Genomic DNA, 57,671 nt, shown 5'->3' with positions numbered 1-57,671 from the left:
TAACCCGGGTAAACAGCGTCCGCGCCGGATTTTTTCGCAGCACGGATGATTTCGTCGACGTCCAGATAAGCCTTGACCGGCTGGGCTTCAGCACCAATGCGCACTGCTTCATCAGCAAAAGCGCGGTGGAACGAGTTGCGGTCCTCTTTCGGATACACCGCGACGGTACGCGCCCCGGTTTCGAAAGCGGCTCGGAATGCGCGAACGGCAATCTCACCGCGGTTAGCGACCAGAACTTTGTTGAAGGCTGGCAAGCCTGACTGTGCCACGTCAACTTCCTTTCGGATATATACAAGAGAAATCACCCAACCGGCACCCTCGTATTTAGGCATACAACACACAGGCGCCTGGGTAATCTAGGTCTCAATATACTAAACCCGCCGTGGGGCACGGCGGGTGGGGTGATAACTCGACAGATATTGCGGAATCTGGCGCTAGCGAATTCGGCTTTAGGTCAGCGTATCTGGCGCAATCAGGCGACGCGCGGCCTCGGTAATCGAGCCGGACAGCGATGGGTACACGGCAAACGAATCAGCCAGATCCGTCACAGTGAGGTTATTCGCCACTGCAACAGCGATCGGCAAAATCAATTCTGAGGCGTGCGGGGCGACGACGACACCACCAATGACCAAGTCCGACTGCCCACGGCAGAAGATCTTGACAAAACCGTGGCGCAGCGAACGCATCTTGGCGCGCGGATTGGTGTGCAGTGGCAGTTTGAACTTGCGGGCCAGCACTTCCCCGTCTTCGATTTCTTTTTCTGTCACCCCCACAGCAGCAATTTCTGGACGGGTGAACACCGCGGTAGCCACAGTCTTCAAACGCAGCGGAGAAACGCCTTCGCCCAGCGCGTGATACGCCGCAATGCGCCCCTGCATGGCAGCCACCGACGCTAGTGGGAACAAATTCGAGCAGTCACCAGCGGCGTAAACGTTGGGCACGTTGGTGCGCGAGACGCGATCCACCATGATGTGTCCGGATTTTTCCATCTCCACGCCCAAGCGTTCCAAGCCCATATTGGAGGTATTCGGGATGGAACCGATCGACAGCAGCGCGTGCGAGCCGTGGATTTCGCGGCCGTCGTCGGTAATGACGACCACGCCTTCCCCGCCTTCACCGTCAGTGCGCTTGATCTCGGAAACACGCGCATGCTTTTCCAACTCCACACCGCGTTCTGCCAGAACTTCCTCAAGGGTATCGGCGGCGTCGGCGTCGTCATGCGGCAAAATGCGATCACGAGAGGCCACCATCGTGACCTTGACGTCCAGCTCAGAAAACGCGGAGACGAACTCAGCACCAGTGACACCTGAGCCCACCACGATGAGGTGTTCTGGTAGCTCTTCCAAGTTGTAAATCTGCTGCCAGGTCAAAATGCGCTCACCATCCGGCTGCGCGCCCGGCAGAATCCGTGGGCTCGCACCGGTAGCCAAAAGCACCAGGTCACACGGAATAAGTTCTTCGCGGCCGTCTTCGTTATGGGTCGCGGTAACCAAGTGGGTGACACCAGAAACCATTTCTTCGAAGCTGGCGCGGCCCTTAATCACGCGAACCCCCAGCTCTTCCAGGCCTTCAGCAATATCAGCAGACTGCTCGTTGGCCAGCACCTGCACACGCTCGTTCAGGGCTTTCACCGAAAGGTTCGTTTCACCGATACCTTCGTTCAGACCCATGTCGTCGGCACGACGCAAGTCGGTTTTAATATTCGCGCCGGCAATAAATGATTTCGACGGAACACAGTCCAGCAGCACCGAGTTGCCGCCCGGAGCCAGATCATCGATCAACGTCACTTTGGCCCCATATTTGGTAGCCGCCGAGGCTGCTTCATACCCGGCTGGTCCGCCGCCTATGATGACCATTCGCTTTGCGGTGTGAGACACGCGGGCTCCTTACACTCTCATCAAAAATTTTGTGCAGTCTTGGGTTTCGTCATAATTTGCTCCTCGCCACACGCCCGCACACCTGATTTGGTGCACAAAACTTTGCGGCGAAGATTACACTTTCAGCCATTCTAACGTGCTTGGGCTTCGTAACGCGCAACGATGCCTGCGAACAGACGGATTCCCACAGACACCGAGCGCTCATCAGGGTCGAAATTGCCTTGGTGCAGATCCTGCATCTCGCCAGTTCCGGACCAACAGCCCAACCGCGCCATCGAGCCTGGCACGTGTTCGAGATACCAGGAGAAATCTTCGCCTCCCGACGACTGCGGCGCCTGCACCGCAGCGTGCGGATCAATGCTGGTCACTGCTTCTGTCAGCAGCGCGGTGGCGACTTCGTCATTGAGCACTGGTGGCACGCCCTGATCATGCGTAACGACGTAATCAACTCCCGTCGGGGCCAGGATCTCGCCAATAATCTCCGATAGCTCCCGGCGCAACCACCGCCACACGCTGATATCCGCGGTACGCAGCGTGCCCATCACAGAGCCTTGTTCCGGGATCGCGTTCGGGGCAAAACCGGCATGAATAGCGCCAAAAACCACGACGGTGCCGGTGCGCGGATCAACCCGGCGCGAAAGCACCGCCGGTAATTCAGTCACGAGTTTGCCCAGCGCATAAACGACGTCGCTGGTGAGATGCGGGCGTGAGGTGTGGCCGCCAGTACCAGAGACCGAAATTTCAATAACGTCGGAAGCCGAGGTGATTGCACCGGTGCGGATGCCGATTTGGCCAACTTTCAATTTTGGTTCAGCGTGGACTGCATACAACGCAGATACGCCCGCAAGTGCACCCCACTCAATGACATTGACCGCGCCACCGGTCATGACCTCTTCTGCGGGCTGGAAAATGACACGTACCCCGAAGCTCAAAGCACCCGGATAGGCGTTGGTCAACTGCCCCAATGCGCATGCCAAACCCAAAGCTACGGTGGTGTGGATGTCGTGGCCACAAGAATGCGAAACCCCATCAATCTGCGAGGCAAATTCAACACCAGTGAGTTCTTGGATCGGTAGCGCGTCAATATCGGCGCGGAAGCCCAAGCGCCCTTTTCCGTAGTCATCACCGATATCCACGTATAGGCCGGTTTCTGGGAAGCGATGCGGCTGCAGGCCATATTCTTCTAATACGCCACAGAGGAAATCCGTGGTGGCGTGCTCTTTGTGTGAAAGGTCCGGGTTGCGGTGAATGTGACGCCGCCAGCCGATCACCTCGTCGTGGTGGTGCTCGATCCACTCAGCAACGAACGAGGCAATGTCCATTAACCCGATCCTTTCTTCAGCTATTTCACGCTCTTAGTTTTCTGAGTCTTATTTTCTCAGTTTTCTGAGCCTTGTATTCTGTGTCTTTTATTCTGTGTCTTGCAGGCACCTAAATGCGGCTGCCAGTCATTAGTCATGCCGTAGTTTACGACATGAGTGCAGATTATACGCGGTTGCAGCTACAGGCCGGTGTCGTCGGCATGCTGGTCTGTTGATCGGTTCTGGAAACCAGCAAATTTCGGCAGCTCGTTAGCTCGCGCACGCGTTAGATAACCCGAACTAAACGGCGCGGTATCGACCTCATCAACAGGCCACACCCTGCGCAGATGCGGCGTACTTGCCGTACAAGGCCCGTCGATTAACGCATCGGCTTGCGGCAGCAAGACCCCAGGCGGGACGTAGAGAATTTGGGCCAGTTTATAGACGGTGGACAGCTGTGGGTCACAGGCTTTCACGCCGGATTCGTTGCGCTCCAAGTTAGAGATCACCGTGCGCGACAGCCCAGATAATTGCGCCAGCCTGGCCTGCGAAAGACCACGCATTTTCCGCAAAGCGCGCAGGTTATTCGCCAGTGCATGGCCAAAACTCGCCCAATACCAACGGTGGTATTGCCCCATTGCAGATCCTCCCCGAAATCCCCCGAAATCACATGCAATGAGGCCTAGCTTACAGGTCGATGCTTACAGGTACATGCTTACAGGTCGATGTTTAGAGCTCGATATTACGCGGACCATACAAGCGGTCGCCTGCGTCGCCAAGCCCTGGAACGATATACGCATTGTCGTTGAGTTCCGGATCAATCGCCGCGGTAACCAAGCGAACCGGTAAACCGGAATCCTGGAGCGCCTGCACGCCAGGTTGCGCCGAGACAATGCACACCGCGGTGATATCACGCGCGCCGCGGTCTGCCAACAATCGCAACGAATGCAACAGGGAGCCGCCAGTGGCCAACATGGGATCAACAAGAAAAACCGTGCGGCCGCTGAGATCGTCGGGAAGTGCTTCCAGGTACGGCACGGGCTCGTGGGTGTCCTCATCGCGGGCCATACCGATAAAACCGACCTGCGCATCCGGGATCATCGCCAAGGCCGGGTCCACCATGCCCAACCCGGCGCGAATGATTGGCACGATAATCGGTGGGTTCGACAGCCGGGTGCCGGTGGTGTCGGCGACCGGGGTGGTCAGGGTGAATTCGTCGACATCTAGGTTGCGGGCGGCTTCATAAACCAGCATGGAACCGAGATCTTTCAGGGCAGCACGGAAGGCGGCATTGTCGCTACGTTGATCGCGCAACAAGCTCAAGCGTGCGGCGGCCAGGGGGTGTTCTACCACGGTGATATCCATATACCTCATGCTATGCCATGGCGAAGTAGTTCCGGTGACTGTGCTCGGTGATGTTCGGTCATGCTCAGTGCATGCTCAGTGATGTTCGGGATCCGTCGGAACCATTTCGCGGATTGCACTGTCTAATGGACCATGACGACGTTTGCTTTAGATTATGACCACGCCACTGCACTAGCGAAGGATCTGGAACGCGCTGCCACACATGTGCGCGAACCCACTGCCCCACCTGTCGATCTCTCCGCGGCCGCTTATGCTGCTGGCTACCGGGATTTCCTCTCTGCGATGGAACGTGCCAGCTCCGTTACCGCCATGCAGTCACGCCAGTTAGCGCAACGTTTATACGCAGCAGCTGATTCTGGTTTTGCCATGGTGCGCGATGCTTCCTTGGCAGAAAATTCCACGATGGCTGGGATACATTCGCTTGCCGACGCCGTGCCTGCGGCTGAGGAGGTGCGCGGATGAGTGTTGTGGAAACCGTAAGCCGCATTAGCGAGTTAGTGCCCGCCCAGTTGGGTGATTATTCCATCCCCGTTATGCCGGATGTGTCTGCCGCCGGTGAATTAGCAGCGATCAGCGGGGCAAGCGCAGCCGATATCGACGCTGCAGCAACGCTGATTGATAGGCACAATCACCAGATCTCCGAGATCACCGGCGAGGCACAAGCGGCGATGAGCGCCACCGCAGAACAACTATTCGGAATAGGACAATCGTTTCTGCACCACGCCGCGCCAGTTGCGCTTTCTGCTTTGCAGCCAACCCCGGGTGCAGCCACCTCTGCTATCGCGCAGCTTGAAGCGGTGGCACGTACGCATATTGCCCAAGCAGAAGCGGTTGCAGGTAGGTTAGACGAAACGCTTTCCACCCTGGCGGGTCGGCTGCACAGTATTGCCGAAGAACCTTTTGCGCTTACCGAGGCACCAGCAGCAACCCAGGCCGCTGCAGCGACCTCCACTGCTGGCCCACCACCAGGCCCGACTCCCACCAGCGATGGCGGAACAGCTACCACTTCTGATCCCGCTTTCGCACCGGCAGCGGTAAACACACCCGCCCCGAGCGATGATGCCGGCGCTGAAGCTGGGCGCCAAGCCGTGGTTGCCGCGCGCGGCCAGCTGGGCACACCCTATGAATGGGGCGGGACCACCCCCGGAGTCGGTTTTGACTGCTCCGGGTTTACGCAATGGGCTTGGGGTCAAGCCGGTGTGGATATTCCACGGTTGGCGCATGAACAAGCCGTCGGCCAGCAGGTTTCTGCCAGTGAATTACGCGAAGGAGACCTGGCTGTCTGGGACGGGCATGTAGCCATGTACGCAGGAAACGGTGAACTGATTGAGGCCGGCAGCCCGGTTTCCACCTCACCACTGCGCACAAACAACCTGGATATGAATTTTCATGGTTTCTACCGGCCAACCGCGTAATGTGTCTACCGACCAACGGTCTAGCGTGTCTGCGGGCGTTCGCAGAACTGCGGGCCGACGGCACCGAAGGCACCAGGAAGGCACACTGTTGCACCACGTTCGCTAAACTTAGTGCCCATGAATAATCGCGCGATCATCCCGGTTTCCCTATCGCTGAGCAGCGGTGATTTTTATACCCTGTGGGCTCCGACCTGGAAAGAAAACGGCTCGCAGTGGGAAGCTTTCCTCGGCGACGACGACAACGTCCTGGTCTTTCCCACAGTGGCCGAAATGCTGGTGTATCTAGAAAACACCACCAAGCACGACCTTCGTGAGCACCCGAAATGGGAGAGTTTCGCGAAGCTTCCAGAATATCGAGCGCACCCAGAAGACCGCGACCACTACGACATCGTTGGGTTGCCGCACTACTTGGCCGACCGTCCGTCCTATGACGCAGTGGCAACCTCAGCCAAGATCTTGTCCATTACCAAGGCGCTGGGAAATGTCTGTACTGACGATGACACAATGATCTTCTTTTCCACCCACTCCGTGCTCAGCAATGTGCAACGCGGCGCTGATCACTACTCCGGAGACCATGGCCTTTCCGAGTGGTCATCAGTAGGGCGTGCGGTACTGTCAAACTGGAAAAAGATCGAATCCAACCTGGCAGAGAGCGTGCGCATCGTCGATGTCACCGAAGATTTCGACAGCGTGGATAAAGGCACGATCGCCGATGCAGAAAAACGCATCACTCACTCGAAAGAACAAGCCGACAAAGAACGCGCAGAGCGCGAAGAAGAGCGCAAACGCCAGGCTGAGGCTGCGGATCCGTATGATTCTTCGGCTTGGGCGGCGGCAGGCATCGACCCAATAAAAATCACCATCGACGGCAAATCCGTCTACACATTGCGCTGCTATCTGGACGGCGCGCCGATCTTTTTGGGGCGTTTCGGCACCATCAACACCTTCCCCACCGGCCGCCAATTGTTGCGCTGGATCATCGAAAATGACGAACACGATCTAGCAAAAGTTGCGACCTGGGAAGATATCGTCACCGCCGCTAATGCTGGTGAACTCGAGCTGACCGTCCACCGCGATAATGCCTACAGCTTCCGCGGTCTCACCGAGGACATGGAAAAAGGCCCCGAAGCCGTAGACATCCCACAGATGTCAGCCTGCTACGAATTACTTGCCGACGCCGCCGACTGGGCTGGCGACGATTCCATCAACTCCTATATGGTGGCCAACCCACGCTTCCAGGATTACCTGGGCTACATGCTGGGCTCGCAGCAAACCAGCGGCTACGTGCCGTCCAAGCCGTATACCGACCACTCAAAGGGGTGGCGCGGTTTGGAAGACATGCTGGTTAAGCGCTTCGCGAAATTCTAACCAGGCTTCTAATTAACCACAGCATCGCCCTCATCTTGTTCATCCGCATCATCTGGCTGGCGCAGTTCCGCGTCAGCCAGTTTTTCATAGCGCGGCAAAATCTGGGTCTCCATGAGCTGCTGACGCTCCGGCTCCGACAAAAAACTTGCCGCAACTGTCTTCGCAGTGAGGTCAAAAAATTCTTCCAGGCCATAACCGAAAGTTTCGGTCAACGCATTCATCACATCGGTGCAATTACCGGTTGCCACATCCCCGGCTGAAATCGTGCAACTAAAACCAAGCTGCTGAAACAACGGCAGCGGATGATCCGGTAACTCATCAACAGCTGCATCGCCCAACGAGTCGTCGGCAAGATCCCATACCGGTGTCATTTCTGCAGCAATGCCACGATCACGCACCCAACCAGAAATCTTTCCCGGCACGATGCCGGTCATATCTGCAGAAAAATCATCAACCAACGCCAACGGGCGCCCCAGGCGCAGCGCCCCCAGTTGCACGGCTGCGCCGATGGCTTCAATATCAGCAGCGCCGTCGATGGCAAACGGAAGAAAATTTTCGCGCAGCTTGGCACAGGCAGCTGCCAAAGCCGAGCCAGTAGCGCCTGGATTGGCATCATTGGAATTTCCAGAAAGCAGGAACACCACACCAGCCAAGTTCGGGTCGCCTTGTGCATGCAGCGCAAGCTCCGTCAACTCAGCGACGGCATCGCCGTCTGCGCGCACAACTGGCAGCAATCGCGCTCGGATTCCGTCCACCGCCACAGCATCCACAGCGGTGGCGAAGGCGTCGGCAAGCACAAAGTTATCGGTACAAAAATCCTCCACCACAACGCGTAATTCCAGGTACACCACATTGTCGTCGCGGTATTTTTGCACGGTGGACTGGATGTGTGCAGCCAGCTCCTCGCGTGTGGTCACTGCGGCACCGTCCTGGGTGCGGGTAGGCAACTGCTCATCGAGCGTGACTTTCGGGAGCCCACTGATCAACTGGGCAGCAAAATTTTTGTGCTCGGGGCTAATCGCAGGGGTCTCAATCATGCCCACGATGGTACCGCGCGAATTTCACGCGCTCAGTTTCTTCGCCCCGTCCAAATTCTGCGGCCCACCCAAACAAAAAGGCAACGCTGCCATAACAACGGCCTCCGTAACAAGGAGTAGACTTATCGGCTGTTATGGATGAGAGCAAACCCGGCCGCCGCGCCCTTGTGAGATACGGATCGACCTGCTGCGCGGCTTTACTTGCCACTGGCATGGTCACGGGAACCACCGCGTTTGGCATCGGCGCACCCGACTTCGCTGCCCTACACGCTGCTGCGGCCCCACTGATCCGCGCCCAGCAGGAAGAACCCACCCCGCTGGAAGGCCCAGCTCCAAGCGAGGGCGACGAGTCGGCAGCTCCGGAGCCACTCAGCCGCGAGGAAGCGCCCGATACCAGCTCGTGCCCGAACCGTGTGCATCCGCCGCAGGCTCGCACCACCTCTGAGGCTGTCGCGCCCGGTCAGCCCTCTCCTACCCCATTGCCGCCACTGGAGAAACAAAACTGCGGGGTCAGCACTGCTCCGGGTTTTCATGTCGACGAATCCGTCTTGGCTTCAGCCTGGTTGGTTGCCGATATCGATTCTGGCGAGATCATCGCGCAGAAAGACCCCCACGGGCGCTACCGCCCGGCCTCGATTATCAAGGCATTACTGGCCTTGGTCGCCATTGCAGAGCTCGATCTGGAAAAGACCGTGACCGTCTCACAGGAATCTGCCGATCAAGTCGGCTCCCGAGTAGGCATCGGCGCTGGTGGCGAATACACCATCGAGCAGCTGCTGCACGGTTTGTTGCTGGCATCTGGTAATGATGCCGCGCACGCTCTGGCACAAGAACTCGGCGGCGACGAAGCGGCGCTGCGCAAGATCAATAAGCTTGCCGACGATCTGGGAACCACGGACACCTACGCCGCGAGCTATTCCGGCTTGGACGTAGCGGGCAACTCAGCCTCAGCCTATGACCTGGGATTGATTTATCGCGCGGCCTACCAAAACCCGACTTTTGATCGCATCGTGAACACCGAATTCATTCCATTCCCGGGATTCGACGAGCACGAAGGATTCGAAGTCTGGAACGACAACCACCTGTTTATGAATGATCCGGACGGCATGGGCGGTAAAACTGGTTACACCGACGATGCCAACCACACCTTCGTCGGTGCACTGAACCGTGACGGTCGGCGATTGATGGCGGTAATTCTCGATACCACCGTCGACAAGGCCCGCGCGTGGGAGCAAGCGCAAAAACTATTGCATTCGGGATTCTCTGTGGCACCGGGCACGAATATCGGCATATTGCAGCCAGTCGCCGATGTAGACACCGAACCCACCCTGACAGAGGGGGCTAGCCCGGCACCACAAAATTCCGACGATGCGTCGCCAGATAGCGCGGACGCGGATAATGCCGGTACAAATGCTGAGTCCCACGAAAAGATGATCTTGATTGTGGTGCTCGCTGTCATCGCCGCTGGAGCCGGAATTGCGGCAATAGCTGGATTCTTCTTACGTCGGCGTTAAGGACTTCTGGGGCTCAACGCCAGGCAACGTCATCAACGCCTTCAACGTTATTGAAACCACTATCCTGATGAATATTCAAACAACCGAATACTAGCGACCGAATATTCCAGCGACGATTCACTATACGTTTAGTTATTTCGCCTTAAAGATCTTACGGAGCGCCCAACCACCGGCAGCACCTAAGCCTGCACCGGCGCCTAGTAGGGTGCGGGTCGACGGGCGCTTTTTCACCTCGTGACGTACTCGGATCACGGCTGGTTCCGGAACCGGAACTTCCTCGGTGGCACGAGCCTGCTTGGTGGTGGCGGTAAACGCAGAAACGTAGAGCACCACGCGCCAGATCAAATACAACACAATCATCAAAGCGATGATTGGCCCGAATATCGCGCCAGTCGGACTACCCGTAGCCGAAGACAGGATCACGGTAAACAGCTGTTTGATCACTTCAAAAACGAGTGCGCCTAGCAATGCACCAATGAAGCCGGCCTTCTTGGGCACTTTCTTACGCGGCAGGATAACCACCAGCCACCACATGACCAGGAAGTTCGCGAGAATACCAACGAACAGCGCGGAGAAGAACAGAATATAGTTCAACCCTGGCATGACATCGTCCACATTCAGCCACTCTAAAACGGTAAAAACAATGCCAGACGAACCCACAGCGGTAATGCCGAAAGCGATGATGAATGCCAGAATCAAGCCAATCAGACCCAGCAAATCATTGAACTTCTTGACGACGAAATTTGCACCGTCGTTCGGATCCATGTTCCACATCGAAGAAATGCCAGCACGCAGGTTATGCATCCAGTTCAGACCGGTCCACAGCGCAGTCAAACCACCAATTCCGGCCACCGCACCACGGCGCTCCACCGCGCCTTCCAGGATTTCGTTGGCAATCTCGCCCATCTGTCCTTCCAGTGACTCAGTAATTTGATCCTGGAAACTAGCGAAAAGTTCTGGACGGCCCGCCAAGACCTGCGCCGCAGCCGCAACGATCAACATCGCAATGGGAAAAACCGCCAACACCGAGAAATACGTAATACCGGCGGCAAACTGATTACCACCCTGCGCACCATAACGCTCGACAGTGCGCATGATGTGGTCGAAAAAATCTGACTTGTGCCGCATTTTCTCGACGAATCCAGGATCATCGTCCCGCACGCGTTCGATGCCGTAGTTGTCCTGGTTTTTCTCAGCTGACTTTGTGGTGGTGGCTGCCACTTCAGTGTCCTTTAAGTTGGTAATGGTCTTGCGCTGGCTAGCATTAGTTCGCGCTGGCTTGCACTGCCCTGGTTTTTCTCTGTGAGCTTTGCTTACTCACTCTAACGCATCCGTAGCTAACGGTAGCTAACGCGGCTGCGCTGGCAGGAAACCCACCTTGTCGTAAACGTCGGCAAGCACTCCAGCAGCCACTTCCCGGGCACGATCCGCGCCGTCGGCAAGAATCTGGCCCAGCTGTGCACGGTCATCCATGAGTTCATCGTAACGAGCACGCAACGGGTTCGTGAATTCTTCCAACGCATCAGCAGTATCAACCTTGAGGTGGCCGTAGCCCTTGCCTTCATAGGAAGCAACCAGATCATCGACAGGAGTATTGGTTAAGGCGGACTGGATGGTGAGCAAATTGGAAACCCCCGGCTGCTGCTCACGATCAAAGGCGATCACGCCCCGGTCATCAGTCACGGCGGACTTCAGGCGCTTTGCGGAAGTCTTTGGCGGATCCAGCAGATTGATGAGCCCCTTGGGGTGCGGGGTGGATTTCGACATCTTGATCATCGGATCCTGCAGATCGTAAATCTTGGCCGAACCTTCGGGAATGAGTGATTCTGGCACCTCGAAAGTTGTGCCGAAGCGCGTGTTGAACCGCTCTGCTAGGTTACGGGTAAGCTCCAAATGCTGGCGCTGATCCTCCCCCACGGGCACATACTGCGGATGATAAAGCAAAATATCGGCGGCCATGAGCATCGGGTAGGTAAACAACCCCACCGAAGTGCGCTCCTCACCGTGCTTAGCGGATTTGTCCTTAAACTGTGTCATGCGTGCGGCCTCGCCATAGCCGGTCAGGCACTGCAAAACCCAGTTCAACTCAGCGTGTTCTGGCACATGCGACTGGATGAACAGCGTGGACCGCTCCGGATCAATGCCCAACGCAATCAACTGCGCAACACCGGCGTAGGTGCGCTCGCGCAACTGCTTCGGGTCCTGCTCCACCGTCAACGCGTGCATGTCCGGGATGAAGTAAAACGCGTCAAAATCATTCTGCAGTTCGATCCACTGCTTCAGGGCTCCAAGGTAGTTTCCAAGGTGGTACGAATCGGCGGTTGGCTGAATGCCAGACAGCACACGCGGTTTGTCGGTAATAGGCACCGATGCGGTCATCTTTTTATCCTTTACTCAGTACTGAAAGTGGCACTTAATGTGGTTTTTCAGTGGCATCTCAGCGGTTTTCAGTAGTTTCTGGCACGCAAAAACCCTGCTGGCGCAGAGTACAGCCAGCAGGGCGCGAAGCTATCGGTAGCTTGTAGGTATTCGGCTACACCTTGCGCGAGGTTGGATCATAGAGATCCAGCGCAGTGGCGAAAGCAGCAACGATGCACGCGCCACCTACTCCCATGGTGATACCCGAAACCAGCCCTGCCATGGAGAACTGTACGTTCATGTACCAGACAATCGAGCCGGCCAGGATGGCAATGCCAATGATCAGCCAGGATAAAACGCGAATCATACTGAATTCTCTTTCCGGTCAGTATCAGAAAAATAAGTCCCTTTTATGCTAGCAGCTTACTCGCTTTCCGACGATTTTGACTGCTCATTTTCAGGATTCTTAGTTTTCTTCGACGTCTCCGGCTTGATCCCCCTAGCAACCTTCGATTTCGCTTTCCGCGCGGTTTCGCGCACAAACTGCGCAGATAGGCGCAGGCGCGGATCCACCGGCTGGTTTTCGTCGTTATACGCGAAAATTGGCATGGACTTGTTGTACTTCACTGCCCACATGCGTACAGCGAAGGTCACGATCAGCCCTGCGGGAATTACCACTGCCGGTGGGGCACCTAATTGTTCCAAGACCATATAAGTCACCGAGCCAATCAGCGCGCAGGCTGCATACAAATCGCCCATGAAAACTAGCGGCACCCGGTCGCTTAAGATATCGCGCAAAATTCCGCCAAAAACACCGGTACAAATCGCAGCCACGATAGCGATCAATGGCCCATGGCCTTCCGACAACGCCACCTGGGTACCCAACACCGTAAACGCTGCCAACCCCACTGCGTCGAGAGCCAAGAACAGCGATCGAAAATAGTGCATGAAAAACGACAACGACACCGTCACCGCCGCTGCCACCAGCACGACGATCAAATATATCGGGTTATCCACCCACACCAGCGGGTAATGTCCAAGCAGCACGTCGCGCACGGTTCCCCCACCGAAAGCCGTAATCGCGGCCAACAGTGAGACCGCAAAGAAATCCAGGCGTTGGCGACCGGCGGACAAAGCTGCAGTCATCGCCTCCGCGGATATACCGACCACATACGTCGCGGTTAATAACGTCGTCACGGTCATAGATGCACGTCCTTTACACGAGAATCGAGCTTAGTGAAATTCCACCAGCAAAGGCGAGTGGTCCGACCAACGCTGCTCAACGGTCGGGGCCTTTTCTACCCACGTCCGTTGTGCGCGTTCCAGCATGGTACGGGTGGCAGCCTGGTAGTCGATACGCCACCCGGCATTATTGTTGAAAGCCTGACCACGGTAAGTCCACCAGGTATAGGGGCCGTCGTGCGCCGGATCTGGGTTCAAGCGACGGGCCAGGTCAAACCACTGCGGATCAGTGGCTGGCTCGCGCTGGGTGTTCGCTGCATAGTCCACGACGCCCTGGTAGTCGCCAAGGTATTTCTTTTCCTGCGGGGCTTCATCAGGAAACGCACCAAAGACGGAATCTAAGAAAGCACGTTCTTCAGGCAAGTGGCCCGAAACTTTTTCGTTTGGCTTGTTGTTTTTCAGATCTTGGCTGCGGTGGCAAATATTCCAGTCGCCACCAATGACCATGTTTTCGTGCGCATCTGCACGCTGCAGCAAGATCGAATCGAATTCATCAAGGAAAGTGTATTTTTCATCTTGCTTGGCGGTCCCCTGCGCACCCGACGGTAGGTACAGCGAAGCGACGCGAACATCGCCAAAGCTAGAGTTCAGAGTGCCTTCGATCCAGCGGCCAGCGGTGGTAAATGCACTAGCGTCGCCGAAGCCCACCTGGACGTCGGCAAGTGGGCTACGCGATAAAATTCCCACCCCGGCGCGGCCCTTGGCTTCGGCATCAGCAACCACCAGGTGCCAGCCAGCCTCCAGCGCGGGGGCTAATGCCTTCTGGGTTTGTTCCGGGGTCGCGCGGACTTCCTGCATGAGAACGACGTCGGCCGAGGTATTTTCCAACCAGTGGTTCATTCCCAGGTTGTCGTCGTTACGCTTTTTGCAGGCGGCACGGATGCCGTTGACGTTAACTGTGGCTATCGTCAGTTGAGGTTCAGACATGGCCCCCACTGTATAGGGGTGGGCGTCACAGTGTGGAAACTAACCTGTGTTAGTGAAAGACTTGTGTCGCAACCAGATGGTCGGGAACCAAATGACGATGGCAGCAATGGCCAAACCAGCTCCGGCAAGCGAAGGTGCGCTGTAGCTGTAACCGGCAGAAATCACGGCACCGCCCAACGCGGCACCAGCGGCATTAGCCATATTGAGAGCGGAGTGGTTCAAAGCCGCGGCCAGGGTTTGGGCGTCGCCAGCAGTATCCATCAGGCGGATCTGCAGCGACGGCACGAGCGTCGAACCAAAGAAGCCAACCAAGCCGAAATTGATGGTACCCAACCACGGGCTCGACGAAGTGAAGTAGAACGCGACCAACACCAGGCAGATCATTGCCAAGGCGAACAAAATGCCCTTTTCCAGGTTCCAGTCAGCAACGCGACCGCCGAACCACGTACCAGCCACCATGCCGATACCGTAGGCCATGAGCACAATCCACATCAGCGACGGATCCAGGCCTGCTTGTTCGGTCATAGTCCAGGAAATATAGGTATATACCGCGAACATGCCACCGAAGCCAACGGTGCCCATCGCCAGAGTGAGCCATACCTGGCCGCGTTGTAGCGCACCCAGTTCCGTGCGAACCGAGGTCGCACCCATGCGCACCATGTGCGGCATCAGGTACCACAAGGAGACCAAAGTGACCACTCCCACGATAGTGACAAACACGTAGGAAGCGTGCCAGCCGAAGGCCTGACCGAGTGCCTGTGCTGCAGGCACACCACCGACGGTGGCAAAGGATAGTCCCATCGAGACGAAGGAAATCGCACGTCCACGCTCGCCCTCCGGCGCCATGGAGGCCGCAGCCAAACCGGCCACCGAGAAGTACGCACCATGCGGCAGGCCGGCAATAAATCGGGCTACCAGCAAAAACTCATATGTCGGAGCAACGACCGACAAGAAGTTACCAATAATAAACGCGCCGACCAGCAATAACAGCAGGCGTCGACGCGGGATTTTACCCGTCACCGCCGTAATCGCTGGCGCACCGATCACAACACCCAGCGCGTAGAGCGAAATGATGCGCCCTGCGGTGTCCTCAGTGACTCCATAATCTTCAGCGATCAACGACAAAAGGCCCATGGAGACGAACTCCGTCACGCCGATTCCGAACCCGCCCAACCCAAGGGCGACCATGACGATATATCGGCGCTTTTCGGTAATCTCCGTCTGCCGTGGCAGGGCTCGACGACGGGGGCTTGAAGCTAAATTGCGCAAATGACTCAACTGTGGCACGCATGAGACCCTACGCCCATAAAAGCGCAGGTGCCTAGTCCGCCAGACTTTCTGTGTCCGGTGCCACAACTGTCCTGCGAAACCTACATACGTGGGTCACAATTCACGGCATAGGTGGGTCACAATTTACGGCGTCGAACAGCAAACTAGTCAGTTTATAGGTAACCTGGGGCCGCAACATTTTAGTGACGAAATATTTCAAGGAGTCTGAAATGGCTAAAATTGTTTGGACCCGTACCGACGAAGCCCCACTGCTGGCTACCTACTCGTTCAAGCCAGTGGTTGAGGCGTTCGCTTCTACCGCGAATATTGATGTCGAAACCGCCGATATTTCTTTGGCGGGACGCATCATCGCGCAGTTCCCAGAGCGTCTCACCGACGAACAGAAAATGGACGACGCCCTGGCACAGCTTGGTGAGCTGGCGAAAAAACCAGAGGCTAATATCATCAAACTGCCAAATATCTCGGCTTCCCTGGTGCAGCTCAAAAACGCCATTAAGGAGCTCCAGGAAGACGGTTACGACCTTCCTGATTACCCAGACAAGCCTGCCAACGACGAAGAAGAAGACATCCGCAACCGCTATGACTCGGTGAAGGGTTCGGCTGTGAACCCGGTGCTGCGTGAAGGTAACTCCGACCGCCGCGCGCCGCAGGCTGTGAAGAACTTCACGAAAAAGCACCCACACTCCATGCAGGACTGGCCAGCAGATTCCAAGTCCGCTGTGGCCACCATGGATGACAACGACTTCGCGCACAACGAGAAGTCCGTCATCATTGACGGTGACGATGAGCTGAGCTTCGTTCTTAAGGCCGCCGACGGTTCCGAGAAGGTTCTCAAAGAAGGCCTGAAGGTAGAAGACCGCGAGGTCGTCGACGCCACCTTCATGTCCGCCAAAGCCTTGGATTCCTTCCTGCGTGACCAGGTTGCCTACGCCAAGGAAAACAACCTGCTGTTCTCGGCGCACTTGAAGGCCACCATGATGAAGGTCTCCGACCCAATTCTATTCGGCCACGTCGTACGTGTTTATTTCCACGACGTCTTCGACAAGTACGGTGACGAGCTCATCGAAGCGGGCCTGAACGGCGAAAACGGTCTGGGCCACATCCTGGAGAACCTGGACAAGCTGGACAACGGCGACGAGATCAAGAAGGCCTTCGACAAGGCGCAGGAAGACGGCGCCCCACTGGCTTACGTCAATTCCCACAAGGGCATCACCGCCTTGCATGTGCCTTCGGATGTCATCGTGGACGCTTCCATGCCTGCCATGATGAAGACCGGCGGCCAAATGTGGAACAAGAACGACGAAACCCAGGACGCCCTGGCGATCATCCCGGATTCTTCCTACGCTGGTGTGTACCAGACCGTCATCGAGGATTCGCAGAAGAATGGTCAATACGACCCAACCACCCTGGGTACCGTGCCAAACGTGGGCCTGATGGCCAAGAAGGCCGAAGAATACGGCTCCCACGACAAGACCTTCAAGATCCCTTCTGCAGGCACCGTCGAGGTTCGCAACAGCGCCGGTGAAGTGCTGATCTCCCATGACGTAGAAGAAAACGACATCTGGCGCGCCACCCAAACCAAGGATGCGCCAATCCAGGACTGGGTCAAGCTGGCTGTTTCCCGTGCGCGTACTTCCGGCATGCCAGCCATCTTCTGGTTGGACGAGAACCGCGGCCACGACGCCACCTTGATCAAGCTGGTCAACAAGTACCTCGCAGATCACGACACCGAGGGCTTGGACATCACCATCATGGATCCGGTCTCGGCCACCAAGAAGTCCGTCGAGCGCATGCGCAACGGTAAGGACACCATCTCCGTAACCGGTAACGTGCTGCGTGACTACAACACCGACCTGTTCCCAATCTTGGAGCTGGGGACTTCCGCAAAAATGCTATCGGTGGTTCCACTGATGGCTGGTGGCGGCCTGTTCGAGACTGGTGCTGGCGGATCCGCTCCGAAGCACGTGCAGCAGGTCCTGGAAGAAAACCACCTGCGCTGGGACTCCCTCGGTGAATTCCTGGCTCTGGCAGAATCCTTCCGCCACGAAGCAGCGAAAAACGACAACTCCAAGGCCTCTGTTTTGGCCTCGGCGCTGGACAAGGCCACCGAGAAGCTTCTCGACGAAGGCAAGTCGCCTTCCCGCAAGGTCGGCGAAATCGACAACCGCGGTTCCCACTTCTACCTGGCGATGTATTGGGCGCAGGAACTGGCGGCACAGTCCGAGGAATCTGAGCTGGCGGAGCACTTCGCACCAATCGCAGAGAAGTTCTCCGAGGCCGCCGACAAGATCGACGCCGAGCTGATGGAAGTTCAGGGCGAAGGCGCTGATCTGGGTGGCTACTACCAGCCATCCGACGACAAGGCTTCCGAGGTCATGCGTCCATCGGCTACGTACAACCAGCTGATGGAAGAGCTGAAGAAGTAAAACTTCGTGCAAAACTGCGGTGTCTGCGCCGGATTTCCGGCGCAGACACACATTTAAAGTTTCAAGCGCCCGAGGCAGGGTTTTGCCTCGGGCGCTTTTTGTTGGGTGGTTGGGTGCTCGGGTTTGCTGCCTGGGTGGTCTCGGTTCCCTGGGTGCTTTTGCTGCGATCTGGCGCTCTTTTACAAATAGTGGGGTAAAAAGGCCCAGTTTTCAGCGTCTATTTGTAAAACAGCACCACTAATTTCGGTTTACAAAAATTTTCACCTGGGCTTTCGCTGAACCCACGCCCCGCATCCAGCCTCAACGCCGATCGCACAGGAGTCCGCGCAGGAAGCCGAAAGGGCGCCCCACCCGAGCATCCCGGCAGTTTAACCAGCCAGCGCCCGCAGTCTAGCTCCCCCCCCCAGCGACCGCAGCCTCGCTTAACCCACCAGGTTGCGCAGCACATCCCAGAAGGTTCCGGCCATCACGACGATACCGATGATGACCACGAACCAGTTGCTGGCTACCGAACGGAAGCGCTTGAGAGCATCGACTTTGTAGATCGCCCATACAGGCAACAGGTACGTCATAAAGCCCATGAAGATCCCGCCGATCAGCGTGATCATATCCAGGATGGATGGGTTGATAATCGCCACGGCGGTGACCACGACAAAAACAAAGAGGTAGATAGCAATGGCCACGCTACGCGGGCTAGTATCCCGCATCATGCCTGGGGCCACCAGTTTGCCGAAGTACCGGGTACCTTCCACCGTGGCCAGCAGGTGACCGAAGTACGACGAAATGATCGCACAGATCACCACGATCGGCGCAATATAGGCAAGGAACTGCGTTCCAGTTTCATTCGCCAGGTATGACAGCACTGGGATGTTTTGCTCGTAAGCTTCTTGCATGCCGTCCGCGCCCAAAGCGAGTGCGGAGGACCAGACGAAAAACATGGTGAAAAGCGTCAGCAAAGCCGTGGCAATCAGGATGATCTTGGAGGATTGCTTCTCGGCTCCGTCACCGTAGAAGCGTTCCGTGTCCAGCACGAACTGCGAAATTGCCGCCAGGAAACTGAAGGAGAACACCAGTACCGGCATGATCAAGATGATGTCGCCGAGATTAGCGACGAAGCCATCAGCGCTGTAGTGGTAGAACGAGCTGAAATCCCACTGCGGGATCAGGTACAAAGACACCGCTGCCAGCGCCACGATCAACGGGTAGATCACGAACTGCGCGACCAGCAACGCGGTGTTGCGGCCTAGGGCGAATCCGAGCGTCATCAAGCCGACGCAGAGCGTCGCCAAGATTGGGCGCGAGATTTCTGGGCCGCCCAGCTGATTTTGGATGAAGCTGTCAACGGTGTTGGTGATCGAGATGCCGTAGATCATCACGATCGGGAACACCGTGAACCAGTAAATCAGGGCGACCAGAATGCCGGCGTTTTTGCCGAAGAAGTTGGTGACTACTTCCAGAACGTCTTGGCCTTGCTGCGAGGATCCGCTGAGCATGCGCGCGTAGGCGCGGTGCGACAGGAATGCCATAGGGCCGATCAAAAGGGTGGCCACCAAAAGCGGCCAGAATCCGAAGCTACCGGCATTGATGGGTAAAAAGAGGATACCGGCACCGACTGCGGTACCAAACAGCGCCAGGGCCCACTTCGAGTTGTTGGGTTTTTCGCCGCGAACGTCCTGATCGTAGCCAGAGCCTCCGGTTGTGCCGGGATCGCCAGCTGTACCTTGGCCGCCTGCGGTTTCGGTGTGCCCTGAGGCAGGAGTGTGTTTTTCGCTCACGAGCTGGAGCCTTTCCGTCGTCAAGAATGATTATTAATAATCATAGATTGTTGAGCAGTCCACTCCATTATGTCAGCCACATCACAAGAATAAAAACCAAATCTGAAGCACAACCACATCAGCTACATGTGGCTTGTCGACGAACCCCGCCACAGAGGCAGAATATAATTCTATAAGTAGACAGCTCTGTTCATCTAGACTGTGTGAAGCAAGTTACCGTCCACGTCGGAAAGCGACAGATATGCCTCATACCACGCCTTTTGGCCCAACTTCCACGCTGAACCACGCCAGCATCGGCGAATTCCGCACGGAGGCTGGCGCCATGATGGATGAGGTCACGCTGGGGTATCACGTCTTTGGCGCTTTCCGTGGCGAGTTGGACGGACCCAATAACGTCATCCTGATCGAGCACGCCCTGACCGGCTCCTCCAACATCGCGGATTGGTGGGGCGAACTACTCGGGCCGGGGCGGGCACTCGATACTTCGCGCTGGTGCTTCATCTGCGTCAACGCACTGGGCGGCTGCCACGGATCCACTGGCCCATCCAGCATTGCTTCCGACGGACGCGCCTGGGGATCGCGATTCCCCGCAGTATCGATTCGGGATATCGTTGCCGCAGAACGTCGTCTGCTCGACAAGCTCGGGTTAGAAAAGGTGCACGCTGTCATCGGCGGTTCCATGGGCGGTGCCCGCGCGCTCGAGTGGTCGCTGCTGTACCCAGAAATGATGGATGCGGTATGTATCTTGGCGGTCTCTGCCCGGGCTTCTGGCTGGCAGATCGGCATTCAGTGTGCGCAAATTTCTGCGATCGAGCGCGATATCAACTGGCACGGTGGCGACTATTACGACACAGAGGACTACCCTCTCGAGGGTCTGTGCGCCGCCCGCCGGATCGCACACCTGACCTATCGCGGGGAGCAGGAGATCGACGAACGTTTCGGCTCCGATGCGAACGAAGGCGAAAACCCCTTTGGCGAATTCCGCGACCCTACCCAGCGCTTTGCCGTCAATAGCTATCTGGAGCACCAAGGTCTCAAGCTGTCAAAGCGCTTCGATGCCGGTTCTTACGTCGCGCTCACCGAGGCACTCAACCGGCATGACATTGGCCGTGGGCGCGGCGGTCTCAACCGCGCGCTCGGAAAATCCACCGTGCCCACGATGATCGTCGGCGTCGACACGGATATTTTATACCCATACCACCAGCAAGAACACCTCTCCCGCAATATTGGCAACTTTTTGGGCATGGCGAAAATAGTCTCGCCGGTTGGCCACGACGCATTCTTGACGGAAACCCGGCAGCTCGACCGCGTGCTACGGAAATTCTTGAAGCTTTCCCTGCCGGAGCCTTACAGTATTTAGGATTTAGGCTGCCCCGGCTATCCGCGCAACAACACAATCCTTAAGCCACACACAATACTTGCGCACCCACTGCAATCTTGCGCACAGAATGCAATTTTGCATAGCATGTGCAATTACACTTACTTGCTGCACACCGCGAAGGATTGTCATGTCACGCTTCCTCTACCGACTCGGTAGCCTCGCCTACCGGCGCGCCTGGCCGTTTCTCGCCTTGTGGCTCATTATTCTCACCGGCCTCGGCATTACCGTATCCACGATCGCGCAACAGCCCTCGCCAAACTTCTCCATGCCGTCGATGGATTCCACCGACACCCAAGAACGCATGCAGGAGCATTTCACGCGCGATAAAGCCGCCCACGGCGAGGAAACCGATAAACAGGATTTTGTTTCCGCGCCCGAAGGCACAGTGGTTATCCAATCACAGGATGCCCCACTGACGGACCCAGAGGTCATGGCAGACGTCGACGCCTTAGTCGCCGACCTGCAAGCCACCGGGGTGCTCGCCAACCCGGAAACCGTGGTCAACCCAGTTATGGCGGCTGCAGGCATGGAACAGCAAATGCGTGAGCAGCTGGCCGCCCAAGGCATGCCGGAAGAAAAAATCCAGGCGGACCTGGCCGCAGTCTCGCCGCTGTCGGAAGACGAGCACACCGGCACCATTTCGCTCACCTTTGCTGCCGAGACCGCCATGGAAATCGACACCAAAGATCGCGAGGCCATCACCACGCTTGCCGACGCTTTCGGCGCGCAACCAGGCTTTAAGGCCGGCTATTCCGGCAATGCCTTCATGGGCGAGATGGGTATGGATCCCACCGCGGAAATGATCGGTTTAGCGGTGGCCGCCATCGTGCTGCTGGTGACCTTCGGTTCCGCCGTTGCTGCAGGCATCCCGCTTATTTCTGCGATCGTCGGTGTTGCCACCGGCCTACTCATCGTCATGTCCGGGACCGCACTCACCGACGCCATCAATGACATGACCCCGGTTCTGGCCAGCATGATCGGTTTGGCCGTGGGCATCGACTATTCGCTGTTTATCCTTTCGCGCTTCCGCAATGAACTAATTACGCTGACTGGTGCGCAGCACCAAAGCCCGAAGAGATTCGCTCAGACCCTGCGTGGGCTAGATAAGCCAACTCGCGCGCACGCGATGGGCATGGCGCTGGGCACCGCCGGTGGTTCCGTGATTTTTGCGGGTATCACCGTACTGATCGCCCTGGCGGCACTCAGCATCATCGATATTCCGTTCTTAACCGCCATGGCCCTGGCAGCAGCAGGCACCGTCGCGCTCGCCGTGCTGGTGGCACTCACCTTCCTGCCTGCCTTAGTCGGCCTGCTGGGCTCCAAGGTTTTCGTCCTTCGCATCCCGGGCCCGAAAGTGCCGGACCCAGAAAACGACAACCCTACCGTGGGCCTGCGGTGGGCACGGCAGATCCGCAAACATCCAATTCTGAACCTTGTGGTTGGCGTCGTCATGCTGGGCATTCTGGCCATTCCCGCCGCGCAACTACAGCTGGCTATGCCTACCGAGGGGCAGGAATCACCTGGTAGCCCGCAACGCACCGCTTATGAGATGACTACCGAGGCCTTCGGTGCAGGCCGCAACGCACCGATGCTCGCGTATATCGACGCGACGAGCACCCCTGCCGAGCAGCGCCCGCAGCTGATGCAAGAAGCAATGACCACGTTTGCAACCACCAACGGCGTCGTCAATGCCCAGGTGGTAGACACCACCACCGAAGCCGATGGCATCCAGATGCTGATCACCCCCACCACGGGCGCTACCGATGAGGAAACCACCGATACCCTGGAGCGCCTGCGCGAGAACCAGTCGCACTTCGCTGAACAATACGGTGCAGAATTTGGCATCACTGGCATTGCCCCGATCTTCGATGATATTTCACAGCTGCTGACCAGTATTTTGATCCCGTATATCCTGATCGTGCTGGGCCTGGCCTTTATCGTGTTGATGCTGGTATTCCGCTCCATTCTGGTGCCACTGATCGCCGCCGCGGGCTATGCCCTGTCGGTTGCTGCAACTTTCGGCCTGACGGTATTCATTTTCCAGGAAGGCGGGTTCGGCATCGTCAGCGATCCACAGCCGATCTTGTCCTTCCTGCCAATCATGCTCATCGGGCTGACTTTCGGTTTGGCTATGGATTACCAGGTCTTTTTGGTCACCCGCATGCGCGAGAACTTCGTGCGCGTCGGCAAGACCGCCGGTAATGCAACGGCAAATGGCTTCAAGCACGGCGCACGTGTGGTCACAGCTGCGGCGCTGATTATGATTTCAGTGTTCGCGGCGTTCATGCTTCTCGACGAACCATTCATCCGCACCATGGGATTCGCGCTGGCCGTCGCTATTCTGTTGGACGCGTTTATCGTACGCATGACGTTGGTTCCGGCCACGATGTACTTGCTGGGTAATAGCGCTTGGTGGTTCCCAGGCTGGCTGGAGAAAATTTTGCCGAACCTGGATATCGAGGGCGAAGCTTTGGAAGACGACAAGGACAAGCTGTTGGCGCGCACGGAAAAGCAGGCCAACGATGACTAGCCATACAGGGCATAGCGCAGAAAGCTACGAGCCCCGTGGCTCCCGCAACAACACCCGCCTTCGGGAGAAGAAGAAGGCAGAAACCAAAGAGTCCATCGCCCGCGCTGCAGCGAATGTTGTATTGCGTGAAGGCACAGAGGCATTGACTGTCGCCCACGTGGCCCAGGCTGCCGGGGTGTCCACCCGCACTTTCCACAATTATTTTCAGTCCATGGAAGAGGCTTTGCTGTGGTTTATCCATTTGCACGGCTCGGAGATCACTGAGGCCTTCGCACAAGTGCCGGAAGATTTTTCCGTGGTGGAAGCCGCCCGCGCGGTGTTTGTTGTAGAAACCGATGCTGGCACTAGCACTGGCACTGCGCGAGGCATCGCGGGCACTGACACTGGAACCGGCACCGGCGAGCAATCATCGATGGTCGCGTTAATGCAGGTAGTGCAGCAGGTAGCGACGATGCCGAATATTAGTGCAGCGAAATTCACCTTCGCCGAGCATTACGGCAACACGTCCCCACATTTGCTTGCCGACGCTTTGGCCGCACGCATGCCAGGTGCTGATCAATTCACCATCGACACGTATGACTGGTTGATCGGCGCCGCGATTGCTTCGGCGGTGGACGAATATACGGCTGCGCGGGCGTCGGCAAGCAGCTGCGCTGGCTCCCGTTTCTCTGGAAGTTCTGACGCCTCCGAGAGCGCGGGTGCAGGTGAAACTACAGAGCAGGCCAGCCCTGACTTGAATTCATTAATCGATAAAGAATTCGATTCACTAAAATCGATATATTGATTTAATTCGATTGTTTCACTAAGTTGGTCGAATAGATAAAACATTTGTTCGACCCCGTGAGGTCTGTGTGCGGCGGCATCTTATTCTTAAATTATGTCGTTGCCACAGCAGTCTTATTTAATTAACCTCCTTACGCCCAGTTACATCGCCGACCACACAGATTCCGGAAGCTTCCACAAGGGATCAAAGATCGATCCCACAGCAATTTCCGGCCACACAGTGACCGACAAATCTATTAAAGCTTTCGTGCAAGGCTCGGCAATTCATCCGTACGAGGTGCACATCAAGCTGGTCGAAGGAACCCCCATCACCTATTGCACCTGCCCTGTGCAGCACCAATGGTGCAAGCACTGCGTCGCCGTCGGTTTACGCAGCATCGCATTATTCCAAGCGCCCGAGGATCGTTTCCTAGAAAACTTCGTCAACACCGCCAGCCCTAGTGAAATCGTTAGTGCGTTCCGGAAAATTTTTCAGTGGGAACCACAGGTCCAGCTCCCGCTACAACTACACGTCTTGGCGCATACTGGCACAACCGTGAGCATTTCGGAGTTTCTCGAAGATCACCTGGGCAAAGCCATCGGAAGCTTTCTGCCACCGCGGTGGACAGAAAATAGCCCGCCATCTGGGGCTGGTGCGCACTCAGGTCTGAACGCGGGCGTCGGCAAGCGCGAGCAAACTGCTCGGTTTGAAGAGATGATGGTGATTTTTCGGCATTTCCTTGACCATGGGCACACGGAATTGATGCTTCCGTATCTCGAGGAATTCATAAAACAACTTGCCAGCAACCGTACGCTGAGCCTGGCAGGAAGTGAGACGGCAAAAAATACGCTGAACGATGCTCTTGCCCTGCATTTATCCGCGGCCAAGGCTGTGGTGAGCTCAGCGAATGCATTTGGTGAGGCGGAAATCGCGCGCTGGATAACCTGGACCTATTTTTTCAGCGAAGATATTGCGCCCCGTCTGCCCGCCTACGCTGCCGAGGAAGCCTTGGGGCCCACCGGCATAGACTACTGCGTGAATTTCGCGTTCCTGGCAGAAGGCTACTACGGCAAAAACCACCCGCGTCTGTGGCCGTACCTGCGCGACGTCATCGCGATCGCCGCACCCGCGCAAGCTAGTGCGGTTACGTCGTACGCAGAAAGTTTGGGCTTGCCACAACACAACAGCACCGAGGCACACAACACTGAGGAGCACAACGCTGAGGCGCAACAACACAGCCGCCAGTGAGGTTCCCGGCAGGTGTTAGGATCACCAACATGGCTGAACATGCACCGGATGCGCCACTGCCCCACCACATCGTCGTGATGGGGGTTTCTGGCAGCGGCAAGACCACCGTCGGCACGGAACTGGCGAACCTGATGGGTTTGGTCTACCTGGATGGGGATGATTTTCACCCACAAGCCAATATCGACAAAATGGCCAGCGGCATCCCGCTTAACGACGCCGACCGCCTCCCGTGGTTACGGCGCGTCGGCAATTGGCTCGCCGAGCAGGAGCACGGCGCCATCGTTGCCTGCAGCGCGTTAAAGCAAAGCTACCGCGAGGTACTGCTTTCTGCATGCCCTGGCGCCGTATTTGTGCACTGCACGGGCTCACGCGAACTGCTGGAGCAACGCATGCTGGAGCGCACAAAGCATTTCATGCCGGCGCATTTGCTGGACTCGCAGCTGGCAACTTTGGAGCCGCTACGTGCGGATGAACCCGGCGCGAGTTTTGATGTAGCCGAACCGCCAACCCTGGTGGCGGAGGCCATGAAGGAATGGATCACAGCGCGCTGACGCCGTAGATCACCATGACCAGGGCGAAACCGATAACGGAGATCAGTGTTTGGTTTACCGTCCAGGTTTTCAGAGTAGTCGCGGTATCCATGCCCATCAGTCGGCCCACCAGCCAGAAGCCGGAATCGTTGACGTGGGAGGCAATAACGGAACCGGCGGCCGTCGCCAAGACGATCAGTGCCAGCGCGACTTCGGAGTAATCCGCGGCAACCACGCCCGGTGCCATCAGTGCTGCGGCCGTCGTCAAGGCGACGGTCGCCGAGCCTTGGGCAACGCGGAGTGCGGCAGCGATCAGGTAGGCGGCGAGAATCAGCGGGATGCCCATGCCTTCCATGGATTCGGCGAGCGCATCACCAATGCCCGAAGTACGCAATACGCCACCGAACATGCCGCCAGCGCCGGTGATCAGCACGACAGAGCAGATTGGGCCGAGCGCGCCGTCCATGGATTTTTCAATGGCTTCGCGGCTTACTCCCCTACGCAATCCCAACACAGCGATGGCTACGAACGCGGTAATCAGCAGGGCGATCGGGGTTTGCCCAAGGAAACGCAGGAACTGCACTACCCCGGATTCACCATCGATCCAGCCAGCGGTGGCGGCGGTGTTTGCGCCGGTGTTGCCGAAAATCAGAAGCATCGGCAGCAGCAGGATCGTAGCTACAGAACCAGCGCCCGCCGGGTTTTTCGGAGCCTCGGAGCGCGCGCCCAACAGCAAATCAGGTACTGGCAGCGGGAATTTGCGCCCCAGGAATTGTCCCCACAGGTAGCCGGAGATATACCACGTCGGCAAGGCAATAAGCAGGCCGAACAGCAAAATCAGCCCGATATCCGCATTGTAAAATTCGGCGGCTGCTACCGGCCCTGGGTGCGGTGGCAAGAACACGTGGGTGACAGAAAACGCACCGGCTGCCGGAATACCATAGGCCAAAATCGGGCCATCCAGGCGCCGTGCGACCGCAAAGATGACCGGCAGCATAACGATGAGCCCGGCGTCGAAGAAGATCGGAAAGCCCATCAGCAGCGATGCCACGCCCAGGGCGAATGGGGCACGCTTATCGCCGAATTTACGCACCAGCAGTTCCGCCAGCGACTGCGCGCCACCCGAGTTTTCCACCAAGCGGCCAAGCATCGCACCAAGACCGACTAACAAGGCCACCGAGGCCAAGGTGGATCCGAAGCCGTCGGTCATGGTCGGGACGACGCCTGCTAATGGGATTCCCGTGGCCAAGGCTGTCAGTGCGGAGACAGTGATCAGGGTGATGAAGGCGTGGATGCGGAAATAAATCACCAGCAGCAAAATCATTGCGACGGCGGCCGCAGCGATGCCTAACAGCGATGCGGTGCCCAGCGTGGGCTCCCAGGTATCCATTGGTGACATTCGTGCAACTTTCTACTACTTGCGGCGCACAACCAACTGCGCCGCGCGCTAACTGCCCCGTATGCCAGCTAGCTGGCCAGCGCGAGCAAATTCTCGCGCGCTAACTGCCCAGTGCATCTACAGAGGCAGACAAAAACATCAGCGCTGCGCCTGCAACAGCACTAAACGACGCATCGAACCGGCGCGAACGCACAGCAAAAACGCCCAGTGTCGAGGAATCACAGGTCAGCCGCAACACGGCCAGCCAGAGCATCGCCACACCCAGGGCAAACGTGGAACGACGCCAATGATCCGCCACCAAAAACCAGACAGCGGCGGCCAGCAGCACGATAAACGCGGCCATCCCGCCCCACTGCAACCACCCGGGTACGCGCGAGGGCGCCAGGTTCAGGTCGTGCGGGTTAGCCAAGCCGCTGCGGTCGATCTTTTTTCGGTGGGTGCTCAGGCGACGAGCACCAGCACCGACCGACGGTTTGGTGCGGCTGCTGGCCTGGCGCGAGCGTGGTTTATCCGGCATGCAATTCTGCGCGCTCCACCACGTTGTGCACCAGGAAGGCACGGGTCAGTGGGCCCACACCGCCGGGGTTGGGCGAGACCGCGCCAGCTTTGTCCCATACCTCGGGTGCCACATCTCCGGCGAGTTTGCCGTCGACACGCGAAACGCCCACGTCCAGCACTGCGGCACCTTCTTTCACCATGTCTGCGGTAAGCATATGTGGCACACCAGCAGCAGCGATGATGACATCAGCGGCCTTGGTTTCTGCAGCCAGGTCTTTGGTTCCGGTGTGGCACAGGGTGACAGTGGAGTTTTCGCTGCGCCGCGTCAGCATCAGACCGATTGGGCGGCCCACAGTCACGCCACGGCCAATGACCACGACTTTTGCGCCATCAAGTTCCACGCCGAAACGGCGCAGCAGCGAAATGCAACCATTCGGGGTGCACGGCAAAGGTGCATCCTCATTAAGTACCAGTTTGCCCAGGTTCACTGGGTGCAGGCCGTCGGCGTCCTTGTCGGGGTCGATGCGCTCCAGCACCTCGTTTTCGTTGAGGTGCTTCGGCAGCGGCAACTGCACGATATAGCCGGTGCAGGCTGGGTCCTCGTTGAGCTCATCAATGACGGCGAGCAGTTCTTCCTGGCGGATATCGCCGGGCAGGTCACGACGGATCGAGTTGATGCCCAGGGCTTCGCAGTCGCGGTGCTTCATTTTGACGTAGCTGTGCGAGCCTGGATCATCACCCACCAACACGGTGGCCAGACCAGGGGTAATGCCGGCTTCGCGTAGCTTGTCGACGCGCTTTTTCAGATCGTCGAAGATTTCGTCTCGGTAGAGTTTTCCATCCAATGTCAATGCAGTCACGGCTACCATTCTAGACTCTTGCCATGGCCGATTTGCATGTTGTCTTTGATAATCCGGTGATCCCCGCGAATACCGGCAACGCGATCCGCTTAGCTGCGGTAACCGGAGCCCATCTGCATTTGGTGGAACCGCTGGGGTTCAACTTCGACGATAAACATTTGAAACGCGCTGGACTGGATTATCACGATCTGGCGGATCTGCAGATTCACCCCAACTTGGATGCGTGTTTGGAATCGCTTGGCGACGGCCGGGTGTTTGCTTTTAGCACTGGTGCCAGCACCTTTCACACTGAGGTGAACTACCAAGACGGCGATATTTTGCTCTTTGGCACAGAACCCACCGGGCTACCTGCCGAGGCACTAGCGCACCCGCGGATAACCGAGCAGGTACGCATTCCCATGTTGCCGGCGCGCCGGTCGATGAATTTGTCGAATTCCGCTGCCGTCGCGGTTTTTGAAGCCTGGCGCCAGCTCGGCTTTTCCGGTGGAGTGTAGGGCCTTGCCCCGAGGGGCCTACCCACAGGCTCTGTCAGCGGGCCCGAGGGGGTCTATCAGTGGCGGAATTTAGTGAAAAGTCCCCGCCTGTTCTAGTTCTGGCAATGTGCGCTGGCGCAAGTATTCCAGGAGTTCTTCGGCATCGTCTAGGGAAAGATCCGCGCCTACCATGCGCACTGGCCCGCCGACCAGGTCTAGACCCAGGCTGCGCAGACCAAGCAACGCTTGTATCGGCCCCCTGCGCAACGAGAGCTCTTGGATGTGCGGTTCTGCAACAATTGCGACTTTCCGCCCGATGCGCCCGTGGTGGATGATCACGGCGTCGTCGACAAGCGTGACTCCCTGTTGTTTGTAGTCAATTGGTGAGCACCAACGGGCCTGCTTCGGCGAGGTGTACCGGGGGCGGGTGAAACCGTCTGGCCGGGCAAACTCGGCAAGCTGCTCGTCGGCAAGCGGGGTGACCAGCGCGGCAATCTGTTGGGCCTGTTGTTTGCTGCCGACGGGCAAGATCATCGTGGAGCCGGAATCACCACCGGACAACGCGCCATAACCTGCGACGTCTACCTGCACGATCCACCAGCCAGTCAGCCGCCACAGGACGGGTTGGCTGATTTCGACGGTATGGATGCGGTCCAGCGGCACTGATTGCCGACGCCTGCTGGTTAACCCGTACGCGATGTCGAGGGACGGTGAGTTGTTCGGCCCGCCGGTCTCGTTGAGCGTGGCGGTGAATTGCCACGCGTTGTTGAGATGGCCAAGCAACGTGCCCAGGGCGGCAACGACGATGACGAAACTGGAAATGATATTCAGAGGGGTAAACAACTGAGCAAGCACGACGATAACCGCGATCATGGTGCCGGGACGCAGCGCCCTTGAGCCGAGCACCCGTCCATCAGGAATCGGCGGGATGATTACGCGGTTCGGCTGGTCAATTGAATGAGCCGGATGGGCGAGATCAGGCTTGTGTGTTTGCGCGGCATCACCGGCTGGGGTTTCTGCTGGCGTCGCTTCCGGTGCACCGGGTTCTGCGATGCCCGAGTGCGCGGCATCAGGCTCGGTTGATTTTTCACCACGCACGCGCTGCAGAACTTCCGCGCGTAGGCGTTCTGCTTGTTTCTTGCGCAGATATTCGACTTCGATCACAGAATCCGAGCCGCCGGCGGTCTCGACGCGAACTTTCGCGAGGCCAAAGATGCGGGCGACGAACGGTTCGACGATGTCGACAGCTTGGATGCGATTGAACCGTGCCGAGCGCACTTGGGTAGAAAACACGCCCTTTTTGCGCGCGATTTCTTCGTCGTCAAGCCGGAAACCCAGGGCCCGCCACCAGAAATACGACAGCCCCACGATAAGTACCGCGATGCCGAGCAAAATCGCGGTGCCAACGAGCAAGTCGGTCAGGCTCTCGCCATCTGTCCAACTCGAGACCGTGTTGATAATCGTCGAATTGATGTTGACGACAATGACGACGGCCAAACCAACCAAAAGCGACCAGAATTCCAGGATCGGGGTGAGGAAATGGACGCGGTGCCACTGCTGCTGGTTGGTCTGCGCCTCGGCCCCTGGCTGTGTGGCTGCTGGTTGTGCGGCAGTTGGGTGCGAACCGTTGGGGTGCTGATCGTGTGGCTGAGGGTTTTCTGCTGAACTCATAGGCCGCTCATCCTCTCACGGGCCTTTTCGGACAGGCGCTGACGTAATGCATCTGCGTCGGCAGCTTCTAGCCCTGGGACATCGGAGTCGGACGAAGACGAAGCCGTATGTAGCTTCACGTTTTTTAAACCAAAGATTTTATCGATGGGGCTGGCAGAAACATCCACGAATTGAATCCGCCCATACGGCACGACGGTGAAGGTATGCCAGATTTTACCGCGGGTGATCAGAAGTTCGTCGTCGGTTTCCTTCCAGCCAAGCAGTTTTACCTGCCGTGGAATAAGCCATATGCGAAAGAGGACGAAAGCGATTATGACGGCGGTGGCAATCCACAGCCAATTGCTCCAGAACACGGCGGCCGCGATGGAGGCACCAATAAATAACACTGCCCAGGGCAGACCTGAAAGATAACGCGCTTTGATCAGTTTCCTCGACACTGGGTTCATAGCAGCCCAGGTTACCTTTTGTCACCGACACACGCTGCTCATTGCGCATCGTCGCGTTCGGATTCTAGGTGTGGACCCAACGAGGAATAATCAACGGTGTTTCCGACTCTGGGTCACGAATAACTCGCGCATTCACGCCGAAAACTTCGCTCAGCAAGTCTTCTGTAAACACATGGTCGGGGCTGCCCTGTGAAACAATTGCCCCCTGTTTCATTGCAATGATGTGGTCACCGTAGCGCGCGGCTTGGTTGAGATCATGCAACACGGCCACCATGGTCGCTCCTGTTTCTTGATTCAACCTACGACAAAGTTCCAGTAGCTCAATTTGGTGATTCAGGTCGAGATATGTGGTGGGTTCGTCGAGAAGCAAAATGCCGGTCTCTTGAGCTAGCGCGACCGCCATCCATACCCGTTGCCGCTGTCCACCAGATAGTTCATCGACGAGCTTCCCCGATAATTCATGCACTCCAGTTGCCGTCATAGCTCGAGACACAGCCGCATCGTCGTCGTGCGTCCAAGGACTAAAAAGCTTTTGATATGGATATCGGCCTCGGTTAACCAAGTCCACGACCCGCACGCCTTCCGGCGCCACAGGACCTTGCGGCAGTAAACCAATTTCTTGGGCCACCTTTTTCGTGGGTAAAGATTGAATTATTTCCCCATCTAACATGATGTGCCCTTGCGTCGGACGCAATAATCGAGCTAATGCCTTCAACAAGGTCGACTTACCACAAGCATTGGGGCCAACAATCACCGTGAATTTCTCATCTGGGATTTCCACTGACAAATTTTGTGAAATCACGGTCGATTCGTAACCCAAGCTCGCATGTGCAGCTTGCAATCTGCTCATCGCGCTTTTCCTTCCCGGAACAGCAGCCACAAAAAGTAGATGCCACCAATCGAGACAGTAACAATGCCCACCGGCAACGGTGAATCTGGATATATCCGCTGAGCAATAACGTCTGCCAATAACAACAACAATGCTCCGACGGCAGCAGACGTGCCTAATACCAATCCGTCGAGGCGCACAACACGACGGGCAATATGGGGAGCTGCGAGGGCAATGAAGGCAATCGGCCCGACAGTGGACGTAGCTATTGCAACCAATCCGATGCCAACCACGATGGCAAGCAACTGCACCCGATGCACATGCAAGCCAAGAGCGGTAGCGAAGGGGACACCGATTTGCATAATGCGCATCGGACGTAACAGGCATACCGCGCCGATGCCGAAGATTATTGCCCCGCCGGCGATCAGCCACACATTAAACCAGGTAGCACCGGATAGATTTCCGGCTCCCCATAAACTTGCCATCAGAGCATCTTCTACTGTCGCGGTCAGCAGCAGCCACGTATTCAATGAAGCCAACATTGCACTGACTCCAATGCCAACGATGACTAAACGCACACCACGGGTATTGCCATTGCGTATCGATAGGAAAAATACCACCAGTGCAGTCATGATCCCACCGACCAGGGCCCCAATCATTACGCTAATCGAGCTGCCTCCGACCACCAACATGATGAATAATGCACCGGTATAAGAGCCAGTTTGGAAGCCGATAACATCCGGTGAACCGAGCGCGTTGTTTGTGAGTGTTTGAAAAATAGATCCACTCATAGCCAGTGATGCGCCGAGGAGTACAGCGATAATGATGCGAGGTGCTCTCCATTCCACGACGATCATCGTGGTGAAGCTATCTCCCCGCCCCAACGCAGCATTCCACGTCTCGGCTGGTGTTACTGAAGCAGATCCGGTAAAAAGCGCAAAAATTCCTAATGCGATTATCGCGATCCAGACCGCAACACTGACCCACAGCGCTCGCGCGTCAATGCGCCAGACGCCGTGAGTTTTCCCAGGAATAGGCAACTCGTAACATTGCCTTCCATAATCAAGTCTCTGCGCTGTATGCACGAGTTCTCCTGTCTGTGCTGACTGCTGATCGCGGGATCCTATCCGCTCGTTTCGTGCTTCGCCGCCGATTCCGCTCTTTACGGCGCTCACGTCAGCCTTATAACTCATTCAGCCGGAATCGCCGCGCCATCCAGATGAGCACTGGAGCACCAATGAATGCGGTTACTACGCCAACAGGCACTTCACCTGAAGAAAGGATTCGTCCCAGCACATCGCTTACGGCAACAACGAGAGTTCCCAAGAACATTGAATATGCAGTGATCCACCCCTGATGCGGCCCAACCATCATGCGGGCGAGGTGTGGGGCAAGCAAGCCCACGAAGCCAATGGGGCCGGTGGCCGCTGTAGCACCACCCGCCAGCAACGTAATGGCTACCAAAGCCACCAACCGGATTCGGTTCGGTCGTGCCCCCATCGCAACGGCACTTGCCTCCCCTAAGGCCAATACATCTAAGGCTCGTGTGCTGAGAAATGCAATCACGAGGCCAATCGCAATCAGTGGAACCACTGAGAGTGCATCCTCGAGTGATTGTGAAGCTGTAGTACCTGCAGCCCAGCCCCTCATTTGGCGCAATACATCTGAATTGGTCAGCAAAATTGCGGAACTAAATCCGCTCAGTACTGCTCCAATGGCAACACCTGACAAGGTCATTCGCACGGCATTACCCCGATTTTTTCCAGTGTTACCGACGATGAAAACGACAATCGAGGTAATAAAAGCACCGGCGAGCGCGAACCACATGTAGTTTCGTAGATCGGTGAGCCCCACAAAGGCCAATCCTGCAACCACAGCCAATGATGCACCAGCGTTGACACCGAGAATTCCTGGGTCAGTCAGCGGGTTGCGGGTTACTGCTTGCATGAGCCCGCCGGCCACACCCAACGACGCACCCGCTAAAACCACCAGGATAGTTCGAGGTACACGCGACTGCCAGACCACCTGTGAAATGGGATCTCCGAGTTCTGGGTGAAAAAGGTAACGCAGTACATCGTCGGGGGCGATCGAACGGGCTCCGATCGCCAAGCTGAGCAGTAAAGACGCCAACGTGACGATGACGAGAACAACCAGCCCGGCCGTTCGGAAGCGAGAAAGCACTGTGAATGAGCCCTAGCTCAGCTTGTCAAAGTCTTTGACTTTTTCAGCCAACCCCTGCAACCACTGTGCAAACGCGGAATACGTCATCGCGCCCTTGGAAGCCCATCCGCTAATCTGCCCCTGTTCAACAGCTGGCAAACTCTCCCACAGCTCAGCAGAAAACGGCTGTTCATCATCCAGCCCCTCGACCAATATGACATCAGCCGGGTAGGTGTTAGCTTCCTCCCATGCAACCTTGCCCCATGGATTGCCTTCTGTCGGCGACTCAGCTCCGACGATGTTAGCACCAAGCTCTTCGAGCAGGTTTGCATGATTGAACCCTACAGCGGTGTAGAGCATTTCTTTTGTTGGGCTAGCCAGCATGAAATCAAGATCTTTGCCCTCGACAGCAGCGCTGAAATCGTCTTTAGCCGATTCATAATCTTCGCGTGCCTGAACCAGTTTTTGATCGCTCAGGTCGGCACCGAGAAATTCACCTAATTTTTCTGTGCCTTCAATATTTTCTTCAATGCTGTCGCCATCAGGGAGCGGGATAAACGTAGCGACACTCACCAATTGCTTGTTGACATCATCATCGAACCAGCTCCAACCGTCGGCATCACCATGCCCTATTACAGCATCAGGGCGAAGCTCGGCAAGCTTTTCCATATCAATCTCGCCGTCTTTGCCAATCTGCTCGATATTGCTGATATCGGTATCGCCCATGACCCACGGATCATCGCAGTCATAACCGAAAATTGCGTCTGGGGTAATGTTTAGATGGTCCAAAGCGCTATACGCATAGCAATCCATCACCAATTTTTCGGGGGTCTGCTCGAATTCTAGACTGAGTCCCTCAATTGTGGGATGTTCGAAAGCAACGGCTTCACCGCTATCCGACGAGGACGATTCATTGCCTGCTGAGGTATCAGCGGAATTATCTCCACTACAAGCGCTCACGAATAGAGCAAGCGCACTGGCTGTAGCCAGTGCGCGGGTGTTTTTCCTGCTAAGCATTATAGTCCTTTCAGCTTCCCGCCTTTCAGGGTAGCCTACTTAGAATAGCATAAGCTTAACAGAACATGGCAAGCCTTTATAAATAAATATAACGCTCACCGGAAATATTAAGCCCTAAACGAACTTGATATCGGTTTCTTCTACACGCTTGAAGCCTTCGTTGTGGTCACCGAACAACTGCACGTTGCATTCCTGGGTGGTGCAGTCGACGCCTTCGCCAGTTGGGGTGGCGCGCAGGGTGACTACAGCGGTGCCATCTTCGTTCATGTCCACGGTGCCACCCTCAGTCTTGACCCAAGCCTGGGTGGCTTCGTCGCCATGCTCACCGGTGCATAGTGGTGGACGACCCTCGGCGTCGTCGTCTTCGTCAGCACAAATGGCAACGTAGTAGCCTTGCTCTGGGTTCAAACCAGACAGTTCAATCTTCAGTTCGCTGTCAGCTTCCACACCAGCGTCTGGGTCCGGGGTCACGCGCATTTCAGTATCAATGGCCTGCATCGCTTTGTCCCCGGCTTCTTTGGCCTTTTCGGTGGCGGACTCTGCGGCCTCGCCAGCCGCCTCAGTGGCGGATTCTGCGGCTTCGGCAGCCTCAGAGGTTAACGATGCCGCGGTGTCTGCGGCTTCATCAGAAGAGCAGCTGGCCAGCACCAGTGCGGATGCGGCGGTGATGCCCAAGGCTGCGGAACGGAGCGTACGGCGACGAGAGGTCTTTGCAATAGTCATAAACACCATTATATGCATCACAATTTTTTTTAACAAGGTAAGAGTTGCTTTAGAGGTAGCCATCAGGAAATATGACCACATGTGAATTCCCTGCACAAAACACTCTTAGCGACGCTTTCTAGCACGTGCATTTTCTTAGCGTCGTGCACGGATGTGGATTCTTCAACGGGCCAAGCGATGGTTACCGAAACATCTACGGAAACATTCACGGAAACTGTAACCGTGTCGGCATCGTCGATGGAAGAAACACGTGCTGAAGACGCAGCGGAAAACCCCGCTGACACTAAAGCACATGCTGGGCGTGGCAATGGCACGGTGCTCCCGGAACGCTATGACGACCGATTCCCGCGCGCTCAGCAACCACCAGCGGAACAGCCACCAGCTCCGGAGGCTCAGGGGCCGAATCCCGAGATGAACGAACAACCGGTGGCACCGGCACACATCGAGGCGCCTGCTCCCGCTGACGCTCCTGCCGCTCCACCGGCAGCACCTAGCGGCGAGACGTATTTCCACAACTGCGCGGCTGCTCGTGCAGCCGGTGCCGCTCCCCTGCACGCAGGCGATCCGGGCTATCGCTCACAGCTTGATGGTGATAACGACGGCGTAGCCTGCGAATAACGCGGCGCGCGATTACTCTTTGTCGGCGGTTTTATCGTCGCCTTTATCGCCGTCGACGTCCTTGCCATACCCGTCGTCAAGCTTGTATTCGGCATTCTCTGGCCGCAGATCCAACGAGGTGAATTCACCAGCCTGCTTGCCACTATCGGAGTTGTTGTTCGCAGGCGAGTCGTCGTTGTCACTCATTGGCGGCTCATCAGTCTTATTTCCCACCAATGAGCTGAGGTTTTGGTTTAAATCACTAAATCCCTGCTGGAATTTGCCCATGTTGTCCATGAACCCACCCAGAATATCGATGGGCAATGGGAACACCACGGTGGAGTTCTGGTCAGCTCCCAGCTCCAAGATGGTCTGCAAGTAGCGCAACTGCAGAGCGGCTGGCGCCTTTTGTAATTCCTCAGCCGCTTCACGCAGCTCTTTCGACGATTGCAGTTCACCGTGTGCCGAAATGACTTTCGCACGGCGCTCACGCTCGGCCTCCGCCTCACGCGCGAGGGCGCGCTGCATGAGTTCCGGAATTTCCACGTCCTTGATTTCGACAATCCGAGTTTCTACACCCCAACGGTGCGTTTGACCATTGATGATGCGTCGAAGATCCTCGTTGAGCTCATCGCGGTGCGCCAACAAGTCATCCAAACTGACACGTCCCAGCAGCGAACGCAGCGTCGTCTGCGCGATCTGCGAGGTCGCGACCGCATAGTTTTCTACCTGCAACACAGCTTTGATCGAATCAGTCACCTCAAACATGACGACGGCATTCACGCGCACCGAGACGTTGTCTTTCGTAATGATCTCCTGCGGCGGAATGGTCAACGTAACCACGCGCTGGTCGACGCGTTCCATCTTGTCAATCACCGGGATGATCCAATGCCCGCCCGGTTCCATCAACGGGCGCAAGTGCCCGAACCGAAAGGCCACTCCCCTTTCGTATTGTTTGATGACCTTAAACGAATAGCTGATGATCACCACCAGCACTCCCAATGCCAGCAATGCCATGATCGGCCAAAATACTAGTGCGCTCATGAAAAGTTCGCCTGTGCCTTATCTTTATGCCTAATGAGGCTTGTGTGTTTTAGGAGTTTTCCACTGGTTTGCTGCGCGACCGACGCAGCGATTGGCCATCCGACCGATAGTGGTGCTTGTACTTTGCAGCAATTACTTCGTCGTGGTTTTCGCCGGTTGCGCGAATGCGCTCGGAGCCGTATTTCTTCGCAAGGCGCGAGACTTCGTCGTCACGCACGCCAGCGATGGCTTCTTTCGTCGAACGATACTTCACGCCGTATTTATCAGCTACGGCCGCATTAACCTCGGCCTCGATATTATCCATCGATGGCAGCTCTTCGGGGAAGTTCGACGGGGTGTACCACAGGTGACGCGCCAAAGGAATAGTGCCACCGACCAGCACGACCAGCACTCCACCGGTCAACATCAAATCTGCGGTCGACGAATGCACAAGCAATGACATGAGCGGCAAAATAAAGCCCATCAACGCCACCGCCAAAGAAACCCCACGGTGGAAACGTCCGGTCTCCGAATGTGGCCACGGGTCAAGCCGACGGGTAACCTCGCGGCCTTTCGCACTGATCGTGCAGGATTGCTTGACCGGGCAGGTGTTGCACACGGTCGGGTTACCCCGGTAACGCATGACGCGGTTTTCTGGGTCAAAGCTGGAAGGCCACAGCCATTGGTCTTCCGGGCACTGCCAAGCATCGTGGGATTCCATATAGCGGAATCCACCTGTCTTATCGCCATTGGTGCGATTGGATGCCGACCGAGCCATCCGGTCAAAGCCCCACGCCACGGCGAGCAGGAACAGACCATAGATGGAACTGAGGATGGTAAATACCGCAGGTAATTCCATTGCTATCTCGCTTGCTTACTTGCCGTCGTCGTCACGCTTGTCGGAGCTGTAGCTACCGCCCCACTTGGTGGAGCTGTTGGCCTTGTGCTTATCCAGTGTATCCGAGACTTCTGCGCCCGTACGGTTGTCGACGCGGCCATGGCCACCGGAGACCAATCCAACCGGAGAGCCTTGGCCCTGTGCTCCAGTACCGACGGGCTCCAGGTTTTCTTCAGATTCCACCTTGCTAAACAGTGGCGTGACCGGGAATTCTTGCTCATCTTCCATCGTTGGGATCTCACCGCTATGACGCACGGCCTTGAATGCTCCCCAGATCAAGCCAGGAATACCGGCCATGAAGATCACGTCGCCAGGCAGGCGCAGCCATTCGATCAGGGCGTTATCCGGCTGGGTGATGTACCCCAGCGAACGAGCTTCAACATAACCTTCGGCAACCGAGTGGTAGAGCTGCAAGGTGCCTAACGGCAGCAGCGAAATAAAGACCATCCACAGCAGGCCAATGTTGAGCAGCCAGAAGCTCCACTGCATCGACTTATCCGACCAGTACTTCGGAGGTGTCAGGTAACGGAGCGCGAACACGCCTAGGCCGACGGCAAGGAATCCATAAACACCCATCATCGCGCCGTGCGCGTGGTTGGCCGTCAGGGCGGTACCGATCTGGAAGTACGACACGATTGGCAAGTTGACCAAGAATCCAAAGATGCCGGCACCCAAGAAGTTCCAAAAACCAACGGCAACCAGGAACATCACAGCCCAACGGTGTGGGAACGGTCGCTTGCCGGACGCACGCTGTTTAGATCCAAGCTGCATGAACGTCCAGGCTTCGACGGTCAACAGCGTCAACGGGACCACCTCGGCGGCAGAGAAGAACGAACCCAGCGCCATGTGCTCGACCGGAGTACCGGAGAAATACAGATGGTGCATGGTGCCGATCACGCCACCAATGGAATACAAAATGATGTCCAAGTAGATGATGCCCAGGGCGATCTTTTCGCGAATAACACCCAACAACACGAAGACATAGGCAACCATGATCGTCGTAAAGAGTTCCAGGAAGTCTTCCACCCAAAGGTGGACAACCCAGAAACGCCAGAACTCTGCAACAGTCAGGTGCGTCGACGAGCCTGCAAGCATGCCGACGGCGTAGAAACCTGGGATGGTCAGGCCGGAGAAGAAGAACAACCACGGCATATTCGACTTGTGCTCGGTTTTCAAGCGACCGTGCAGGGTTCGGAAGATCATGAAGATCCATAGGAACATGCCGATGGTCAGCAGGATCTGGAAGAAGCGTGGCAGATCCAAAAACTCCCACTGCTGCGACCAAATGCTGCCTTCTGGCACGATGCCGAAGGACGAGAGCCATTCAAAGGCCATGGAACCGAAGACGACGAAGGCGATGGCGCCCAGCAGAGCCCATGTCAGCCAGCCTTGCTTTTTAGGTTCGCGGCGGGCAATGAATGGTGCCAGGAAGATTCCGGCTGCCAGCAAACCACCGGCAGTCCACAGCAGGGATAATTGCAGGTGCCATGTACGCGCGACGTTGTACGGCAAGATTTCTTGCAGCGGGATTCCGAAGAAGCCTTCGATTTCCACGCGGTAATGCTGTACTGCGGCCCCCAGCAGCGCTTGGATGAGGAACAGCAGCATGGTGACCAGAACGAACCAGGCAACCACTTTTTGCGATTTAGAGAGTTTTACTTCTCCGGGCTGTTTGAAATCGAGGTTTGGGGTCTCTTCAGCGTGCCAGCCAATCTGGCGCGACCAGCGGCCGTAGATGGCGAAGATCAGACCGATACCACCGATCAGTGCAATTAGCGAGAGCACCGACCACACAACTAAGTCCGCCGTCGGAGTGTTGTTCACACGTGGCTCTGCTGGCCAGTTGTTTGTGAAGGAATAATCATGGCCTGGGCGTTCTGCAGCAGAAGCCCACGCGGTCCAAGCGAAAAAGCCGGTGAGGTCGTGAATTTCATCTTCGTTGTTGATGAACTCCTTCGGCAGACCGTGAACACCGGAGTTAGTACCGAAATAGTCCAGGTAGTGTTTTTGTGCTTCTTCGAATGCCGAGATTTGATTCGGGGTCCACTCCAGCACACCAGTTTGTTCGTCGAACCGGTTGGTGCGGAATTCCTCGACGATGGCTTCATCTTCCGTTGCCTCCGGCGAGATGAAGCCTGGGATACCGTTCGCTGAGTTCTGCTCTTTGGCATGCTCAGTGGCCATGCGCAGGTACTCCGCGGTGAAATCAGGGCCCAGGTATGCACCGTGCCCCATCACAGAGCCATATTGTTGCAGGCCGCGGGCCTGGAATAATTCCTGGCCATGGGTGATCTCTTCAGAAGTCAGGATGGTCTCACCGGACTCCTGCGAAACAATCTTTTCTGGCTGCGGCATGGAGGCATCGTAAGTTCGATATGCCAAAAAGCCCATGACGAAAAAGCCGAAAAGCATGGTGAGTGCAACACCTTGCACCCATGCACTATTGAATGCGAGGACCGGCTTCGACCGATCTTGTGCGTCCTCTGCCAAGGACGCGCGCTGAACTTCAGACATGATGACCCAAATCCCATCTATAAGACTGCCCACAGAAAACCTGTGTACAGTCCTATAAATACCTCATAAAATATTCAAAAAATAATTCATAACCAGCAGGGTCACTAATAGGTTCCTTCAAAAGATGTAAGTCCATAAACGGCCAGTTGAATACGCCGTGTAATTGTTGTGGCACGGTAAAAATTGTCTCCACAACGCACCCCCCTTAAAATTAAAAATATGTCCTTCAAAGAGCACACGAAAAAGAATTGGCTGATCACCTTCTTCGCTGCAATCTTCGCAGCCTCGGTCGTGGTCATGATCTTTTTCGACGAGCCGCGCAATACCGTGGTGATCTCTTTGGCATTCGTGGCATTTGCAGTGCTGAGTTTTCTGCTCATCCTGGTGATCTGGCTGTGGCTATCCAACCGGAAACAACGCGTGCAGAGTGGTGGCACGAAAAGTAACTCGCAGAGCAAGCAGGGCAAATCTGCCGCGAGCTAGGTAGTGAGTTACATGCACTCTTGAGCCTGATTACGGTGGCTAACCCGCACCACACCGTAGGCTTGCGGCATGAAGCAATCTCTTATCGACGCCCACGAGATTCTTGCCGACGCCAACCAGGTGGAAGTGTTCACTGGCGCGGGTATGAGTGCGGATAGTGGGATCGCCACTTACCGGGACGCGCAGACTGGCTTGTGGGAGAACGTGGACCCGCAGGCGATGGCCTCGATTGACGCGTGGCATCACGATCCAGAAACCATGTTTGCCTGGTATTTGTGGCGCGCACACTTGGCACAACGCGCCGAGCCCAACGCCGGACACCACGCCCTGGCAGCAGCACGAGAAGTGACCGTGACAACGCAAAACATTGATAATCTGCATGAACGCGCAGGCAGTGAAGATGTTGCCCACTTGCATGGTTCTTTGTTTGAATTCCGCTGCACGGATTGCGCAACGCCTTATCGTGAGCAGATTGCCCTGCCTACCAGACCAGTGGACAAGATTACGCCACCAGAATGCAGGGAGTGCGGTGGGCTCATTCGGCCAGGCGTGGTCTGGTTTGGCGAGCCGTTGCCACAAAATGAGTGGGTAGAGGCGGAACGTCGAATGTCCACGGCGGACGCGCTGCTCATCGTGGGCACTTCTGGGGTGGTCTACCCTGCCGCCGGGCTGCCTGTGACGGCGTATAGGCGTGGTATTCCGATCGTGGAGGTCAGCCCGCAACCGACGGATTTATCACAGCTAGCCAGCGTGGTTGTCACAGCCACCGCTGCGGAGGCTCTGCCCCGCATACTCGCTGGCAGGCGCGCTACGCCCCACGAATCTGCATGAGCTCAGCAGACCCATCCTCCACAAACAGCGGATCAAACCGCACCAATAACTCGTGCAGTTTCTGTTCAACCCGCGATTGTTTTTCTTTCCGGTCCTCGCCGCCGCGGCTAAACCGCGACATCGGAGGCAGCAGTTTCGCGATTTTCGCCCCGCCCAGGTAGGTCGCTCCGCTGCCGAAAGCAGCGGGTACCACATCCCAGGTAGCATCTGCTTTTAATTTTTCGCCTTCGATAATGCGGTTCAGTTCTTGCGCCATTTTGCGTCGCACGTATGCTGGCCAGGCCTCATCAACGGCGGTTGTCACGGTAACGGAATCGACGAATTCTTCTACCAAGTCTTTCTTGTTCCGCAGCTGCGGGCTGGAATCTACCGCACGGGTAATTTGTGCGCGAATTTCGGCATCGTCGCTGCCTTCGCGGTCTCCGTGTGCCTCCCGGTATTTTTCTACCAGCAGCAAAATATAATCGACGGTGATGCCAACTTGTTTGACCAGTTCTATCTCAAAGACAACATCATCGTTGATATTTTCTTTTTCTACTTGCTCAGTTCTGCGGAAATCGTTGTATAAGTCCAGGTAGCGGCTGCGGTAGTCCTGGGCTTGCCGTTCACTCAAGATTTCTTTACCGGCAAAATCATCGAACGCCGTCAGAATGTTCTGCAGCCGCAAGATAGCGCCGAACAGGGCAATGAATTCCTTTTGTGCATGCTCGCCGACAATCCGCTCGCCCAGCGGGTAGGTATCCAGCAGTTCGGTGACTTTCTCGGCGTACTCGTCGTAATACTCCACAAATGGTTTCAGCGTGACGATGCTGCGCGCGTCTTTGTTGCCGAATAACTCCAGCGCCTTGTTCGTTTCTTCTTCCAGGTCACGGAAGCACACGATGTTGCCGTAGGCTTTGGCAGAATTCAAAATGCGGTTGGTGCGTGAATACGCCTGGATCAACCCGTGGGCCCGAAGATTCTTGTCGACGAATAGCGTGTTCATCGTGGTGGCGTCGAAGCCGGTGAGGAACATGTTCACGACGATCACCAGGTCGAGCTCTTTGTTCTTCAGCCGCATGGACAAGTCTTTGTAATAGTTTTGGAAGCTATCTGCCGAGGTGTCGTAGCTGGTTCCGAACATGTTGTTGTAATCGGCGATGACCGCGTCGAGGAATTCCCGTGAATCGCCGCTCAAGCGCTCAGCATCGAAGCCTTCTTCATCCAGGCTGCCGTCGGCGGTGGCTTCGTTGACGCCGTAGGAATAGATCATGCCTAAGCGCAACCGTTTGTCCCTGGGTAGTCCTTCTTGCTGGCGTGCGAATTCTTGGTAGTAGAGTTTCGCGGCGGTGATCGAGGAGACTGCAAACAGCGCGTTGAAGCCTTTTACCCGGCGCGCGGCGTTCACGGTTTCTTCGGCTTTGCGTCCGCGGGAGGCCTGCGCAACGTTGGTGACGACGGAGTGTTCGTAGCTGGTGGCACGCAGTGTTTTCTGGTCATAATGCCTCCGAATATAAGAGACCACCCCGGTAATGCGCTGTGGGGCCAGCAGAGCTGCTTCCCTATCAATCGCGCTGACTTCCACCTCGCCAGAGCCCTTGGCACCAGAGCCTGTGTCGCCAGAGCCGTTGGCGGCATTAGATTCGCTGGCATGGCTAGCACGCATCGTGTTGATGTAGTCCACGCGAAACGGCAGCACGTTTTTATCGCTGATGGCATCCACGATGGTGTAAGTGTGGAGCTTTTCGCCAAAGGCTTGTTCGGTGGTGCGCAGATTAGGGTTTCCGCCGCCGACGCTATTCACGGCGAAGATAGGCGTGCCGGTAAATCCGAAGAGGTTGTAGCGTTTGAACGAACGAGTGATGAGCGTGTGCATATCCCCAAATTGGGAGCGGTGGCATTCGTCGAAAATGATCACGACGTGTTGATTGGTCACATCGTGGTTTTTCTCGCGTTTCAACAACGTCGAGAGCTTCTGGATCGTCGTAATGATGATGCGCGCGTTAGGGTCTTCAAGTTGTTGTTTCAGCACCTTCGTCGAGGTGTTGGAGTTGGCTGCGCCTTTTTCAAAGCGGTCGTATTCGCGCATGGTTTGGTAGTCGAGGTCTTTGCGGTCTACGACGAACAGGACCTTGTTGACGCTGTCCATCCGCGATGCCAGCTGTGCCGTCTTGAACGAGGTTAAGGTTTTGCCGGATCCGGTGGTGTGCCACACGTAGCCGCCGGCGTCGATGGTGCCGAGCTTTTTGTAGTTGGTGGCAATGGTGATCTTTTGCAGGATGCGCTCTGTAGCCACGATTTGGTAAGGGCGCATGACCAGCAACAGATGGTCGGAGGTGAGCACGCAGAACTTCGTCAGGATGTTCAGCAGGGTGCGTTTGGCGAAGAACGTGCGGGCGAAGGCTGGGAGTTCTTCGATTGGTTTGTTGTTGGCATCGGCCCACCAGGAGGTGAATTCGTAGCTGTTCGAGGTTTTGGTTTTCCCGCCCCGGGTGGAGTTTTCTACGTGCTGCGCGCGGGTGGTGTTGGAATAATACTTCGTCAGCGTGCCGTTGCTGATGACGAATAGTTGTACGTATTGGAACAGCCCGCGTTCGGCCCAGAAGCTGTGGCGCTGGTAGCGGTCGATCTGGTTGAAGGCTTCGCGGATATCCACACCGCGGCGTTTCAGCTCGACGTGTACGAGGGGCAGGCCGTTGACCAGGATGGTGACGTCGTAGCGGTTGGAGTAGGCGGCACCGCCTTCGGTTTTGCCGACCTCGTATTGGTTGATCACCTGCAGGTGGTTGTTGTGGATGTTTTTCTTGTCCAACAGGCGGATATTTTTGGTACTGCCGTCGTCACGCACCAAGGGTTGGATGTGGTCTTCTTGGATACGAATGGTCTTTTCTTTGATGCCGTCATTGGCACCGGCGACGTGGTTATCGAAAAACTGGGTCCATTCTGCATCGCTGAACTGCACGTTGTTGAGGCGCTCGAGCTGGGTGCGCAGGTTGGCCAGCAGCTGGTCTTCGGTGTGGATCGGCAGTTGCTCGTAGGCTTGGGAGCGCAAAATGCTAATGAATTCACGTTCGAGTTCTGCCTCGGATTGGTAGGCGGTTTCTTCGGCTGGTTCCGCGATGTATTCTGCGACGACGGTCGATTCTTCCGATACCGCAACCGGATCGTAATTGCGTGCGGGGTTGTCGATCATCTGAGCCTTCCGATTATTGCTTGCCGACGCCGTGTGTTGCTTTGATGCTAGCAGGCTTTATTGCTGCTCGAGCCATATGTTTCGCAGGTGTTGTAGCCTGTTGTTATCTCATCGACGCACAACGGCGTGAGCACAAGGAGGCCGTGATGACTCTACGCGTAGCTATTGCACAACCTGTCTTGCGGTGGGCTCTTGCGCGTATCCGGATGTCGCAGGACGAGCTTGAAGCTAAGCAGGATTTCCGCGCGTTGCCGCAGTGGCTGAGTGGCGAGAAACAACCAACTTTGAAGCAAGCCGAAAAATTAGCAGGCCTTGCTGGGGTGCCATTCGGTTATCTGTTGCTTGACCAGCCTGTCGACGATACTCCTGCCCTGCCCGATTTCCGCACGACCGGCAGTCGGCAGCTTAGACAAATTAGCCCAGAGCTTGAGCAGACGATCATTAACTGCGAGGGACGCCTGCGCTGGTATACGGATTATCAGTTTTTTCTTGGGGAAGCCCCTCCGGAATTAGTACACCGATTTTCCTTAGCAGATACTCCTGCTGCTGCCGTTGAATACTTTTTGGAAAACACGAAGTGGAATGCGGGCCCGCAACACGGGCGCGATGTTCGTACGGCTTTGAGCCACGCGATGGAAGATCTCGGCTTGTTGGTGATGCGCACGGCGATTGTTGATAACAACACGAGTCGGAAATTGGATGTCGCAGAATTTCGTGGTTTCACGTTGCTGGACCGCGGGTTTGCGTTGGTTTTCGTGAACGGCACTGATGCAAAGGCCGGTCAGTTTTTCAGCTTGGCGCATGAGCTTGGGCATGTGCTTCTGGGAAAGCCCGGGGTTAGTGGTGAGCGAAACGAGCATCAGAAAATTGAGCGCTGGTGTAATCAGTTTGCTGCGGAATTATTATTGCCACGAGCAGCGCTCGCGGAGATTTGGGCGCAATCAATGAGCCTCGAGGATGCGTGCGATAGGGCATCTAAGAGGTTTGGTGTTTCGGCTGAAGTAACAACCTGGAGCTTGGTTGATGCACAGTTAGTTTCCCGCAGTGAGGCTTCTGCTTTCCTTAGGTCACGCCCTGATCGCCCCGTGAACACGGCGCCAAGCGGTGGAGGAGATTATTATCGCGCGATAAATAGTCGCCTCGGTGCGCGGTTTGTTGAATCAGTAACTGGGGCTTTGCTCGATGGTGATATCGATGGTGTGGAGGCTTCCCGCCAACTGGGTATTGCAAAGACAGCGACGCTCGACGCTCTTGTGGGACGTGTCCAGGGAGTCGCTTAAATGTATTTAGTAGACACAAACATCTTGCTTAATGCATTTAACTATTACCCGCGCTCGGTGTTTCCCTCGTACTGGAAGGTTTTTGAGGCCAGACTTTCTTCCGGTGAATTTTGTGTTCACGAACAGGTCTATGAAGAGTTAAAGAAAAAAGACGACGATAAGATTCGTTGGTTGGAGGCCACCGTGCCCAAAGATCGTCTGCTAACAAAGGATTCTGCCGAGTTAGGTTTGTACGCTGAGGTTACTCAATGGGCCCGATTCGAACGGAATCCTGCTTACCAGACGAAAGCTGTGCGGGATTTTCTTAATCACGCGGATTCTTGGTTGGTTGCGAGTGCAGCAGCACGCAGGCTCACACTGTTAACGAATGAGACTGCGAGCCCGCAAAAAATTAATCGTGTGAAGATTCCTGATGCTGCAGCTGCTTTCGGTGTCAGTTGTTACACGAACCTTGAATTTCTGAAATCCGAAAACATCCAGTTCTAATTCACAAAGTTTGGCCATCACTGTTGAGTTGTAGCTGCGGGCTCGAAGCTCAGTAGTTTACCCCGGCAATACTCGTATTGTTTCCGGCCTGCAGCAATTTCTGCGGGCAAGCCAGTGCTGATGTCATTGACCAAAGCATCGAATTTGCCGATGCCGTGGCCTACTTCATGCAGCTGCTGTGTACGGTCTCGCGCTGTTGCTTTGATGCTAGCAGGCACAGAAGAATCAAACCGAATAGTTCTTGAAATGTCTTTATCGGAATTTTTTTACGAATATCCGGTCTTGGGATACAGTGGGGAGCATGAAGCTGCTGAATCTCGTCGTTGAAAACCACCGGAGTTTTCGCGACGAATTCCATCTGGAACTGACGCGCCCGCATTTCACCTCGAATATTCCGGACTCTGGTGATAGCTGGGCCGAAAACGTTTTTCCAGTAATTGCCATCTACGGTGCGAACGCTTCAGGTAAAACGACTGTCATCGACGCCTTGAAATATCTGTGGTCTGCGCTCAGTGCATCTTCTGGCGAATGGCTGAATCGCGCAAGTGTTCCCCACGCACCATTCCTACTGGGCGAGGCTCGTGAACAACCGAGCGCATATTCCATCGACTTCACCCTCGATGCAGACTATAGCCAAGCGAACCCTACCCCCGGCGAAACACGGTTCCATTACGAGTTCGATGTGACGCCACGGGGTTTTAGGCATGAAATTCTTCAAGTATACCGATCCTCACGCGCAACTACTCTTCTTTCCCGAGAACAATCAGAAGACGGTGTGAAGTTAAAGCTTGCTGCAGGTTTGGGTGGCAAGTTCGAAGTCACGCACCGAGAGTTAGCCTTATCCCGTGCTGGCATGACTGGCCGCGGACAACTCGGGGTTATTGCACAAAAGATTAGGGATGGTTTACTCATCATAGGCGTCGATGATGAGGAACGTAACTTGCGCTTGCACCGAATCACCGAAGAATTGGATAAAGGAAATATCCATCTCGATGATTTCAGCGCTCTTGCGCAAGTAAGTGATTTCGGCATCCAAAAAATTGACGTGGATATCCAAAAGCTGCCGAATGACATTGCGAAACGCCTGCGCACTATCATGGATGTATTTGAGAACGACGCTCCCGAGCATGCTGCATCCGCAGAGATTCCCAAGCGCGAACATAGTGAGAAAGAAACGCACGAGCTTATTCAAAGGTCACTGCAGTTTACCCATAAAACTATTCATTCCGACGCCCCACAGCCAAAGTTCGGAATCAATGACCAGTCCTCCGGAACGCTTGCGTGGCTAGCATTAGCGATTCCGATGGTGGAGGTACTACGGAACGGAACTGTGTTGTGCGTTGATGAATTGAGTTCAAGCCTGCATCCAAAGCTCGCCGCGGAAATTGTCAGGGTTTTCCAAACACCGGAGCTGAATCCCCACCATGCACAGCTCATTTTCTCAACGCATGATATTTCCCTGCTCATGCCGCAAGCAGAACTTAATCTTCAGCCTGGGCAAATCTGGTTTACTGAGAAAGAGGTAGATGGTGCAAGCGAGCTGTACAGCTTGAGAGATTTCCCTGATATCCGGGGAGGCACGAATATAGCAAAGCAATTCCTGGAGGATAGGTACGGAGCCACCCCAAGGGTGATTCCCGAGTTGATATCGAAAATCGCGTTGGACGGCGCCCACGAGGGCACTGGAGCACTGGTATAAATCTATGCCACGACGAAACTACAAGAGGAAACCGCGTCAACAGCGGAAGACAATTTTAGTAGTTGTTGAGGGAAGCCCGGGGAAATCAGAAGAGGAGTATTTCAAGCAAATACATTCAAGGCTGCCAAGGTCTACTTCCCCCAGCCTCAAGGTGGTAGCTGCCGGTGGGGAGCCCCGCAGAGTGTGGGATGAATGTCGCAATAGGATGGATAGTGGTGACTTCGATTTTGTTTGCTTGGTATTAGATCACGACGACCACCCAACGCTTCCCGAAGTACTTCGCGAAGTTTCCAAGTACAAGAATACGGCTGCGGTGGTCACCAATCCTCAATTTGAGCTGTGGCTATTGCTCCACGCGCAAGATCAAAACGCAGCTATTACGGCACGGGTTTTGCGCCAAAAGATGCGTGAGCACAATTTGGTCTCTCCAAAAAACGATAAGGAATTGCACCGAAGCTTTCCCTTTGAGAATTTCGAGCAAGCCCATGCCCGAGCCAAGAACAGCAAGCATTACGCGGGAAACGGGGTTGTCGGAGACAACCCTTCGAGCGGTATTCCTTGGCTCATCGATCTGCTTCGCGGCCATGTGGGTTAGACCGGCTCAAAGCTCAGTAGTTTATCCCGGTAATACTCGTATTGTTTCCGGCGTGCTGCAATTTCTGCCGGCAAACCGGTACTGATGTCATTGACCAAGGCGTCAAATTTGTCGAGGATCGCAACGATTCGTCGCTGTTCTTCAAGCGGTGGGAGCGGAATTTCGATGGATTCTAGTGCACGTTTCGACAGCCGTCGCACTTTAGCCCCTGTTACATGCTTGCGCTTCTGATTTTGGAAGTTCCCAGAGCTTAGAAAATATGAAACATACTGTGGATCTAATTGTTCACGGACAGGGCTATATACGAAACCATCATTGCTGGGAACTACCGGTTCCGCGCCAATCCATGCGACAGCTTTTCCAAGATCCTCATCATTTTCTGAGGTTGTCGCAATGAATACTTCTCCTGGCTCCATTAGCCGTTTATTCTCGGCGAATTCGGATGCAAGGTATGATTTTGTTTCCTTCGCACTGATACCGTAGTGGGTGTAAATTTCGCCGTAATGTATGCAGGGTATACCAGCTTTCACGATATGTTTCTTTTGAAAAGAGCTCCCGCGACGGAACTCACCAACTTTGCCAAGAACAGAGGCTTTATAAAACGGAGAATCATGATCGAAAAATTGATCACGAAAGTATGCAGACTGCTTCCGCCGAGCCTCCAGCTCCGCCTCCAGCTCCGCCTCCAGCTGAGTAAACTTATCTAATATTCTAGCGATTTCCAGCTGAATTTCTAGAGGTGGAACTGGGATAACAAGCTTCTTTAGCGCTGTTTGAGTAATACTTGGTCTCGTTGAACTTGTCGAAATTCTGGAGAGGTCAACTCGTTCCATTACATAATAGAAATACTTGATATCGAGTTGTTCAGGATTACATTTTGTATAAAAGACCGTATCTACATTCCAGAATGGGGCGTCAACAAACTGCACTGCCAATGAACCCTTACGCGGGAGTAAAACACTTGGTCCTACACAGGAAGCTTCTTGAACATAAACGTCCATTTGGCCACCGCTTCCAAAAACGGGAATCTTTCCGGGGCGCTCAGTTTTCCAGTCTTTGCCGTTTTTAATCTCAACGACGGCACCGATTTCTTCAAAAACCACACCATCCGGGCAGAGCTTTTTAATCAGTTCATCTACTCGGCTCACTGGTCAGCCTCCAAGTCCTTAACGATCTCGTCGATGGCGTCGCGAAGCTGCGATTGGCGCATAACAATACTTTCAATCTCTGCATTGAGCTCTTTGATATCAATGATCTCGCGAGTATCTTCAGGCTCAACGTAGGACGAAACCGAAAGGTTGTAGTCGTTTTCTGCGAGCTTATCGTTGTCTACGCGGTAGGCATAGTGCTCAGATTCTTCACGGTTGGCGATCGTTTCCAGAATCGTACTTTGGCTTCGCTCGGTGAGCTTATTCTTGTTGCCGACGCGCTCAAACTGCTTAGAGGCATCAATGAAAAGAACATCGTTCGTGGTCTTCGATTTCTTCAGCACAATGATGCATGTGCCAATCGTCGTCCCGAAGAATAAATCCGGCGGCAACTGAATCACAGTATCAACGTAGTTGTTGTCTACAAGGTACTTCCGGATCTTCTGTTCCGCTCCCCCGCGGTACAGCACGCCGGGGAATTCGACGATGGCTGCCGTACCGTTTTCTGCAAGCCAGCTAAGAATATGCATGGTGAAGGCGAGATCAGCCTTCGACTTCGGCGCCAGTACACCGGCCGGAGAATAACGCGGATCATTAATCAGAACCGGATTATTATCGCCTTCCCATTTAATGGAATAAGGCGGGTTGGAAACAATCGCTTCGAAAGGCTCGTCGCTCCAGTGCTGCGGTTCCACCAAGGTATCGCCGAGCGCGAGGTGGAATTTGTCATAGCTAACGCCATGCAAAAACATGTTGATGCGGGCAAGGTTGAACGTCGTCAAGTTAATTTCTTGACCATAGTAACCATCGGTCACACCGCCTTCGCCCAACACCTTGCGGAACTTCAACAGCAATGAGCCAGAGCCGACTGCTGGGTCATACACCCGGCTCACACGTTGCTTGCCTTGCACAGTGATGCGGGCCAGCATCTCCGAGACCTCCTGCGGGGTGTAGTACTCGCCGCCCGATTTACCTGCCTGGGAAGCATACATCTGCATGAGATATTCATAGGCGTCACCGAAAAGATCGATGGTGTTCTCGGTAAAGCCCTGGTTGAGCGGCAAATCACCGATAGCATAGAGCAACTTTGCTAATTTCTCATTCCGCTTAGCCACCGTGCCGCCAAGCTTGGCGCTATTGACGTCGACGTCGTCGAACAGACCCTTGATGTCTTCCTCACTGTCGGTGCCGATCGCAGAACCCTCAATCCCCTTGAACACCTTCTCCAGGGTTTCGTTGAGGTTCTCGTCGTTCTGCGCCCGGTCGCGCACATTATGGAACAGCTGCGAAGGAAGGATGAAAAAGCCGCGCTCTTTGACGGTTATCTCGCGGCCGAACTCCGCTTCCTCGTCCGACAGCTGGGCATAGTCAAAGCTCTCATCACCCGCGGCGCGTTCCTCGCGGTTAATGTGATCACGCAAATTTTCCGAGATGAAGCGGTAGAAAAGCATCCCGAGAACATAAGACTTGAAATCCCAGCCGTCGACACTGCCCCGCAAATCATTTGCGATGCGCCAAATAGTTTTATGCAGCTCTGCGCGCTCAGAATTCTTCGCCACGGTGCCCTCGTCATTTCTATGCTGATCATGCGGTGAATCGTCTGCACCAGTCTAGATTTAGCGTGGCAGGATTTGGCGGTGGCGCGGCGGGATTGGTTTGCTACTAAAGTTTGCCCGGTCGAGAGAACACCATCCGCTAGTCCCATGCCCATCTCATCTAGCCAAGTTCCCAGCCATATGAGCATAGCGGATAGCGATTTACTTGCTTCCGGTCGATCCAAAACCGCCGTCACCACGGATGGTGGTTAACCCATATTGGCGATGGGCCTTACTGCAGCTCCCACCAAGAACAGCCAAAGTATAGCTGCGAGTAAGAATCCTGTGGTAAAAGCTGCGGCGATGATGTATCCGGTAGTTCTCGCTGTGCGGGTTCGGGTGGTTGCTGTTTTCCAGAGGATTACCATGACCATGATAGGGCCAAGGATGATGGGAGCTATCAACCCGGCCGCAGTTGATGTGTCGAGGACAGTGAGTGTGAATAGTCCCCCAAAGTAGAGAGTGACGGCCCCAAAGAGAAAGCTTAAAAAGGCTTGGATACTTCTTTTTATCTGCACGTTCATACTCTTTCCTTTATGCGATCACCATTAGCTGTCCGTCTTCAGCCTTCGCGTGGCATTCGTCGATTGCGCCTTCTTCGTCTTCTTCGTGGCGTAGACCGATGTCTCGGCCAGTTTGGTTGTTGGCTTGGTCCATTTCTCTAGATTCAGGTGTTCCCGGGTGGTCATCCTCATGTGCGTCACCAATCTTCCGTGCGAAATCCACGTTGGCTCGGATTGTGGTTAGTGCTTGCCATATGCAGTGACGATCTGCGTCTTGGATGTTGTCACCACTTGGGCCGGGGAAGCGTTCGCTGGAGATTCGTTCAGCGTCCTGAATCGCCGATTTTGCTCGTGCACAGTCATAAGGGTTGGTTACACATACTGTGAGTTCATTTTTCCCCGGATTGACACCATACTGATCTCCGGAGTCTCGTGTGACTGGACGTTTTAGTTCTGCAGCAACGACTTGATCGACAATGTGGCGCGGGGTATTCACTTTGTCTGGCACGTTTTCTTCTTGACGAAGTTCCATTGTTCTTTCAATGGCTCGAGCGTAGGCGTCTGTGCTTATCTGAGTGGTGCTTGGTGACGCGATTGCTGTGAGTGCGTTTGCTGTCGCTAGCGCTACGACCGCAGCAGCGATTAATGAATTTGTTGTTCGACTGGAAAACATTGACATCCTATCTTAAACTTAGGAAGGGTCGTGTAAGATCAGACTAAAACCGTGCGGGGGAAGATGCAATACTTATTCCCTCTTCACTCTAGAAAATTCGGAGTCAGATACTTTCGCGGCTTGTTGGCATAGCATAGCGGTGAATCATTGGGAGCTTGAGTTCTTTCCTTTCTCGTGGATCTGTGCCGACACAGCATTGATCAACTCTGCTGGGTGTCAGATTTTTCGCCGGGGAGTCACAAACGTTCTCATCGACTATCCCCGCCGCAACAAGGTGGATGATCGACACCTGCTTGGCTTGTCCCCGGCGGCGCAGACAGGCGTTGGTTCGCTCGCGAAACCCCAGGCTCCACAGGGTGGTAAACCAGACGAGGATGCATCCGCCAGACTAGAGGTTCAGACCGTTACCGGCACTCACCAGGTGGATCATCCCTAGACCGATTTCTTCCACGTTCCACACAGCGAAGTCCCCAGCGTTGTTCAACTCCCCGGCTTGGGGAACCGCTTGAGGACTAGAACTCAATCAGTAGCGTGGTTTACCCGTAGTTTTAGTTACTCACAGTTTCCGGACCTTCTAATAGTTCAATAGTGACGTTTGTCCCTACCGGGGTAGTTCGCCATAGGTTTTTGTGTACCAAGGATTGTTATCCAAAGCCTTGACAAATATAATTTCACTCTTCGCGCCTCAAAAAACGGCGCAAGATAGTGCATTAGAAAATGAAGAATCGCCCACGATCGAACCTGGTGGATGCTACGGTTTTGCCGCCCGGTGCTTCTCCACGTCCAGGCGGTTCCGCCGATCGTAGCCACAATGCCCTCTAGGTAGCACGTCGTATTCCTCGCAGGTGGTGCCGGTTTTCGGGTTCTGCTTTAACAAGCTGCAGGGAGCAAAGGTCACTAGCGGGGCAATAAGCGTTACTTCACAATATAACCAGCGATCACACCAACTTGCCCATGGCCATCATCGCGAAGGAAAACCCATACAAGGCCGGGTTTCGCCCGTTCACGGGTGATATCTACCGCGCACCAATGTCGTATCCGCTGCGGGATGGCTTAGCCGGCGACAAGGCCGCCGAGCGCACAATCGCAGAACTAGAAAAAGTCGGCGCCGACAACCTGGCGTGCGTGGTCATCGAACCAATCCAAGGCGAGGGTGGTTTCATCGTGCCTGCCGAAGGATTCTTGCCGCGCATCGTCGACTGGTGCCGCACCAAGGACGTGGTGTTTATCGCCGATGAAACTCAAGCCGGGATCATGCGTACCGGCACTTGGTTCGCCAGCGAACACGAAGAGACCTGAAGAATAAACAAGAGAAGACATGTTTAAAGGCGTCAAGATAACTTGACAATCTCCGGGCCATCGGAGCATTTATAAAGCAACGAAAGCACAGACATTTTACCCTGCTTAGGATCTCCTACGCACTCCACAATCTTGGCAGTTGCTAAGACCGCAGCAAGTGACGAACCACCTTCTGGAGGAACTACCATACCAAAGTCAGCCCCGACAGGATTGCCAAACCAATATTCGTCTTTTACTGAAGGACGCGGATAAACGCCGATAACGCTATCGAATGCGACTGGATAAGAATCCACCTTTTCAAGCCCACTCTGCGTAGCTGCAACCACCACGATACCCTTCCGGGAGGCGGCAGCAATAGCCTCCTCGAGCTCGTCAGTCGACTTTTCTATCGAAAGACTTATATTTACAATATCCGCCTCTTCATCGATTGCAACATGGACTGCTCGGGCGATCTCGGCGGGTTGGGCGATGCCATTCTCCGCGACCACGTCAATTACGATATCTCGAGAAGGTGTGCTCTTGGCGCCGTAAAAGCTAACATAAAGATCATTAATATGCTCCCCGGACTTGCCGGCATCATTCAGAACGATCAACTTTGGCTTCGTTGACACCGTCACACCGTCGTCGACAAAAACCACCGTGGGACGTGCCACCCCGTCGGACTCAACTGGTAATTTCAGCACAACCGCAGTAACTATAGTTGATAATATAATTAAGGCTAAGCAAACTCCAAGTAGTAAAGATCGTTGGCTCACATGGATACCTGCAAACTAGGAGTGGATTCCTATAGCCTGAGCTGAAAGCTCTACAACGTGTTCAGCGTCAGGATGCTGAGACAACAATTCAAGATATTCCTTTAGCTTTTCATGATCTCCACTTGGATTCCGATTCCAAAATGTAACTAAAGCTTCTGCTGCTAGGTCAATTGAATGGGGTAGGTCGACTAAGGCAAGAACGTAGTTCTCCGCTAGTGCTTGCACTTTATCAACTTCAGTGTTTAATGGAAGGACACGCACGATTTGTTGGATGAACTCACTTACGCGTAACGCATTTTCCTGTTTCCATTCGTATAGTTCGCCTCCCCATTCCGCAGCCGAGAACCTGTTAAAAGTGCGGATGGCTGCATCGAAATCCCCCCGTTCGAGCGCGTCTATTGCGCTCTCGAAATCAGAACTATTCATCAGCACTTTCCTCTAATCTTGTTAACCCAACTGTCGCTGATTTGACCGCCATTTTTATTATAGGTTGCGGTGATCGTTCGTCCCTGATAAGAGCATTCAGCCTTCCGTGCCTGTGAACCACGATCACTGTGGTGCCCTTCAGCCATGGCACGCCCTAGCAAATCCGCAATCTGTTCCTTAGATTTAGCCCCGACCTCGCTCCAGCAATGTTTTGGGGCCATGATGTGTCCCCATTTGTTGGCGTTTTGTCGCAAAAGATAAGATTTTGCCGCCTTTTCGACCTGAGCCTTACCGAATTGGTTGATCGCCGCACGAAGCCCAATTCGAGTTAAAATCCCTAGCACGATTACTGCGGGAATCGCTTGCGTCGTCGCTGTCTCGCTGTTGACTAAAACAGATTGCCCTGTCGTTCGTCCAGTTAGTGCAGCAGTGAAATTGTCGGAGGACTCTCCGGTGACAGCAAAGTTATCGACGTCATAGACCTCAGAAATCTTCTCGCCTTCCGAGATGCCGTTCACACACAATCAATGTGCCTGTCGAAGTTAGCTCGGCTGTGACCTGTGCGTCGATTCCGGTTTCCTTAACCATATATTCGACAGTGCTTCCATCTCGGCTGAGGAAAGTATTCCCGCCGAGATTTTCCAGGCTGTTGATGGTCCTTGCACCGATTATTAGACAGTTCGTTTACTCTGGTCTTCTCCCGTGACTCAACGGTTCGTAATTGCGCCGAAGCGTAAGGAAGATGCAGTGCTGTTAAAAATACCGATACGGTCGTTATGGTAGATATGATTGCTCGAGTGTGCTGATGGGGCATTACTTATTCTCTATAAGAGATAGTTTCACTCGCCATACCGAACGACAAGTTCATGTGCCTGAAAACATTTATTACCTACCTGTTATGATTTCATAGTGCTTAGAAGCGGCATCATTATCGATAACGCAGTACAGTATCGTTATCGCTCTAAACGTATAGCGACTTCGTTCTAGCTTGGGATTGCCTGAACCCGCCCGTTTCGAGCACGATGTAGTGTGTCGCGGATTACCTGGGAGAATTGGCGCCGTCAAGGCAGGAGGGCAACAGCCATGCCCTCAACGGTACTTCGCGTCGTAGGCAGCAGGCTGGATCAATGCGACCGGGTCAGGCCTGGAAGGTGGTGCCGTCCTTGAACGTAAACGCCATGGAGCCGTCTGGTTCTGGTGTGGGCGGGGTTTTTCGGACCGGATGACTTAACATAGGAGACCATAACGACCGACCAGGTCAGAAAGATATG

At 55.3% G+C, this 57,671-nt stretch carries 52 protein-coding genes and 3 pseudogenes (1 of these 55 running past the window's edge); 19 read left to right on the top strand and 36 right to left on the bottom strand.

The annotated features are described in order from the left end of the window. From QP888_RS09425 to upp, 5 genes are all read right to left on the bottom strand, one after another. Nucleotides 1–269, bottom strand: the start of a protein-coding gene (locus QP888_RS09425; RefSeq protein WP_284813307.1) for a pyruvate carboxylase. It extends 3,160 nt beyond the left edge of the window; the window shows 269 of its 3,429 coding nt (coding positions 1–269); it begins with the start codon at nt 267–269; its stop codon lies beyond the left edge, outside the window. 180 nt (nt 270–449) lie between these two features. Beyond that, nucleotides 450–1,856 (bottom strand): NAD(P)H-quinone dehydrogenase, encoded by a 1,407-nt coding sequence (locus tag QP888_RS09420; RefSeq protein ID WP_284813335.1) that lies wholly within the window; start codon nt 1,854–1,856, stop codon nt 450–452. Nucleotides 1,857–2,008: 152 nt separating this feature from the next. Then, complete coding sequence (locus tag QP888_RS09415; protein WP_284813306.1) at nt 2,009–3,199, bottom strand: amidohydrolase; 1,191 nt, start codon at nt 3,197–3,199, stop codon at nt 2,009–2,011. A 179-nt stretch (nt 3,200–3,378) separates the two neighbouring features. Next, nucleotides 3,379–3,816 (bottom strand): helix-turn-helix domain-containing protein, encoded by a 438-nt coding sequence (locus tag QP888_RS09410; RefSeq protein ID WP_284813305.1) that lies wholly within the window; start codon nt 3,814–3,816, stop codon nt 3,379–3,381. Nucleotides 3,817–3,907: 91 nt separating this feature from the next. Then, entirely contained in the window at nt 3,908–4,543 is a 636-nt protein-coding gene (gene upp, locus QP888_RS09405) for a uracil phosphoribosyltransferase (protein WP_284813304.1), read from the bottom strand. Between the two features lie 132 nt (nt 4,544–4,675). On the opposite strand from upp, the gene QP888_RS09400 reads away from it, so the two are divergent. The 3 genes from QP888_RS09400 (at nt 4,676) to QP888_RS09390 (ending at nt 7,326) form a co-directional block, all read left to right on the top strand. After that, nucleotides 4,676–5,005, top strand: coding sequence for a hypothetical protein (locus QP888_RS09400; RefSeq protein WP_284813303.1), 330 nt, complete (start codon nt 4,676–4,678; stop codon nt 5,003–5,005). Further along, entirely contained in the window at nt 5,002–5,958 is a 957-nt protein-coding gene (locus QP888_RS09395; protein WP_284813302.1) for a C40 family peptidase, read from the top strand. The genes QP888_RS09400 and QP888_RS09395 overlap by 4 nt, the downstream gene beginning before the upstream one ends. A gap of 117 nt (nt 5,959–6,075) precedes the next feature. After that, the gene (locus QP888_RS09390; protein WP_284813300.1) at nt 6,076–7,326 is read left to right on the top strand and encodes a SatS C-terminal domain-containing protein; all 1,251 of its coding nucleotides are present in this window, start codon (nt 6,076–6,078) and stop codon (nt 7,324–7,326) included. Between the two features lie 8 nt (nt 7,327–7,334). Here the strand turns inward: QP888_RS09390 and QP888_RS09385 are convergent, their stop codons facing one another. Beyond that, complete coding sequence (locus QP888_RS09385) at nt 7,335–8,363, bottom strand: amidohydrolase family protein (RefSeq protein ID WP_284813299.1); 1,029 nt, start codon at nt 8,361–8,363, stop codon at nt 7,335–7,337. A gap of 134 nt (nt 8,364–8,497) precedes the next feature. Here QP888_RS09385 and QP888_RS09380 point away from each other — a divergent pair, with 134 nt between their 5' ends. Further along, nucleotides 8,498–9,877, top strand: a complete 1,380-nt coding sequence (locus QP888_RS09380; RefSeq protein ID WP_284813298.1) for a D-alanyl-D-alanine carboxypeptidase family protein — start codon at nt 8,498–8,500, stop codon at nt 9,875–9,877. 132 nt (nt 9,878–10,009) lie between these two features. Here QP888_RS09380 and QP888_RS09375 read toward each other — a convergent pair whose 3' ends face one another. The 6 genes from QP888_RS09375 to QP888_RS09350 all read right to left on the bottom strand — a co-directional run bounded on the left by QP888_RS09375 (nt 10,010) and on the right by QP888_RS09350 (nt 15,691). Next, complete coding sequence (locus QP888_RS09375) at nt 10,010–11,098, bottom strand: YhjD/YihY/BrkB family envelope integrity protein (RefSeq protein WP_284813297.1); 1,089 nt, start codon at nt 11,096–11,098, stop codon at nt 10,010–10,012. A 126-nt stretch (nt 11,099–11,224) separates the two neighbouring features. Next, complete coding sequence (trpS, locus tag QP888_RS09370; protein ID WP_284813296.1) at nt 11,225–12,256, bottom strand: tryptophan--tRNA ligase; 1,032 nt, start codon at nt 12,254–12,256, stop codon at nt 11,225–11,227. A gap of 154 nt (nt 12,257–12,410) precedes the next feature. Next, entirely contained in the window at nt 12,411–12,602 is a 192-nt protein-coding gene (locus QP888_RS09365) for a hypothetical protein (protein WP_018121425.1), read from the bottom strand. Between the two features lie 56 nt (nt 12,603–12,658). Further along, nucleotides 12,659–13,438, bottom strand: a complete 780-nt coding sequence (locus QP888_RS09360) for a trimeric intracellular cation channel family protein (protein WP_284813294.1) — start codon at nt 13,436–13,438, stop codon at nt 12,659–12,661. A gap of 30 nt (nt 13,439–13,468) precedes the next feature. After that, nucleotides 13,469–14,404 (bottom strand): exodeoxyribonuclease III, encoded by a 936-nt coding sequence (locus QP888_RS09355; RefSeq protein WP_284813292.1) that lies wholly within the window; start codon nt 14,402–14,404, stop codon nt 13,469–13,471. 39 nt (nt 14,405–14,443) lie between these two features. Then, nucleotides 14,444–15,691, bottom strand: coding sequence for an MFS transporter (locus QP888_RS09350; protein WP_284813290.1), 1,248 nt, complete (start codon nt 15,689–15,691; stop codon nt 14,444–14,446). 212 nt (nt 15,692–15,903) lie between these two features. Between QP888_RS09350 and QP888_RS09345 the strand changes: the two genes are divergently transcribed. Then, nucleotides 15,904–18,120 (top strand): NADP-dependent isocitrate dehydrogenase, encoded by a 2,217-nt coding sequence (locus tag QP888_RS09345; protein WP_284813289.1) that lies wholly within the window; start codon nt 15,904–15,906, stop codon nt 18,118–18,120. Nucleotides 18,121–18,542: 422 nt separating this feature from the next. On the opposite strand, the gene QP888_RS09340 is transcribed toward QP888_RS09345, so the two are convergent. Further along, nucleotides 18,543–19,895, bottom strand: a complete 1,353-nt coding sequence (locus tag QP888_RS09340; protein ID WP_284813287.1) for an SLC5/6 family protein — start codon at nt 19,893–19,895, stop codon at nt 18,543–18,545. Nucleotides 19,896–20,136: 241 nt separating this feature from the next. Here QP888_RS09340 and metX point away from each other — a divergent pair, with 241 nt between their 5' ends. The 5 genes from metX to QP888_RS09315 all read left to right on the top strand — a co-directional run bounded on the left by metX (nt 20,137) and on the right by QP888_RS09315 (nt 26,368). After that, entirely contained in the window at nt 20,137–21,255 is a 1,119-nt protein-coding gene (metX, locus tag QP888_RS09335; RefSeq protein ID WP_284813286.1) for a homoserine O-acetyltransferase MetX, read from the top strand. Between the two features lie 148 nt (nt 21,256–21,403). Further along, nucleotides 21,404–23,806 (top strand): MMPL family transporter, encoded by a 2,403-nt coding sequence (locus QP888_RS09330; protein WP_284813285.1) that lies wholly within the window; start codon nt 21,404–21,406, stop codon nt 23,804–23,806. Continuing rightward, complete coding sequence (locus QP888_RS09325) at nt 23,799–24,590, top strand: TetR/AcrR family transcriptional regulator (RefSeq protein ID WP_284813283.1); 792 nt, start codon at nt 23,799–23,801, stop codon at nt 24,588–24,590. Before QP888_RS09330 ends, QP888_RS09325 begins: the two co-directional genes overlap by 8 nt. 93 nt (nt 24,591–24,683) lie before the next feature. Beyond that, nucleotides 24,684–25,817, top strand: a complete 1,134-nt coding sequence (locus QP888_RS09320; RefSeq protein WP_284813281.1) for an SWIM zinc finger family protein — start codon at nt 24,684–24,686, stop codon at nt 25,815–25,817. A 29-nt stretch (nt 25,818–25,846) separates the two neighbouring features. Continuing rightward, nucleotides 25,847–26,368: a gluconokinase gene (locus QP888_RS09315; RefSeq protein WP_284813280.1), complete on the top strand. Its 522-nt coding sequence runs from the start codon at nt 25,847–25,849 to the stop codon at nt 26,366–26,368. Here the strand turns inward: QP888_RS09315 and QP888_RS09310 are convergent. The 3 genes from QP888_RS09310 to QP888_RS09300 form a co-directional block, all read right to left on the bottom strand. Continuing rightward, a complete protein-coding gene (locus QP888_RS09310; protein WP_284813334.1) occupies nt 26,355–27,737 on the bottom strand; it encodes a GntP family permease in 1,383 nt (460 codons plus the stop codon). The genes QP888_RS09315 and QP888_RS09310 overlap by 14 nt on opposite strands. A 109-nt stretch (nt 27,738–27,846) precedes the next feature. Further along, nucleotides 27,847–28,263, bottom strand: a complete 417-nt coding sequence (locus tag QP888_RS09305) for a DUF3017 domain-containing protein (protein ID WP_350338241.1) — start codon at nt 28,261–28,263, stop codon at nt 27,847–27,849. Further along, nucleotides 28,253–29,104, bottom strand: a complete 852-nt coding sequence (locus tag QP888_RS09300; RefSeq protein ID WP_284813279.1) for a bifunctional methylenetetrahydrofolate dehydrogenase/methenyltetrahydrofolate cyclohydrolase — start codon at nt 29,102–29,104, stop codon at nt 28,253–28,255. The genes QP888_RS09305 and QP888_RS09300 overlap by 11 nt, the downstream gene beginning before the upstream one ends. A 23-nt stretch (nt 29,105–29,127) precedes the next feature. Between QP888_RS09300 and QP888_RS09295 the strand changes: the two genes are divergently transcribed. Beyond that, a complete protein-coding gene (locus tag QP888_RS09295) occupies nt 29,128–29,598 on the top strand; it encodes a tRNA (cytidine(34)-2'-O)-methyltransferase (RefSeq protein WP_284813278.1) in 471 nt (156 codons plus the stop codon). Nucleotides 29,599–29,667: 69 nt separating this feature from the next. Here QP888_RS09295 and QP888_RS09290 read toward each other — a convergent pair whose 3' ends face one another. The 7 genes from QP888_RS09290 to QP888_RS09260 all read right to left on the bottom strand — a co-directional run bounded on the left by QP888_RS09290 (nt 29,668) and on the right by QP888_RS09260 (nt 36,423). Then, the gene (locus tag QP888_RS09290; protein WP_284813276.1) at nt 29,668–31,248 is read right to left on the bottom strand and encodes a PH domain-containing protein; all 1,581 of its coding nucleotides are present in this window, start codon (nt 31,246–31,248) and stop codon (nt 29,668–29,670) included. Then, nucleotides 31,245–31,694, bottom strand: a complete 450-nt coding sequence (locus QP888_RS09285; protein ID WP_284813275.1) for a PH domain-containing protein — start codon at nt 31,692–31,694, stop codon at nt 31,245–31,247. Before QP888_RS09285 ends, QP888_RS09290 begins: the two co-directional genes overlap by 4 nt. A 64-nt stretch (nt 31,695–31,758) precedes the next feature. Continuing rightward, complete coding sequence (locus tag QP888_RS09280) at nt 31,759–32,544, bottom strand: ABC transporter ATP-binding protein (RefSeq protein WP_284813331.1); 786 nt, start codon at nt 32,542–32,544, stop codon at nt 31,759–31,761. Continuing rightward, nucleotides 32,541–33,698, bottom strand: a complete 1,158-nt coding sequence (locus QP888_RS09275) for a FecCD family ABC transporter permease (protein ID WP_284813273.1) — start codon at nt 33,696–33,698, stop codon at nt 32,541–32,543. Before QP888_RS09275 ends, QP888_RS09280 begins: the two co-directional genes overlap by 4 nt. A 7-nt stretch (nt 33,699–33,705) precedes the next feature. Beyond that, nucleotides 33,706–34,704 (bottom strand): FecCD family ABC transporter permease, encoded by a 999-nt coding sequence (locus tag QP888_RS09270; protein ID WP_284813272.1) that lies wholly within the window; start codon nt 34,702–34,704, stop codon nt 33,706–33,708. Between the two features lie 12 nt (nt 34,705–34,716). After that, nucleotides 34,717–35,700, bottom strand: coding sequence for an ABC transporter substrate-binding protein (locus QP888_RS09265; RefSeq protein WP_284813271.1), 984 nt, complete (start codon nt 35,698–35,700; stop codon nt 34,717–34,719). Nucleotides 35,701–35,814: 114 nt separating this feature from the next. Further along, nucleotides 35,815–36,423, bottom strand: coding sequence for a neocarzinostatin apoprotein domain-containing protein (locus tag QP888_RS09260; RefSeq protein ID WP_284813270.1), 609 nt, complete (start codon nt 36,421–36,423; stop codon nt 35,815–35,817). Nucleotides 36,424–36,576: 153 nt separating this feature from the next. Here QP888_RS09260 and QP888_RS09255 point away from each other — a divergent pair, with 153 nt between their 5' ends. Further along, nucleotides 36,577–37,041, top strand: a complete 465-nt coding sequence (locus QP888_RS09255; RefSeq protein WP_284813269.1) for an excalibur calcium-binding domain-containing protein — start codon at nt 36,577–36,579, stop codon at nt 37,039–37,041. Between the two features lie 267 nt (nt 37,042–37,308). On the opposite strand, the pseudogene QP888_RS09250 reads toward QP888_RS09255, so the two are convergent. From QP888_RS09250 to QP888_RS09240, 3 genes and pseudogenes are all read right to left on the bottom strand, one after another. Continuing rightward, nucleotides 37,309–38,037, bottom strand: a pseudogene (locus QP888_RS09250) (SPFH domain-containing protein); the annotation flags it as partial. Nucleotides 38,038–38,296: 259 nt separating this feature from the next. Next, nucleotides 38,297–38,902, bottom strand: a pseudogene (locus tag QP888_RS09245) (hypothetical protein); the annotation flags it as partial. A 15-nt stretch (nt 38,903–38,917) separates the two neighbouring features. Continuing rightward, nucleotides 38,918–41,455, bottom strand: a complete 2,538-nt coding sequence (locus QP888_RS09240) for a nitric-oxide reductase large subunit (protein ID WP_284813267.1) — start codon at nt 41,453–41,455, stop codon at nt 38,918–38,920. 219 nt (nt 41,456–41,674) lie between these two features. On the opposite strand from QP888_RS09240, the gene QP888_RS09235 reads away from it, so the two are divergent. Continuing rightward, nucleotides 41,675–41,938 carry a hypothetical protein gene (locus QP888_RS09235; RefSeq protein ID WP_284813265.1) on the top strand — a complete coding sequence of 88 codons (264 nt, stop codon included), beginning with the start codon at nt 41,675–41,677 and terminating at the stop codon, nt 41,936–41,938. Nucleotides 41,939–42,007: 69 nt separating this feature from the next. Beyond that, nucleotides 42,008–42,769, top strand: a complete 762-nt coding sequence (locus QP888_RS09230; protein WP_284813264.1) for an NAD-dependent deacylase — start codon at nt 42,008–42,010, stop codon at nt 42,767–42,769. On the opposite strand, the gene QP888_RS09225 is transcribed toward QP888_RS09230, so the two are convergent. Continuing rightward, entirely contained in the window at nt 42,747–45,941 is a 3,195-nt protein-coding gene (locus tag QP888_RS09225; protein ID WP_284813263.1) for a type I restriction endonuclease subunit R, read from the bottom strand. The genes QP888_RS09230 and QP888_RS09225 overlap by 23 nt on opposite strands. Before the next feature lie 146 nt (nt 45,942–46,087). On the opposite strand from QP888_RS09225, the gene QP888_RS09220 reads away from it, so the two are divergent. Together QP888_RS09220 and QP888_RS09215 are read left to right on the top strand one after the other, a co-directional pair. Further along, nucleotides 46,088–47,221: an ImmA/IrrE family metallo-endopeptidase gene (locus QP888_RS09220; RefSeq protein ID WP_284813262.1), complete on the top strand. Its 1,134-nt coding sequence runs from the start codon at nt 46,088–46,090 to the stop codon at nt 47,219–47,221. Beyond that, nucleotides 47,222–47,707 (top strand): DUF4411 family protein, encoded by a 486-nt coding sequence (locus tag QP888_RS09215; protein WP_272722571.1) that lies wholly within the window; start codon nt 47,222–47,224, stop codon nt 47,705–47,707. 17 nt (nt 47,708–47,724) lie between these two features. Here the strand turns inward: QP888_RS09215 and QP888_RS09210 are convergent, their stop codons facing one another. Next, nucleotides 47,725–47,925, bottom strand: coding sequence for a hypothetical protein (locus tag QP888_RS09210; protein ID WP_284813261.1), 201 nt, complete (start codon nt 47,923–47,925; stop codon nt 47,725–47,727). A gap of 83 nt (nt 47,926–48,008) precedes the next feature. On the opposite strand from QP888_RS09210, the gene QP888_RS09205 reads away from it, so the two are divergent. Together QP888_RS09205 and QP888_RS09200 are read left to right on the top strand one after the other, a co-directional pair. Then, a complete protein-coding gene (locus tag QP888_RS09205; protein WP_284813260.1) occupies nt 48,009–49,406 on the top strand; it encodes an AAA family ATPase in 1,398 nt (465 codons plus the stop codon). Nucleotides 49,407–49,410: 4 nt separating this feature from the next. Continuing rightward, on the top strand, nt 49,411–50,001 hold the full coding sequence (locus tag QP888_RS09200) for an RloB family protein (protein WP_284813259.1): 591 nt from the start codon (nt 49,411–49,413) through the stop codon (nt 49,999–50,001). On the opposite strand, the gene QP888_RS09195 is transcribed toward QP888_RS09200, so the two are convergent. The 5 genes from QP888_RS09195 to QP888_RS09175 form a co-directional block, all read right to left on the bottom strand. Next, nucleotides 49,998–51,149: a restriction endonuclease subunit S gene (locus QP888_RS09195; protein ID WP_284813258.1), complete on the bottom strand. Its 1,152-nt coding sequence runs from the start codon at nt 51,147–51,149 to the stop codon at nt 49,998–50,000. The genes QP888_RS09200 and QP888_RS09195 overlap by 4 nt on opposite strands. Beyond that, complete coding sequence (locus QP888_RS09190) at nt 51,146–52,708, bottom strand: type I restriction-modification system subunit M (RefSeq protein WP_284813257.1); 1,563 nt, start codon at nt 52,706–52,708, stop codon at nt 51,146–51,148. Before QP888_RS09190 ends, QP888_RS09195 begins: the two co-directional genes overlap by 4 nt. Nucleotides 52,709–52,953: 245 nt before the next feature. Then, entirely contained in the window at nt 52,954–53,268 is a 315-nt protein-coding gene (locus QP888_RS09185) for a hypothetical protein (protein ID WP_284813256.1), read from the bottom strand. A 10-nt stretch (nt 53,269–53,278) separates the two neighbouring features. Continuing rightward, complete coding sequence (locus tag QP888_RS09180; RefSeq protein WP_284813255.1) at nt 53,279–53,779, bottom strand: DUF6973 domain-containing protein; 501 nt, start codon at nt 53,777–53,779, stop codon at nt 53,279–53,281. 529 nt (nt 53,780–54,308) lie between these two features. Then, nucleotides 54,309–54,443, bottom strand: coding sequence for a hypothetical protein (locus QP888_RS09175; RefSeq protein ID WP_284813254.1), 135 nt, complete (start codon nt 54,441–54,443; stop codon nt 54,309–54,311). 416 nt (nt 54,444–54,859) lie between these two features. Here QP888_RS09175 and QP888_RS09170 point away from each other — a divergent pair. Further along, nucleotides 54,860–55,210, top strand: a pseudogene (locus QP888_RS09170) (aminotransferase class III-fold pyridoxal phosphate-dependent enzyme); the annotation flags it as partial. Between the two features lie 41 nt (nt 55,211–55,251). Here QP888_RS09170 and QP888_RS09165 read toward each other — a convergent pair. The 3 genes from QP888_RS09165 to QP888_RS09155 form a co-directional block, all read right to left on the bottom strand. Beyond that, entirely contained in the window at nt 55,252–55,902 is a 651-nt protein-coding gene (locus tag QP888_RS09165; protein ID WP_284813253.1) for a S8/S53 family peptidase, read from the bottom strand. A gap of 87 nt (nt 55,903–55,989) precedes the next feature. Further along, on the bottom strand, nt 55,990–56,400 hold the full coding sequence (locus QP888_RS09160) for a hypothetical protein (RefSeq protein WP_284813252.1): 411 nt from the start codon (nt 56,398–56,400) through the stop codon (nt 55,990–55,992). After that, a complete protein-coding gene (locus QP888_RS09155) occupies nt 56,400–56,918 on the bottom strand; it encodes an SAR2788 family putative toxin (protein WP_284813251.1) in 519 nt (172 codons plus the stop codon). The genes QP888_RS09160 and QP888_RS09155 overlap by 1 nt, the downstream gene beginning before the upstream one ends. Between the last annotated feature and the right edge of the window lie 753 nt (nt 56,919–57,671).

The sequence above is a fragment of the Corynebacterium sp. MSK297 genome, assembly GCF_030232885.1.
GTDB lineage: Bacteria > Actinomycetota > Actinomycetes > Mycobacteriales > Mycobacteriaceae > Corynebacterium.
This window is presented reverse-complemented; position numbering and strand designations above follow the sequence as displayed.

Excerpts from the sequence above, each read along its gene's own strand:
- QP888_RS09225 (WP_284813263.1), bottom strand. The coding sequence starts at position 45,941 with ATGATCGACAACCCCGCACGCAATTACGATCCGGTTGCGGTATCGGAA.
- QP888_RS09305 (WP_350338241.1), bottom strand. The coding sequence starts at position 28,263 with ATGCCGGATAAACCACGCTCGCGCCAGGCCAGCAGCCGCACCAAACCG.
- QP888_RS09415 (WP_284813306.1), bottom strand. The coding sequence starts at position 3,199 with ATGGACATTGCCTCGTTCGTTGCTGAGTGGATCGAGCACCACCACGAC.
- QP888_RS09180 (WP_284813255.1), bottom strand. The coding sequence starts at position 53,779 with ATGGAACTTCGTCAAGAAGAAAACGTGCCAGACAAAGTGAATACCCCG.
- QP888_RS09185 (WP_284813256.1), bottom strand. The coding sequence starts at position 53,268 with ATGAACGTGCAGATAAAAAGAAGTATCCAAGCCTTTTTAAGCTTTCTC.
- QP888_RS09345 (WP_284813289.1), top strand. The coding sequence starts at position 15,904 with ATGGCTAAAATTGTTTGGACCCGTACCGACGAAGCCCCACTGCTGGCT.
- QP888_RS09410 (WP_284813305.1), bottom strand. The coding sequence starts at position 3,816 with ATGGGGCAATACCACCGTTGGTATTGGGCGAGTTTTGGCCATGCACTG.
- QP888_RS09390 (WP_284813300.1), top strand. The coding sequence starts at position 6,076 with ATGAATAATCGCGCGATCATCCCGGTTTCCCTATCGCTGAGCAGCGGT.
- QP888_RS09385 (WP_284813299.1), bottom strand. The coding sequence starts at position 8,363 with ATGATTGAGACCCCTGCGATTAGCCCCGAGCACAAAAATTTTGCTGCC.
- QP888_RS09315 (WP_284813280.1), top strand. The coding sequence starts at position 25,847 with ATGGCTGAACATGCACCGGATGCGCCACTGCCCCACCACATCGTCGTG.
- QP888_RS09260 (WP_284813270.1), bottom strand. The coding sequence starts at position 36,423 with ATGACTATTGCAAAGACCTCTCGTCGCCGTACGCTCCGTTCCGCAGCC.
- QP888_RS09295 (WP_284813278.1), top strand. The coding sequence starts at position 29,128 with ATGGCCGATTTGCATGTTGTCTTTGATAATCCGGTGATCCCCGCGAAT.
- QP888_RS09330 (WP_284813285.1), top strand. The coding sequence starts at position 21,404 with ATGTCACGCTTCCTCTACCGACTCGGTAGCCTCGCCTACCGGCGCGCC.
- QP888_RS09220 (WP_284813262.1), top strand. The coding sequence starts at position 46,088 with ATGACTCTACGCGTAGCTATTGCACAACCTGTCTTGCGGTGGGCTCTT.
- QP888_RS09290 (WP_284813276.1), bottom strand. The coding sequence starts at position 31,248 with ATGAGTTCAGCAGAAAACCCTCAGCCACACGATCAGCACCCCAACGGT.
- QP888_RS09360 (WP_284813294.1), bottom strand. The coding sequence starts at position 13,438 with ATGACCGTGACGACGTTATTAACCGCGACGTATGTGGTCGGTATATCC.
- QP888_RS09380 (WP_284813298.1), top strand. The coding sequence starts at position 8,498 with ATGGATGAGAGCAAACCCGGCCGCCGCGCCCTTGTGAGATACGGATCG.
- QP888_RS09355 (WP_284813292.1), bottom strand. The coding sequence starts at position 14,404 with ATGTCTGAACCTCAACTGACGATAGCCACAGTTAACGTCAACGGCATC.
- metX (WP_284813286.1), top strand. The coding sequence starts at position 20,137 with ATGCCTCATACCACGCCTTTTGGCCCAACTTCCACGCTGAACCACGCC.
- QP888_RS09325 (WP_284813283.1), top strand. The coding sequence starts at position 23,799 with ATGACTAGCCATACAGGGCATAGCGCAGAAAGCTACGAGCCCCGTGGC.
- QP888_RS09320 (WP_284813281.1), top strand. The coding sequence starts at position 24,684 with ATGTCGTTGCCACAGCAGTCTTATTTAATTAACCTCCTTACGCCCAGT.
- QP888_RS09160 (WP_284813252.1), bottom strand. The coding sequence starts at position 56,400 with ATGAATAGTTCTGATTTCGAGAGCGCAATAGACGCGCTCGAACGGGGG.
- QP888_RS09235 (WP_284813265.1), top strand. The coding sequence starts at position 41,675 with ATGTCCTTCAAAGAGCACACGAAAAAGAATTGGCTGATCACCTTCTTC.
- QP888_RS09200 (WP_284813259.1), top strand. The coding sequence starts at position 49,411 with ATGCCACGACGAAACTACAAGAGGAAACCGCGTCAACAGCGGAAGACA.
- QP888_RS09285 (WP_284813275.1), bottom strand. The coding sequence starts at position 31,694 with ATGAACCCAGTGTCGAGGAAACTGATCAAAGCGCGTTATCTTTCAGGT.
- QP888_RS09420 (WP_284813335.1), bottom strand. The coding sequence starts at position 1,856 with ATGGTCATCATAGGCGGCGGACCAGCCGGGTATGAAGCAGCCTCGGCG.
- trpS (WP_284813296.1), bottom strand. The coding sequence starts at position 12,256 with ATGACCGCATCGGTGCCTATTACCGACAAACCGCGTGTGCTGTCTGGC.
- QP888_RS09310 (WP_284813334.1), bottom strand. The coding sequence starts at position 27,737 with ATGGATACCTGGGAGCCCACGCTGGGCACCGCATCGCTGTTAGGCATC.
- QP888_RS09205 (WP_284813260.1), top strand. The coding sequence starts at position 48,009 with ATGAAGCTGCTGAATCTCGTCGTTGAAAACCACCGGAGTTTTCGCGAC.
- upp (WP_284813304.1), bottom strand. The coding sequence starts at position 4,543 with ATGGATATCACCGTGGTAGAACACCCCCTGGCCGCCGCACGCTTGAGC.
- QP888_RS09395 (WP_284813302.1), top strand. The coding sequence starts at position 5,002 with ATGAGTGTTGTGGAAACCGTAAGCCGCATTAGCGAGTTAGTGCCCGCC.
- QP888_RS09280 (WP_284813331.1), bottom strand. The coding sequence starts at position 32,544 with ATGAGCAGATTGCAAGCTGCACATGCGAGCTTGGGTTACGAATCGACC.
- QP888_RS09240 (WP_284813267.1), bottom strand. The coding sequence starts at position 41,455 with ATGTCTGAAGTTCAGCGCGCGTCCTTGGCAGAGGACGCACAAGATCGG.
- QP888_RS09265 (WP_284813271.1), bottom strand. The coding sequence starts at position 35,700 with ATGCTTAGCAGGAAAAACACCCGCGCACTGGCTACAGCCAGTGCGCTT.
- QP888_RS09365 (WP_018121425.1), bottom strand. The coding sequence starts at position 12,602 with ATGATTCGCGTTTTATCCTGGCTGATCATTGGCATTGCCATCCTGGCC.
- QP888_RS09400 (WP_284813303.1), top strand. The coding sequence starts at position 4,676 with ATGACGACGTTTGCTTTAGATTATGACCACGCCACTGCACTAGCGAAG.
- QP888_RS09230 (WP_284813264.1), top strand. The coding sequence starts at position 42,008 with ATGAAGCAATCTCTTATCGACGCCCACGAGATTCTTGCCGACGCCAAC.
- QP888_RS09215 (WP_272722571.1), top strand. The coding sequence starts at position 47,222 with ATGTATTTAGTAGACACAAACATCTTGCTTAATGCATTTAACTATTAC.